Origin of the sequence: Alcanivorax sp., assembly GCF_002726155.1 — a bacterium.
Classification (GTDB): Bacteria; Pseudomonadota; Gammaproteobacteria; order Pseudomonadales; family Alcanivoracaceae; genus Alcanivorax.
Map to the genome: position 1 here is coordinate 1 of NZ_PBSH01000005.1, position 56,451 is coordinate 56,451.

At 57.0% G+C, this 56,451-nt stretch carries 59 protein-coding genes, 1 tRNA gene and 1 riboswitch; of the genes, 25 read left to right on the top strand and 35 right to left on the bottom strand.

Annotation, left to right across the window (positions count from 1 at the left end):
- Together CL546_RS01315 and CL546_RS01320 are read left to right on the top strand one after the other, a co-directional pair.
- A partial coding sequence (locus tag CL546_RS01315; RefSeq protein WP_290492508.1) for a DUF6316 family protein occupies positions 1-256 on the top strand: 256 nt, incomplete at its 5' end.
- Between the two features lie 108 nt (positions 257-364).
- Entirely contained in the window at positions 365-1,273 is a 909-nt protein-coding gene (locus CL546_RS01320; RefSeq protein ID WP_290492510.1) for a cation diffusion facilitator family transporter, read from the top strand.
- A gap of 107 nt (positions 1,274-1,380) precedes the next feature.
- On the opposite strand, the gene CL546_RS01325 is transcribed toward CL546_RS01320, so the two are convergent.
- Positions 1,381-2,286 carry a cation efflux transmembrane domain-containing protein gene (locus CL546_RS01325; RefSeq protein WP_290492512.1) on the bottom strand — a complete coding sequence of 302 codons (906 nt, stop codon included), beginning with the start codon at positions 2,284-2,286 and terminating at the stop codon, positions 1,381-1,383.
- A gap of 78 nt (positions 2,287-2,364) precedes the next feature.
- Between CL546_RS01325 and cadR the strand changes: the two genes are divergently transcribed.
- The 3 genes from cadR (at position 2,365) to CL546_RS01340 (ending at position 5,206) form a co-directional block, all read left to right on the top strand.
- Positions 2,365-2,775 (top strand): Cd(II)/Pb(II)-responsive transcriptional regulator, encoded by a 411-nt coding sequence (cadR, locus tag CL546_RS01330; RefSeq protein ID WP_290492514.1) that lies wholly within the window; start codon positions 2,365-2,367, stop codon positions 2,773-2,775.
- Between the two features lie 70 nt (positions 2,776-2,845).
- Positions 2,846-2,995, top strand: a complete 150-nt coding sequence (locus tag CL546_RS01335; RefSeq protein WP_080530605.1) for a type 2 periplasmic-binding domain-containing protein — start codon at positions 2,846-2,848, stop codon at positions 2,993-2,995.
- Between the two features lie 462 nt (positions 2,996-3,457).
- Positions 3,458-5,206, top strand: coding sequence for an Eco57I restriction-modification methylase domain-containing protein (locus tag CL546_RS01340; protein ID WP_290492517.1), 1,749 nt, complete (start codon positions 3,458-3,460; stop codon positions 5,204-5,206).
- Positions 5,207-5,229: 23 nt separating this feature from the next.
- Here CL546_RS01340 and CL546_RS01345 read toward each other — a convergent pair whose 3' ends face one another.
- From CL546_RS01345 to CL546_RS01380, 8 genes are all read right to left on the bottom strand, one after another.
- Positions 5,230-6,285, bottom strand: coding sequence for a hypothetical protein (locus tag CL546_RS01345; RefSeq protein WP_290492518.1), 1,056 nt, complete (start codon positions 6,283-6,285; stop codon positions 5,230-5,232).
- Positions 6,263-6,526 (bottom strand): helix-turn-helix domain-containing protein, encoded by a 264-nt coding sequence (locus CL546_RS01350; RefSeq protein WP_366603326.1) that lies wholly within the window; start codon positions 6,524-6,526, stop codon positions 6,263-6,265. The genes CL546_RS01345 and CL546_RS01350 overlap by 23 nt, the downstream gene beginning before the upstream one ends.
- A 126-nt stretch (positions 6,527-6,652) precedes the next feature.
- Positions 6,653-7,021 carry a hypothetical protein gene (locus tag CL546_RS01355; protein WP_290492521.1) on the bottom strand — a complete coding sequence of 123 codons (369 nt, stop codon included), beginning with the start codon at positions 7,019-7,021 and terminating at the stop codon, positions 6,653-6,655.
- Positions 7,022-7,158: 137 nt separating this feature from the next.
- Positions 7,159-7,407: a type I toxin-antitoxin system ptaRNA1 family toxin gene (locus CL546_RS01360; RefSeq protein ID WP_290492522.1), complete on the bottom strand. Its 249-nt coding sequence runs from the start codon at positions 7,405-7,407 to the stop codon at positions 7,159-7,161.
- Between the two features lie 67 nt (positions 7,408-7,474).
- Positions 7,475-8,731, bottom strand: coding sequence for a P-type conjugative transfer protein TrbL (trbL, locus tag CL546_RS01365; RefSeq protein WP_290492524.1), 1,257 nt, complete (start codon positions 8,729-8,731; stop codon positions 7,475-7,477).
- Positions 8,728-8,877: a hypothetical protein gene (locus tag CL546_RS01370; RefSeq protein WP_290492526.1), complete on the bottom strand. Its 150-nt coding sequence runs from the start codon at positions 8,875-8,877 to the stop codon at positions 8,728-8,730. The genes trbL and CL546_RS01370 overlap by 4 nt, the downstream gene beginning before the upstream one ends.
- Positions 8,874-9,674: a P-type conjugative transfer protein TrbJ gene (gene trbJ / locus CL546_RS01375; protein WP_290492528.1), complete on the bottom strand. Its 801-nt coding sequence runs from the start codon at positions 9,672-9,674 to the stop codon at positions 8,874-8,876. Before trbJ ends, CL546_RS01370 begins: the two co-directional genes overlap by 4 nt.
- Positions 9,675-9,888: 214 nt before the next feature.
- The gene (locus CL546_RS01380; protein ID WP_290492529.1) at positions 9,889-10,233 is read right to left on the bottom strand and encodes a plasmid mobilization protein; all 345 of its coding nucleotides are present in this window, start codon (positions 10,231-10,233) and stop codon (positions 9,889-9,891) included.
- A gap of 259 nt (positions 10,234-10,492) precedes the next feature.
- On the opposite strand from CL546_RS01380, the gene CL546_RS01385 reads away from it, so the two are divergent.
- Positions 10,493-10,822, top strand: a complete 330-nt coding sequence (locus CL546_RS01385; RefSeq protein WP_290492531.1) for a hypothetical protein — start codon at positions 10,493-10,495, stop codon at positions 10,820-10,822.
- Between the two features lie 500 nt (positions 10,823-11,322).
- Here CL546_RS01385 and CL546_RS01390 read toward each other — a convergent pair whose 3' ends face one another.
- Positions 11,323-12,234 (bottom strand): replication initiator protein A, encoded by a 912-nt coding sequence (locus CL546_RS01390; protein WP_272962700.1) that lies wholly within the window; start codon positions 12,232-12,234, stop codon positions 11,323-11,325.
- Between the two features lie 4 nt (positions 12,235-12,238).
- A complete protein-coding gene (locus CL546_RS01395; RefSeq protein WP_272962701.1) occupies positions 12,239-12,469 on the bottom strand; it encodes a helix-turn-helix transcriptional regulator in 231 nt (76 codons plus the stop codon).
- Between the two features lie 87 nt (positions 12,470-12,556).
- Between CL546_RS01395 and CL546_RS01400 the strand changes: the two genes are divergently transcribed.
- Positions 12,557-13,849, top strand: a complete 1,293-nt coding sequence (locus CL546_RS01400) for a LuxR family transcriptional regulator (RefSeq protein WP_290492533.1) — start codon at positions 12,557-12,559, stop codon at positions 13,847-13,849.
- Between the two features lie 17 nt (positions 13,850-13,866).
- Here CL546_RS01400 and CL546_RS01405 read toward each other — a convergent pair whose 3' ends face one another.
- The 3 genes from CL546_RS01405 to guaB all read right to left on the bottom strand — a co-directional run bounded on the left by CL546_RS01405 (position 13,867) and on the right by guaB (position 18,608).
- A complete protein-coding gene (locus CL546_RS01405; RefSeq protein ID WP_290492534.1) occupies positions 13,867-15,075 on the bottom strand; it encodes a tyrosine-type recombinase/integrase in 1,209 nt (402 codons plus the stop codon).
- Positions 15,076-15,382: 307 nt separating this feature from the next.
- Positions 15,383-16,954: a glutamine-hydrolyzing GMP synthase gene (gene guaA / locus CL546_RS01410; RefSeq protein ID WP_290492535.1), complete on the bottom strand. Its 1,572-nt coding sequence runs from the start codon at positions 16,952-16,954 to the stop codon at positions 15,383-15,385.
- Positions 16,955-17,138: 184 nt separating this feature from the next.
- Complete coding sequence (gene guaB / locus CL546_RS01415; protein ID WP_290492536.1) at positions 17,139-18,608, bottom strand: IMP dehydrogenase; 1,470 nt, start codon at positions 18,606-18,608, stop codon at positions 17,139-17,141.
- 170 nt (positions 18,609-18,778) lie between these two features.
- On the opposite strand from guaB, the gene xseA reads away from it, so the two are divergent.
- Positions 18,779-20,125 carry an exodeoxyribonuclease VII large subunit gene (xseA, locus tag CL546_RS01420; protein WP_290492537.1) on the top strand — a complete coding sequence of 449 codons (1,347 nt, stop codon included), beginning with the start codon at positions 18,779-18,781 and terminating at the stop codon, positions 20,123-20,125.
- Here xseA and CL546_RS01425 read toward each other — a convergent pair.
- The 12 genes from CL546_RS01425 to ndk form a co-directional block, all read right to left on the bottom strand.
- Positions 20,082-22,022: an ATP-binding protein gene (locus CL546_RS01425; RefSeq protein ID WP_290492538.1), complete on the bottom strand. Its 1,941-nt coding sequence runs from the start codon at positions 22,020-22,022 to the stop codon at positions 20,082-20,084. The two genes, xseA and CL546_RS01425, sit on opposite strands and share 44 nt — an antisense overlap.
- On the bottom strand, positions 22,019-22,888 hold the full coding sequence (locus CL546_RS01430; RefSeq protein ID WP_290492539.1) for a hypothetical protein: 870 nt from the start codon (positions 22,886-22,888) through the stop codon (positions 22,019-22,021). The genes CL546_RS01425 and CL546_RS01430 overlap by 4 nt, the downstream gene beginning before the upstream one ends.
- A 4-nt stretch (positions 22,889-22,892) precedes the next feature.
- Positions 22,893-24,935 carry a TonB-dependent receptor plug domain-containing protein gene (locus tag CL546_RS01435; RefSeq protein WP_290492540.1) on the bottom strand — a complete coding sequence of 681 codons (2,043 nt, stop codon included), beginning with the start codon at positions 24,933-24,935 and terminating at the stop codon, positions 22,893-22,895.
- Between the two features lie 128 nt (positions 24,936-25,063).
- Positions 25,064-26,473: a ribosome biogenesis GTPase Der gene (gene der, locus CL546_RS01440; protein ID WP_290492541.1), complete on the bottom strand. Its 1,410-nt coding sequence runs from the start codon at positions 26,471-26,473 to the stop codon at positions 25,064-25,066.
- Between the two features lie 108 nt (positions 26,474-26,581).
- Positions 26,582-27,724, bottom strand: a complete 1,143-nt coding sequence (bamB, locus tag CL546_RS01445; RefSeq protein ID WP_290492542.1) for an outer membrane protein assembly factor BamB — start codon at positions 27,722-27,724, stop codon at positions 26,582-26,584.
- On the bottom strand, positions 27,725-28,360 hold the full coding sequence (locus tag CL546_RS01450; protein ID WP_290492543.1) for a YfgM family protein: 636 nt from the start codon (positions 28,358-28,360) through the stop codon (positions 27,725-27,727).
- Between the two features lie 17 nt (positions 28,361-28,377).
- The gene (gene hisS / locus CL546_RS01455; protein ID WP_290492545.1) at positions 28,378-29,652 is read right to left on the bottom strand and encodes a histidine--tRNA ligase; all 1,275 of its coding nucleotides are present in this window, start codon (positions 29,650-29,652) and stop codon (positions 28,378-28,380) included.
- Between the two features lie 78 nt (positions 29,653-29,730).
- A complete protein-coding gene (gene ispG, locus CL546_RS01460; protein ID WP_290492547.1) occupies positions 29,731-30,849 on the bottom strand; it encodes a flavodoxin-dependent (E)-4-hydroxy-3-methylbut-2-enyl-diphosphate synthase in 1,119 nt (372 codons plus the stop codon).
- A 21-nt stretch (positions 30,850-30,870) separates the two neighbouring features.
- Positions 30,871-31,776, bottom strand: coding sequence for a RodZ domain-containing protein (locus CL546_RS01465; RefSeq protein WP_290492549.1), 906 nt, complete (start codon positions 31,774-31,776; stop codon positions 30,871-30,873).
- Positions 31,773-32,558 carry a type IV pilus biogenesis/stability protein PilW gene (pilW, locus tag CL546_RS01470; protein ID WP_290492551.1) on the bottom strand — a complete coding sequence of 262 codons (786 nt, stop codon included), beginning with the start codon at positions 32,556-32,558 and terminating at the stop codon, positions 31,773-31,775. The genes CL546_RS01465 and pilW overlap by 4 nt, the downstream gene beginning before the upstream one ends.
- Positions 32,558-33,700 (bottom strand): dual-specificity RNA methyltransferase RlmN, encoded by a 1,143-nt coding sequence (gene rlmN / locus CL546_RS01475; protein WP_290492552.1) that lies wholly within the window; start codon positions 33,698-33,700, stop codon positions 32,558-32,560. Before rlmN ends, pilW begins: the two co-directional genes overlap by 1 nt.
- 83 nt (positions 33,701-33,783) lie before the next feature.
- On the bottom strand, positions 33,784-34,215 hold the full coding sequence (gene ndk, locus CL546_RS01480) for a nucleoside-diphosphate kinase (protein ID WP_007148916.1): 432 nt from the start codon (positions 34,213-34,215) through the stop codon (positions 33,784-33,786).
- 311 nt (positions 34,216-34,526) lie between these two features.
- Between ndk and sufB the strand changes: the two genes are divergently transcribed.
- The 7 genes from sufB to CL546_RS01515 all read left to right on the top strand — a co-directional run bounded on the left by sufB (position 34,527) and on the right by CL546_RS01515 (position 40,822).
- The gene (gene sufB / locus CL546_RS01485) at positions 34,527-35,966 is read left to right on the top strand and encodes a Fe-S cluster assembly protein SufB (RefSeq protein ID WP_290492556.1); all 1,440 of its coding nucleotides are present in this window, start codon (positions 34,527-34,529) and stop codon (positions 35,964-35,966) included.
- Positions 35,967-36,040: 74 nt separating this feature from the next.
- The gene (sufC, locus tag CL546_RS01490) at positions 36,041-36,796 is read left to right on the top strand and encodes a Fe-S cluster assembly ATPase SufC (RefSeq protein WP_290492558.1); all 756 of its coding nucleotides are present in this window, start codon (positions 36,041-36,043) and stop codon (positions 36,794-36,796) included.
- Positions 36,793-38,022: a Fe-S cluster assembly protein SufD gene (gene sufD / locus CL546_RS01495; protein WP_290492559.1), complete on the top strand. Its 1,230-nt coding sequence runs from the start codon at positions 36,793-36,795 to the stop codon at positions 38,020-38,022. Before sufC ends, sufD begins: the two co-directional genes overlap by 4 nt.
- Entirely contained in the window at positions 38,022-39,230 is a 1,209-nt protein-coding gene (locus CL546_RS01500) for an aminotransferase class V-fold PLP-dependent enzyme (protein WP_290492729.1), read from the top strand. The genes sufD and CL546_RS01500 overlap by 1 nt, the downstream gene beginning before the upstream one ends.
- 138 nt (positions 39,231-39,368) lie before the next feature.
- Complete coding sequence (locus tag CL546_RS01505; RefSeq protein ID WP_290492561.1) at positions 39,369-39,728, top strand: HesB/IscA family protein; 360 nt, start codon at positions 39,369-39,371, stop codon at positions 39,726-39,728.
- A 19-nt stretch (positions 39,729-39,747) separates the two neighbouring features.
- The gene (gene sufT / locus CL546_RS01510) at positions 39,748-40,290 is read left to right on the top strand and encodes a putative Fe-S cluster assembly protein SufT (RefSeq protein WP_290492562.1); all 543 of its coding nucleotides are present in this window, start codon (positions 39,748-39,750) and stop codon (positions 40,288-40,290) included.
- Between the two features lie 82 nt (positions 40,291-40,372).
- Positions 40,373-40,822, top strand: coding sequence for a SufE family protein (locus CL546_RS01515; RefSeq protein ID WP_290492563.1), 450 nt, complete (start codon positions 40,373-40,375; stop codon positions 40,820-40,822).
- 102 nt (positions 40,823-40,924) lie between these two features.
- Here the strand turns inward: CL546_RS01515 and CL546_RS01520 are convergent, their stop codons facing one another.
- From CL546_RS01520 to iscR, 3 genes are all read right to left on the bottom strand, one after another.
- The gene (locus tag CL546_RS01520) at positions 40,925-41,506 is read right to left on the bottom strand and encodes a heme NO-binding domain-containing protein (RefSeq protein WP_290492565.1); all 582 of its coding nucleotides are present in this window, start codon (positions 41,504-41,506) and stop codon (positions 40,925-40,927) included.
- 177 nt (positions 41,507-41,683) lie between these two features.
- Entirely contained in the window at positions 41,684-42,835 is a 1,152-nt protein-coding gene (locus tag CL546_RS01525) for an IscS subfamily cysteine desulfurase (protein ID WP_290492566.1), read from the bottom strand.
- A gap of 56 nt (positions 42,836-42,891) precedes the next feature.
- Positions 42,892-43,356 (bottom strand): Fe-S cluster assembly transcriptional regulator IscR, encoded by a 465-nt coding sequence (iscR, locus tag CL546_RS01530; protein ID WP_063519605.1) that lies wholly within the window; start codon positions 43,354-43,356, stop codon positions 42,892-42,894.
- 225 nt (positions 43,357-43,581) lie between these two features.
- Here iscR and CL546_RS01535 point away from each other — a divergent pair.
- Positions 43,582-43,658, top strand: a tRNA-Met gene (locus CL546_RS01535).
- A 62-nt stretch (positions 43,659-43,720) separates the two neighbouring features.
- Here CL546_RS01535 and CL546_RS01540 read toward each other — a convergent pair.
- Both CL546_RS01540 and CL546_RS01545 read right to left on the bottom strand, forming a co-directional pair.
- Positions 43,721-44,272, bottom strand: coding sequence for a hypothetical protein (locus CL546_RS01540; protein WP_290492569.1), 552 nt, complete (start codon positions 44,270-44,272; stop codon positions 43,721-43,723).
- Positions 44,273-44,403: 131 nt separating this feature from the next.
- Positions 44,404-45,435 (bottom strand): AraC family transcriptional regulator, encoded by a 1,032-nt coding sequence (locus CL546_RS01545; RefSeq protein ID WP_290492571.1) that lies wholly within the window; start codon positions 45,433-45,435, stop codon positions 44,404-44,406.
- A 356-nt stretch (positions 45,436-45,791) separates the two neighbouring features.
- Here CL546_RS01545 and CL546_RS01550 point away from each other — a divergent pair, with 356 nt between their 5' ends.
- On the top strand, positions 45,792-47,360 hold the full coding sequence (locus CL546_RS01550) for an AMP-binding protein (RefSeq protein ID WP_290492572.1): 1,569 nt from the start codon (positions 45,792-45,794) through the stop codon (positions 47,358-47,360).
- 482 nt (positions 47,361-47,842) lie between these two features.
- Here the strand turns inward: CL546_RS01550 and CL546_RS01555 are convergent, their stop codons facing one another.
- The 4 genes from CL546_RS01555 to CL546_RS01570 are packed head-to-tail and all read right to left on the bottom strand — an operon-like array spanning position 47,843 to position 50,151.
- Positions 47,843-48,454: a TPM domain-containing protein gene (locus CL546_RS01555; protein ID WP_290492574.1), complete on the bottom strand. Its 612-nt coding sequence runs from the start codon at positions 48,452-48,454 to the stop codon at positions 47,843-47,845.
- Positions 48,454-49,173, bottom strand: coding sequence for a TPM domain-containing protein (locus tag CL546_RS01560; RefSeq protein ID WP_290492576.1), 720 nt, complete (start codon positions 49,171-49,173; stop codon positions 48,454-48,456). Before CL546_RS01560 ends, CL546_RS01555 begins: the two co-directional genes overlap by 1 nt.
- On the bottom strand, positions 49,173-49,802 hold the full coding sequence (locus CL546_RS01565; RefSeq protein ID WP_290492577.1) for a LemA family protein: 630 nt from the start codon (positions 49,800-49,802) through the stop codon (positions 49,173-49,175). Before CL546_RS01565 ends, CL546_RS01560 begins: the two co-directional genes overlap by 1 nt.
- Positions 49,803-49,842: 40 nt before the next feature.
- A complete protein-coding gene (locus CL546_RS01570) occupies positions 49,843-50,151 on the bottom strand; it encodes a GIY-YIG nuclease family protein (protein WP_290492578.1) in 309 nt (102 codons plus the stop codon).
- Between the two features lie 125 nt (positions 50,152-50,276).
- On the opposite strand from CL546_RS01570, the gene CL546_RS01575 reads away from it, so the two are divergent.
- From CL546_RS01575 to CL546_RS01610, 8 genes are all read left to right on the top strand, one after another.
- Positions 50,277-50,672: a hypothetical protein gene (locus CL546_RS01575; protein WP_290492580.1), complete on the top strand. Its 396-nt coding sequence runs from the start codon at positions 50,277-50,279 to the stop codon at positions 50,670-50,672.
- A gap of 79 nt (positions 50,673-50,751) precedes the next feature.
- Complete coding sequence (locus CL546_RS01580) at positions 50,752-51,114, top strand: HopJ type III effector protein (protein ID WP_290492582.1); 363 nt, start codon at positions 50,752-50,754, stop codon at positions 51,112-51,114.
- A gap of 159 nt (positions 51,115-51,273) precedes the next feature.
- Positions 51,274-51,843, top strand: coding sequence for a glutathione peroxidase (locus tag CL546_RS01585; RefSeq protein WP_290492583.1), 570 nt, complete (start codon positions 51,274-51,276; stop codon positions 51,841-51,843).
- A gap of 64 nt (positions 51,844-51,907) precedes the next feature.
- Positions 51,908-52,234 carry a hypothetical protein gene (locus CL546_RS01590; RefSeq protein ID WP_290492584.1) on the top strand — a complete coding sequence of 109 codons (327 nt, stop codon included), beginning with the start codon at positions 51,908-51,910 and terminating at the stop codon, positions 52,232-52,234.
- A 42-nt stretch (positions 52,235-52,276) separates the two neighbouring features.
- Complete coding sequence (locus CL546_RS01595; RefSeq protein ID WP_290492586.1) at positions 52,277-53,053, top strand: dienelactone hydrolase family protein; 777 nt, start codon at positions 52,277-52,279, stop codon at positions 53,051-53,053.
- A gap of 441 nt (positions 53,054-53,494) precedes the next feature.
- Positions 53,495-53,634: riboswitch (guanidine-I (ykkC/yxkD leader) on the top strand.
- Between the two features lie 56 nt (positions 53,635-53,690).
- The gene (locus CL546_RS01600; protein WP_290492587.1) at positions 53,691-54,755 is read left to right on the top strand and encodes a putative urea ABC transporter substrate-binding protein; all 1,065 of its coding nucleotides are present in this window, start codon (positions 53,691-53,693) and stop codon (positions 54,753-54,755) included.
- 84 nt (positions 54,756-54,839) lie between these two features.
- Positions 54,840-55,658: an ABC transporter permease gene (locus CL546_RS01605; protein WP_290492589.1), complete on the top strand. Its 819-nt coding sequence runs from the start codon at positions 54,840-54,842 to the stop codon at positions 55,656-55,658.
- On the top strand, positions 55,658-56,446 hold the full coding sequence (locus CL546_RS01610) for an ABC transporter ATP-binding protein (protein ID WP_290492591.1): 789 nt from the start codon (positions 55,658-55,660) through the stop codon (positions 56,444-56,446). Before CL546_RS01605 ends, CL546_RS01610 begins: the two co-directional genes overlap by 1 nt.
- The last annotated feature ends 5 nt before the right edge of the window (positions 56,447-56,451 follow it).

The window sequence follows — 56,451 nt, forward strand, 5'->3', positions numbered from 1 at the left end:
GGGGAATCTCCCCATGATTTTTTCAATGTTCTTTTATTGCGGTTTATATCCTGGAAAGACTATGAACGATCCACCCAAGCAACGAATAGATGACTTGAAAGAAGCCTCACCCTTTCGAACACATCGCATCCACGCCATCAACAGTGACTGGTATTTTTTAACCCGTGAAGGTCAAAATATCGGGCCATTCCCGAACAAAAAAGCGGCCGAAGACAGCCTTGCGGAACTCCTGAAAACTGTCAAAATGGATGAGTAGCCAATGGCCCAAAATCCACAAAGTCGCCAAGGTACAGGCGACCAGGCACAGAGTAAGCTGAATACAGCAGATGCCTCTTTATAAATAGCCACCAACTAGGTTAACCCAATGAGTCACGACCATGTGCATATACCCCCCGAGACCAAGGATAAACGCGTTGCCATCGCCATCTGGGCGAACGGGATCCTGACCCTGGCTCAGATTGGGGGAGGTATCTTTGCCGGCAGTCTCGCCCTTATCGCGGACGCCTTGCATAACTTCTCTGATATGGCATCGCTTGTCATCGCGTTCGCGGCGCAGAAAATTGCGCGCCGCCCGGCTGACGCAAAGATGACCTTTGGCTACGGCCGCATTGAAATCGTTGCAGCCCTCATCAACTACACCACATTGATCATTATCGGGATCTATCTGATCTACGAAGGTGGCATGCGGATCATTGATCCTCCAGAGGTAAAGGGCTGGTGGGTCGTCTGGCTTGGCGGTATCGCCCTGGTCGTGGATGCATTAACAGCGTTACTCACGTATTCGATGCAGAAAGGCAGCGTCAATATCCGTGCACTGTTTCTTCACAATCTGTCGGATGCACTGGCGTCGGTCGCCGTGGTTATTGGCGGGGCGCTTATTTTACTCTACGACATGCGCTGGGTTGATCCTGCCATCACCATCGGCATCGCGGGCTACATTCTCTACCTGGGTCTGACAGAAATCGGCGGTACTATCAGAACCCTCATGCTGGGCAGCCCGGTGGATATCGATACCGATGCCGTCATTGTTGCCCTGTCCAACATTGAGGGCGTTGTCGACCTTCACCATGTGCATTTTTGGCAGATGGGCGAACACGATGCCTCGCTGGAAGCTCATGTGATTATCGAGGAAAGTGCATGGGATCAGCTTGAGAATATCAAGTACAGGATAAAACAGGCTCTGGCGCAGGAATTCAATATCAGTCATTCGACACTGGAATTCGAACACCCGGACCACATGCACAAGGATACCCACACCTATGGGCATGGTTAAGAGAGATGTTCTCCGCAAGCACCGGCGAGAGCGGAGACTATTTCAATAGGCCGCCCAGGCGCGGAATTCTGCCGACATGAATCCGAGCAGCGAGAAAGAGCCAGAGACTAATAGCGCAGTTGCAGAATACGCCAGGCGCCATTCAGCACAATCAGCCCGATGATCAGACCAATGACCAGGTCGGGATGACGGGAGCCCGTCCAGGCGACCAATACACCGGCGACGATAACCCCCACATTGGCGATGACATCATTAGCGGAAAAGATCCAACTTGCTTTCATGTGTGCGCCGCCGTGCCGGTTTCTTGCGATAAGCACCAGACACCAGACGTTGGCCGCCAGGGCCACAACACCAAAACCCATCATTAACGCGGATACAGGTTCGCTGCCGAAGACAAATCGCCGCCCGACTTCAGCCAGGACTCCCAGCGCCAGAATCAACTGCAGCCAGCCTGAAAAATGCGCAGCGCGCAGCTTCATCCGCACACTGTGTCCAACGGCATACAGTGCCACGCCGTAGACGGCGGCATCAGCAAACATGTCTAGAGAATCCGCGATCAAGCCAGTGGATTGCGCCAGCCAGCCTACCGTCAGTTCAATCACGAACATAACGCCGTTGATGGCCAGCAACCACTTCAGAATACCGGCTTCGACCTGGGCGGTTGCCTCTTCCTTCTCCCTGGCCAGGACTAAATCCTCTTCCCCCACCGGGGTGGTTTTTTCGAGCGTGGCACCCAGCCCCAGGGAGCGCATCCTCTCCTCGATGGCAGCCCCATTGTCGCCATGGAATACCCGCACCTTCCGATTCGGTGTATCGAACTCCAGTAAAACCCGGGGCTCAATACTGTCCAAGGCCATGCGGATCATCCCCTCTTCCGACGGGCAGTCCATTTTTGGTACCCGGTAGTCACTGACATAGCCATGTTGAAAAGCCGTATCAGTATTCGCTATCCCAGAAGTGGGGGCACTGGCAATCTTGTTGCTCTGGCAGTTGTCATTACACGGGTCAGACATCGAAAAAAGCCCTTGAGAATGTACAGACGGTCACTATAAACTCTATAACAACTATAGAGTCAATCGGAATATTGAGAGATGATAAAAATCGGCGAACTGTCGAAAGTGACTGGCTGCTCCGTGCAAACCATCCGGCATTATGAAAAGGAACAATTGATTGCCTCCGCAGAACGCAGTGAAGGTAATTTTCGCCTGTACGATGAAGTTGCCGTTGAGCAATTACTGTTCATCAAGCACTGTCGCAGCCTGGATCTCAGTTTGCCGGAGATCCGGCAATTATTGGGATTAAGCCGTTCCCCCGGCGCACAATGTGATGANGTGAATCGGATGATGGATAGGCNTATCGAGCAGGTGGAGGCGCGTATCCAGGANCTCACCAGGCTGAACGAGCAACTGAGAATGCTGCGCCGCAGCTGTTCAAACCGTCGGACAGTCGAGCAATGCGGCATATTGCGGAATTTGTCGGCTACTCCGGTTTCGAGCGGCTGACACCCGGTTCCAAAAACTCTCCTGAACGTTCTGTAACAGGTGCATTTTTCCAGCGTGGGTGCCGACCGCAATGGTGAGAGAAGAACTGCACAGCGGAAAACCGGTTAGTCTGTTGAATGACTGGTTTACCACCTATGACGGCTATTACCTGTATTACCCGAGTCGCCGTCAATCATCCCCGCTGTTTCGCTTGCTGGTGGATGCACTGAGGTTCAAATAGAAAAACCGGGTAATTCCAGATAATTAATCAAAGTCCAAAAACATACAACCCAGCAATGGCGCTGGGTTGTATTAATGCCTGTCATTGCCAGACGTTACCAGGGAGTGCCTGTTGTTGCTGGTCACTCCCACTCAATTATCAATTGGTTTATTTTTATAAATAAAAACAATTACATATAATAAAAAAACCAATCAATACCATGAAAAATACCAATACCCATCCAAACAACTCACCAATTAGCCCAAAATACAACCAAAGCAAGTAAGGAGCACCATTCCTGCCCCCTTCACTTCCCGACATCAGGCACACTTGCCCCTTCCCACAACAACAGCAATACCGAATCAACGTGAGGCACTCAGCGAACTGCCTGTCAGTACCCAATGCGGCATTGACATGCACACACACATGGATGACTATAAGTAGCATTACCGCTCACATAGATCCCTCAAGGCAAACAAAGATATGGAAGCACTCCAGCCTACAAAGCGATACGAAGCCGTTACCCGAGAGAAGTCTGGCGGAGCAACCTACACACCTAAAGTTCTAGCTGACTTCGTTGCTCAACAGATCGTTGAGACAGCCAGTCAAAGGCTCCTGCGCCCATCCGAACGCCCACTCCGCATCCTGGACCCCGCAATCGGACACGGCGAACTTCTGGTTAGCCTTCTTGAACACATTCCAGACCAACCAGAGCTGGATATTCAAGTCTATGGTTTTGAAACCGATCCAGAGGCACTTCATATCGCCACAAAGCGTCTTGAAGCAAGGTTTCCGGGAGTAGCCTTTCATTTCGAGGATAGTAATTTCCTTGAATTTGCCCTTGAGAATTTCGGAGCTGACGACCAAGGCAGTCTATTCCACGCTAACACACCCGAGGCTTACGACCTCATCATCGCAAACCCCCCTTATGTCCGAACCCAGATCATGGGCACCGTCCAGGCACAGCTTCTCGCAGAGCAGTTTGGGCTCTCAGGCCGCGTTGACCTTTATTACGCATTCATTCTTGGGATGTCTCAAGTGCTGCAGCCGGAAGGTATAGCGGGGATCATTGTCTCCAATCGCTTCATGACAACCAAGTCTGGCACAGCTATCCGCCAAGCTCTTTTCGACCGTTTCAATATTCGCCACACCTGGGACTTGGGTGACACCAAACTCTTTGGTGCTGCAGTTCTTCCAGCCGTTTTACTTGTCGAAGGAAAGGAAGGACAAAAAACAGTCCCTCCCGCTTTCTCATCAATCTATCAGACCGACGCTCAAGCAACCAAGACCAGCACTAATCCCATCACGGCACTGTCCCATGAAGGCATTATCGAAGTCAGCGATGGCCGGTGCTTCCACGTTCAGCATGGAAAGCTAGACACCAATGGAACATCTAGCGGCGTTTGGCGTATTGCTACGGACACTGCTGATGCCTGGCTGACGACAGTAGAAAATCATACCTGGGGAACGTTCCGGGATATCGGAAAAATCCGCGTCGGCGTCAAAACCTGCGCCGACAAGATTTATATCCGTAAAGATTGGGAGGATATGCCCGCAGCTGAAAGACCTGAGCTTCTCAAACCTCTAACCACCCACCACATCGCTCGCCGTTTTAAGCCTCTCATGCCTGATCGGCCAAGTCAGATTCTGTATACCCATGAGGTTGTGCAAGGCCGCCGCCGAGCCATTAACCTTGAAACGTATCCCCGCAGCAAAGACTATCTTGATAAGCATCGCCATACCCTTGAAGGGCGAAAATATGTCATTAAAGCGGGACGGGAATGGTATGAGGTCTGGGTACCCCAGGACCCGGACGCATGGAGCGAACCCAAGCTCGTTTTCCGCGATATCGCCGAAGAGCCGACCTTTTGGGTCGACCTGGACGGCTCAGTTGTTAACGGCGATTGCTACTGGCTAATAAGCCAGAATCCCACCCAAACTGAACTGCTATGGCTTGCGGCTGCGGTCGGGAACTCTACGTTCATCGAACGCTTCTACGATCTTCGGTTTAACAACAAGCTCTATTCCGGTCGACGTCGGTTTATCACGCAGTACGTTGAGAACTTTCCCCTGCCAGATCCAGAGACTCCCCTTAGCAAAGCCATCGTCGATAAAGCTAAATTAATATACGAAAAAACCCCATCGCCTGAAGCCGAACAGCTCCAGAAAGAGCTCAATACGATGATTTGGGAGGCCATGACTGGCAGCGCAGCAGACCCGACTAGAGTTTGATATGCCTCACAGTTATAACCTCTTTACCCCCCAAAAAAGTCGGCAGGGAGAGGTATCTGGAGCTTCTTGTTCAGTACTTTTCCCTGGAATTGAGGAAATCGCGTAAAAAACTTTTCACCAGTGCTCAAGAATAGGTGCGTCAACGTGACCCTCTGACCATCCGTCAAGGCATAGAACAACGCATAGCGGACATCACAGTGACGGATTTGCCAACCTTCAATCTTTGGCACATCCAGAGCTTCCTCGCTATCCGGACACACCAAGCCAAGATCGATGGTTGGAGACGTTTGCAATTTCACTTCAAGAAGCTGATTTCTCACGTCAGGGAACCGCCCATCATCCCTGTAGTCATCATAACCCAAATGCTGGCATACCAGTCTATGCAGCGCCGCACCGCGATTTCGCTCCTGATCATATCCGGAATCCGGGAAGCTCTCCCCCACAAGCCCTTCCAGTCGCTCAAAAATCTCATTAATAGGTTGCAACTGGCCTGCTCGAGGGTGACTCACCGGACTCACTGCGGCTAGATTAACGCCTTCTTGCACAAAGGGACGCAGAAGCCCTGTATCCACGTCAGAAATCAATTCAGACTGGGCCTCACCAGGAATCAAGCGGGCTTGATACTTCTGCGTAAGCGTGCCCGTTGTATCCAGCAAAGCCAAGGAATCACCTGTGACAACTTTCACCTTTGTAATTAGGTCTCCTTCTGAAACACGAAGAATCACATAGCGCCGAGCTGGCGCAAGCTCTTCATTCCAGACCTGGAGATTGTTTGATTTTTGAGTGTACGTGTCGAAGAACTGCCCAGGAAAGCGTGGCTGCGTTTTCCGGAAACTGGACGGCACAGGGTAACCGAGAGCCCGGCATACATGCTCCTTCACAACTTTAGAGCGAGTTCGCAGGGGCAGACCTTCTAGCGACACACCAACCATGGAAGCGTTAAGTAGTTGCTCCAACTCAGGGGTAGGAATCCAAAGTTCCGGATCTCCGATCTCGATAGGATCGTAGATTGATAGTCCGCTCTGACGAATCGCCTCGGCATATCTCTCCGGGCTATTATCGTATATCGTCATCTTCAAATGCTCTCTTGGTAAGGAGTTCCGGAACACTCACACCAAGAGCAGAGGCCAAGGTCTCCAATGAGCTGAGGGTAACATTGCGCTCCCCCCTCTCTACCGAACCCACATAGGTCCGGTGTAGGTCGCACATATCGGCGAGCTCTTCCTGAGAAAGGTGTTTGGATTTTCTATAGGCACGGAGGTTATCCGCAAGAATATCCATCAACTCTCGGCTAGGCTTTCTAAGCTGCCTTTCGCTCATATGCCCCAACTAGTGTGAATACTTGTGTCGAGACAGCTTCCGAGAAATGATGCCTTTGAGTCTACAGACTATAAGTAGCCAGGCTTATCAATGCTGGCGGGGATGGAATTTGGAAAACTTTAGCGGCTAAAGCCCTACAGGTTTACCCACGGGCACCCACTCATATACACCCTCCCCGTCGTCTCGGACTTCGACCTTGAACACTCCTCCTTGACTATCCACGGCGTGAGTTCCTGGTCGTTCATAGCGGGCATCACCCAGCTGACTCCTCCAGCCAAACCCCTTGCCTCTCCAGATCAGCACAATTCCACCCTGACAATCCGGGCGCTGTTCTCGGTAGCTCGCAGCCGCAAGGCGCTGAATTTCTATACGAACCCACTTTCCATCCCGCTCCATCTCCTGGCGCAAATCATCTATTTCTTCCTGCGTTAGGAGATTTCGTCCGTACTGCCGCTTACTCAATCGCTCAATTTCTTCCTCTGTAAGTTTCCCCATTCGAACAAACCTCCAATCAACCAATGCACTTTGTAGCATATAAGCTAAATACTTGAGAATCAGAGCAATGGGGGCTCCCTGCTCCTGTAAGCGGAGCCCCACCCCATCAACCGATGGGACAAGCGTCTGTGATTACTTCACCGATAAGCGATCTCGGGCTCTGCCATCAATTTCCGCCTAACAAAAACAGCCGCGCCGTGAAAATCAGCCCTGGATGCTAAGCCTGTGCCAGCCTGGTAATTCACCACCATGCACGCCTCGATGATTGCCAGGGCCAGAGCGCCGATCTCTTGGGCATCTTCCTGTTCGAGATAGTCCATTGCAGCAAAGGCTTTCGCCGCCTGGTGCACGGCATGGTTAAATTCGATAGCCTTCCTCTTTCTCATAATTCACCTCTTGGCAGGTGGGTTAGGAGAGTGCCGACCGGCGCGCCATGCCGGTCGGCACACTTGCTTACTCGTCGTCTTCGGGCTTCTTGTCTTCAAACTGGGCCTTGATGGCATCTGCCACCCTGCCCCCTGCCGTTTTAGAAATAGCTGCCTGTCGGTTTTCAGACCTGACTTGGCTTATGCCTTGTCTCAAATGCCCAGCAGCACTAGCAGCGGTTCCTATCCCCTGATTCATCTTTTCGGAAAAGGTAGATTGCTTGCTACCCATAGCCGGAGCAGCGCTTTGGGTCTTGGTAATTTGGTCTGTCTGAGCTGCTGCAACCGCTGCTTTTATTGCACTGCCAGCTCCCGACGCACCTCTTGATGTTGCCATTGCTCCCCTAACCGCAAGCCCCGCACCGCCTGCCGCCATAGCCCCTGCGCCCACAGCAGCTCCAACAAGCGTACCAGCGCCAAACGAGCTACCGGCAGCACCTGCGGAACCTCCACCGGGAATCAGACCTGCAATCACGTTGGGAACGGTATTGATCAGGATTACCAGCACCAGGCACACAACAAAGACCACCATCAGCTCAGTGATGGTGGCGTTCTCTGAAAGACTATGGTGGTAGCCGTCCAGGATGGAGACGCCGATACCAATCATTAGGGTCATGGCCATCAGCTTTAAACCAATGCCGATTACTGCCCGAAAGTAATTAAGAGCAATGTCGCTAGTCCACTTCGAGCCACCAAATCCAAGTACAAAAATGCCGGCATACGCCAGGATGTAAGCAGTGAGCATGGCCAACAGTACATTAGCTGCGACCACCGCCAGACACGCCAGAATGGCAAGCGTAATCAAAAATATGGACAGGTTGTCGATGGGACTACTCCACTCGTAGCTTTTACCGGCCTTCGCCAGGATGTCGAAAGCAATATCAATCGGCGTTGAAGGTGATAAGCTGCGCCCCATGCCCGATGCCTCCCCTCCGACAATAGAGAGTGATCGAATAATAGCCATCGCCATATCCGGGCCGTTACTCAAAAGCCAGTAAAAAAAGCCGGTAAAAATTGTGAACCGAATAAACTCAGAGAAGAACTCACCAAGGTCAGCCTGGCGTAAGGCCATAAAACCAAACGTCCACACCATCGAGATAACGGCTAGCGTCCAGAACAACCATTCCGCATAGCCAGTAATAACACTTCCCCAGGTGGCACTGGCCTCTAGGTACCTTGCCGCGACCTCGTTAAGGACCCCTTCTTTTTCAACCGCAGCAAAGGAAGATTGAGACAGGAGTAACGGTGGTCCTGCAATTAGCATCCTTGAGAGCATTGCTTTCATGGTTGAAACTCCTTGCTCTTTGAGCGATCTACCGGGTCAGAAATACCCTCCCAAACGTCATTTTCCTTCTGGTTCTCATTGTCATCACCACAACCCGAAACCAGACTCATCAAGCACAAGAGGGCCACCTTCAGCAAAATCTTCATGGTTTAAACTCCTGGCTTTTCGAACGGTCTGTTGGCGTAGTCATGCCTTCGTAGAGGTGATGCCGAGCGGCGGTTTCTTGCGCCTCCCTGTCGGCCTCTGCCTGCATCCGGGCCACCATTGCTGTTTGTTGGGCAGCGAGCATTCCACGGATCTGTAATAGCTGATTAGCTTGCTGGCTGGCGAACTGGTTAGCGAAGCCCAATGCCTGCATTTGGCCATCAGCGCCCTGGGCACTGCTCTGCAGCTTCTCCAGGCGGCGGGCATCATTACGCAAGGCCTCCTGTTGCTGATCCAGTCCTTTTAGCATTGCGTCATTAGCTTGCTTCTGCCCCTGGCTGGCCAAGCCTCGGTTACGCTCCATCATCGCCTGTTCTTGTTCGGAACAGCCCTCAGCAGTGAAACAGGGAGAATTGCCGTAATAGTCCACGTCCTGATAGACCGACATGAACTCATCAAGGCTGCCCAACTGCTGTTTGTAACGCTCTAAAGCATCCGTTGCGCCAAGCAAATCGGCCACAGTTCCCTGAGCCTGATCCCACAAATAGACATCCGGCCCGGCGGTGTTTTGCAACTGGTTCTCGTATTGCTGGATTTGCGTCTGATACTGCTCAATCTGCTGCAAGGTCTGCGAAACAGATTCCATGGCGTTAATCGTGGTTTGAATGACGTTGGTAGCGTCAAAGGTAGGAATGCCGGCTAGGGCCGGTGACGAAAAACTGCCGCTGATCAGAGCCAGAGTGAGGGCGACTTTAGCCGCTAAAGTTTTTATCGGCTTATTTTGCTTCCTTGATTCCATTCTTTTCCTCCAATTGTTCTTGAAGGCTTTATGGTGCCCAGCAGTTCCATCTACTGTAGACAGAATGATTGGAGGCATTGGTTGTCAATGCTGACCAACGCTGCCTTTGGCCATCTGGCTTATGGAGGACGATTGGTAATCATCGGAAACCTTTAGCGGCTAAAATCACAACTCGGATGCCTTTTGAAACAGCAATGCCTGAGCCGCCTTAATCTCACGCATCGCCTCTATGATCGTTGCTTCCAAGCCGGCCCAGGTCGGCATTGATCTTCACTAGCTCCAGTACAGCCTCCTGATCCGCCACTCCTATCACTGGCGTCCCAAGGCCCACATTCCGCAGATAAGTGGAAACACTGAGGCCTGCACTTTTAGCTTTGTCTCCTATGGCCTTCTTTTCTTCTGGGAGAACCAGAACCTTTATCGGCTCGACTGACTTTCTAGTTATCGACACGACTTCTCCTTTGCGGCGGTAGCCGCTGCCTCGCAGAGCAGGACCCGTTGAGCACTTGTTGCGAATTAGGGATGTGAAGTGGTCGCCCTGATTTATCAGGGTGGCCACCTTCACCTATCCTGCCCTTGTTTAAACCACTTTTACTCCAAGGTTGAGTGTCGCACGCTTCAAGCAAAGCCCGCTATTTCCACGCTTATTCAATGCTGATAGCCTTGGTTAAAGGGAAATCACGGGATAGCAGCGAAAAAACAGCGTTATCCGCTGGATATCGGATAAAAATAGGCTTCCAGAAGCGCTAAAAAAGCGATCCAACAGCGAAAAAACAGCATTCACCCAAGTCCGCCAAATTTGCATCTATGGCGCTGCGATGGATGAATACTGGAAACAGGAGTTTGGCTATGGAATCGATCAGCTCACCCAAGGCGAAGCCGGGCACCTCAAAGCGGCTCAATCCGTTGACGCCATCCGAGATCGAATCACTGCGGCAAGAGTCAAAGCGCGATCTGAAGAGAATGCAAAAACGGCTTCGCCTTCGCAAAGCCCAGAGAGAAGCCGAGCAGGTGTAAGGACGCAGGCTGAGGCTGAAAATTTGGCCCAGGCGCAGGCGTCTTTGGCTGAGGCTGCAGAAATTGATAAACGCTACGATTCTGTTTTTCAGAACTACCTTGAGGCCAAAGCCAGGCTCCAGCCCTGGTGATGACGCCAAGCTCTCCTACCGGTTAGTGGCCCCGGAAACCCCTTTTACTGATTAACCTTCACCAAGCGGCCTCTATTCCTTTCTGCTGCGCTTTCTCTCTTGATCCCGCTCCCGCGCCGAAGGCGCTAAAAAAGAGCTTTTGCGGCCTTTGGCCGCGCATTATCAGGCAGCCGCAGGCCGGGCGAAGCAAGGAACGAGTGGAGGGAGGGTGCGCCGGTAGGCGTAAAACGGTTAACGATACGCGGCATCCCGTTAACTGGCCGCCAAGCCTACCAAGCGTTAAAGAATATATTTAAGTTAAATCGCGCGCGCGCGTTACGGCGCAGCGGTCGCCCATACAGCCCTTGTCGTTACTAGGTTTCCAAAAAGTGCTTGTGTGTGAAAGTACGAAGGTGGGTGTGTGTGATAGTACAAGCCAATTCACAGGGTTAGCGTGTGTGAAAGTACATGCCAATTCACAGGCCACCCGGTTATCCACAAGAACCCCAAAGCACGTACCTTTACACACGCTTGCGCTTTGCTTGCCTGCGTTTATGTTGGGCTTGGTGAGCGATGACAGGAGCATGAGGCCGTCCGTCAAGTATGTCATTGATCTCGGCTCGCCTTCCCTCGGGGCCAGCGGCGTAAAAGGTTACGAGGTCTCGATCGGCATCGTAGGCCAGGAGATAGCCGGGCAGAGCCCCGCTTTCGGCTAGGACTTTGATACCCCTGCGAAACTCCCGGAGTGAAGCTGTGCTGCCGCTTTTCTCCAAGAGTGTGGCAAGCTTTACACGCCAATGCGGTTGGTTTCCGCAGTGTTTACGGGCCAACTCATAGATACGACGATCAAGCGCCTTTCGTAGCCGGAAGTAATCGCGACTCAACGTTAACACCTGCATGGCCTCGACCGACCGAAACAACCATTCAGGCAGCGTCACCTCTACCGCAACCATCCGGCTATCATTTGGTGACTTCTCCACAACACGCCAAGAATCGACCAAACCAAATCCTCGCCGCTCGCGCCGGCCATTTGTCTTTATATTGGTTTCAATACGCGTACCACTGAGCCGGCGCAGCATGTCTGCAGCCCGCTGATAACCGATCCCAGATGTTGGCCGGTTAGTAACGGTCAGAAAGTCATGCATGACAAAGCGAATCGTACGCGAAGTTTCCCGATCCCGGTTCTTAGCCTCCACCACCTGGCTGATACAATAGATCCATAGATCTTTGTCGTGGATAGTCGCACGCCCAGTTGCTCCAGGAAGCACGGTGACAGTGTTACCGCTTCGTTCATAATTACGAATGCGTTTGTCGCCGGCCTTCAAGGCGAACAACGGGTGCTCCATGCTGACCATGTCGTCTTTAGGGGCTACGTCCAGTATATCGGCTACAAAGAAGTCGCCTTGCCGGTTCCGCTCCGGCAGTAGGGCCATTCTGTTAACCCTCTACGGTGTAACCAGGCCGGCTGGCTTGAATGCCAGACGACTTGCGCTCCTCAATCCACTCCTCAACCTCGGCCAAATCCCATGCCACATTTCTGCTAGTCAATGCGATCCGGCGCGGGAAGTCACCTCGCTGCTCCATGTTAAAAATTGTCCGTGACGCCAGCGGGATCATCTTCAGGAGCGTTTTTTTATTGATCAGTCTCTTGCTGGTCATGGTTTCCATTTTTCTGCCTCCAAATGTTTCTGAAGGCTTTATGGTGCCCAGCAGTTCCCGTTGCCGTAGACAGAATGATTGGATACATTGGTTGACATGGAAAATCACCGTATCCAAATTGTGCCAGGATGTAATCCGATCATCTCGGCGGCTATTGAGAACCTCCAGGATCGATGGCGTCAATATTCCAACCGTTCGAAGAGCAAGCCTCTTGCTGGACTGCTAGAGGAGATCATCGATCCTGCCTTATCCGAATACGCGAAGAAAATTCCGCGAAACTATCTGCCTTACATCCTTGGCTCAGGACAGGATGGGCCACTCAGCGAGATTGTCAGAACGAAGCCTGTCGGTGCGGAGCTCGCCCAGCGAAATTTGATTAGAGAGTTCGAAAATGCATCGAGTAACCCAGCGTTTAGCAACCCAGCATTTGTCGCCACCTTGGAGACATTAGTCGAGTTACTATGGGCTTGCTCTGATAAGCGCGCTCGGCATACCAAGGTGAGGGGCCTGAATGGTCAGCGCCGTGCACAAGAATTTTGCCGGTTTTGTGGAAAGCCATCCGAACTCGCTGCATATGCAGCTGGCAGTGATTCGGTAGACATATACCACAAATCAACAACACTCCAGCTTAGCAGCACCCATTGTCACGAGCATCGAGTGAAGTTGCCCACCGGCAAATGGAATCCGGCATACAAGTCAGCATCAATGTCGGTCGCCAAGTTCGATTTAGAACTGGACAGGCTCACTCGGCAATCAAGGAATTATGAGACGCTTTCAGCGAGCTCTGGTGATCCTTTGGTAGATCAGTATATATACCAATATGTCCATCGATTCGGGTTCCGGCCAGGCGACAAGGCCGAAATGCGAAATCATGCTCGTGGGATCGTTGACGCAAAATTATCGGATCACAAGAAACGGGTTTTGGTACTCCAGCAGCAAGGCCTTAATCAATCAAACATTGCAACCATATTGAACGTTAGTCGCCAATCGATATCAAAAAGTTTAGCGTCGACCCCGGAGAAATTCCTCGCTATATCAGCGAGTTCGAGTCATCACCCCGGATTCAATGACGAGTTTCGGACAAAAATTCGCGATATTGAGCCACGCATCATGGACTGGCTAGATGATCCCAACATAACCGACATCATGCTAAATCCTGATGGCAGACTCTGGCTCACACGAGAGAACCGGTCTAAAGCAGAGCTTGGCACCATTATAGAAAGCAGCCAGGCCAAATTGATCATTGCGACCTTCGCAGCTGAAGCGCAAATCAGCCCAGACGCTGGCCAAACTCTGGAATGCGAGCTGCCAGGCTTATTGCGCCTCGTGGCGTGGCTCACGCCGATAGTAGAGAGCCCAACCTTCGCAATTCGGAAAATGGCTCAATAATAAGGGGGGTTCGGAAGTCATTCCATCAATCGCGGTTTCCCGATAGACCATTCATCGATCATATCCGCCCAGTCCTGCAGCATTTCGGTGCGCTGCTCACGGTATTCTGCCTTGTTGTAGATTGCTCTAACGCCCTTTTGTTCATGCGCAAGGCACTTTTCAATCCAGTCGGTGTTGTAGCCAGCCTCATGCAACAGCGTGCTGGCTGTCCGACGCAGATCATGCGGCCCAAACTTGGAAAGCGGCTTCCCGTCTTTTTGCGCTGCCTCATAGGTCATCGTCAGAATCTTGTTGAGCGTAGCCCCCCTCATCGGAGTATCTGGCTCATACCGTGACGGCAGCACATAGTCTGATCCTCCCGCAAAGGTCTTTAGCGCAATGAAAATATCCAGAGCCTGCCGGGACAGGAACACCAGGTGCGGGTTACCTCGCTTCATCCGCTCTTTGGGGATTGTCCAAAGAGCCTCACTGAAGTTGATCTCTCTCCAGGTCGCATTCGTCAGCTCGCTTTTACGCACCATTGTCAGCAAAAGCAGCTTGGCCGCAGCCCGATACGCCGGGCTTGTGCCGACACGCTCCAAGTACTGGTACATCAAGCCGATCTCTTCAGGCGTCAGCGCCCTATCTCGTGGCTCAAATTTTGCGATAGATGATGAGCGCACCAACTTTGCGGGATTATCCACCTTCTGACCACGCTCAATAGCCCAGCGAAAGACCTGCAGCACGATTTCACGTGCATGAACTGCTGTTGCCGGCGCCCCTCGCTCAACAATAGCGTCTACCAGCGCCCGCAAGTCCTCGTGAGTAATCTCTGCCAGCTTCCAAGTACCGAATTTTGGCTTGAGTTCACGCTCGTAAACAGAGCGGCGCATGTCTCGGGTCGAGTCAGCCATTTGGTAGCCGCGTAGCCATTTTTGAGCCCACGCATCAAACGTTTCAGCGCCCTTTACCCGCGCTTTGTCACGGGCCTTTTCTTTCGCAGGAGATTTGCCGTCTGCCACCATCTTCTTGGCTTCATGAAGCCGTTCACGCGCTTCAGCCAGCGTGATACCACCGACGCCATAGCGACCAAAGGTGATGGTCTCCTGCCTGCCATTGATGGAGTAGTTGTAGCGAAACGAGATGGAGCCCGCCTTAGTGACGGCCACATAAAGGCCGTCGCGGTCATTTACCTTGTAGAGCCTATCCCTGGGCTTGAGATTACGCAGCTTGGTATCGGTCAGCATTCGTCCTGCTCTTCATCAGTTTTGATACCATGCTCGAAAACCACTGAAAAAAAGGCGAATAATCCAATATAAACAGCAAGTTAAGGCCAATCAATACCATGTAAAACGGAGAAAACACTACATGGTATCAGGGCCTTGTCATGGCATTGATGCCTGATAGTACCAACATTAATGCCATGAAAAAAATGTGCTTGGAGTGGCCATAAGGTGCCTGACAATGCCAGACAGAAAAACAAAAAAGCCCGCAATTACACGGGCTTAGGTAGTATTTTATGCTCTTGAGTGCCAGTCAGTACCAAACAGGGAATCATTCCCACTCAATCGTGGCAGGTGGCTTGGAGGAGATATCGTAGGTCACCCGACTGATGCCCGGGATCTCATTGATGATACGGCTGGAAACCAGCTCCAGGAAATCATAGGGCAGATGCGCCCAGCGGGCCGTCATGAAGTCGATGGTTTCCACTGCGCGCAGGGCTACCACGTATTCGTAGCGACGGGCATCGCCTACCACGCCCACTGACTTGACCGGCAGGAACACCGCGAAAGCCTGGCTGGTCTTGTGGTACAGACCGGCGGCGCGCAGTTCCTCGATAAAGATATGGTCCGCCAGACGCAGGGTGTCGGCGTATTCCTTCTTCACTTCCCCCAGAATACGCACGCCCAGACCCGGCCCCGGGAAGGGGTGGCGGTAGACCATGTCGTAGGGCAGACCCAGTTCCAAACCAATTTTGCGCACTTCATCCTTGAACAATTCACGCAAAGGCTCAACCAGCTTGAGCTTCATGTCTTCCGGCAGGCCGCCCACGTTGTGGTGACTCTTGATCACATGCGCCTTGCCAGTCTTGCTGGCGGCAGATTCGATCACGTCCGGGTAGATGGTGCCCTGGGCCAGCCAGTTGGCGTTTTTCAGCTTGCCAGCTTCATCATCGAAGATCTCGATGAAGGTGTTGCCGATAATCTTGCGCTTCTTTTCCGGATCGGCTTCGCCGGCCAGCTTGCCGAGGAAATTATCTTCCGCATCCACGCGGATCACCTTAACGCCCATGTTGTCGGCAAACATTTCCATGACCTGGTCACCTTCCTGGTGACGCAGCAGACCGTTATCGACAAACACACAGGTGAGCTGATCACCGATCGCCTTGTGCAGCAGCGCCGCAACCACCGAAGAGTCCACACCGCCGGACAAGCCCAGGATCACCTCGTCAGTGCCTACTTGGTCACGAATGGTATCGATGGCATCGCTGATGATATTGCTCGGGGTCCACAAGGCTTCACAATCGCACAGCTCACGAACAAAGCGCTCCAGCAGACGGCCGCCCTGCAGCGTATGCGTCACTTCCGGGTGAAACTGGATACCATAAAAACGTTTTTCATCGTTGGCCATGCCCGCAATGGGGCAGCTGCCCGTGGTGGCAGTGGCCACAAACCCTGCCGGCATTTCGCCGACACGGTCGCCGTGACTCATCCACACATCCAGAAATTCCTTGCCCTGCTCTTCGTGATCGACAATGCCATCCAGCAGCGCATTGGATTCCGCTTTTTCCACACGGGCGTAACCGAATTCGTGCTTCTCACCGGCAATCACCTTGCCGCCAAGCTGTTCGGCCATGGTCTGCATGCCGTAACAGATACCCAGCACCGGGATACCCGCATCAAACACGGCCTGCGGAGCACGCGGTGTTTCCGCTGCAGTCACTGACTCCGGCCCACCAGAAAGGATGATGCCCTTGGGCGCAAACTCGCTGAGTTCTTCAGCGGTCATGTCGAAGGCACGAATCTCACAGTACACGCCAATTTCCCGCACGCGGCGAGCAATCAGCTGAGTGTATTGGGAACCGAAGTCCAGAATCAGGATGCGCTGGGCATGGATGTCTGTCATGGGGATCTATCCCGGTGATTGCCGGCGATATTACAGCCGGATCTTGTTAGAACGGGCCTGACGCCAAATACCTGGCGCCTGACGCTTTAAAAACAAAAATCGGTCGAGCGCCGCTCGACCGATTTCAGCATCTGGCATCTGGCTCCAAGCACCATGCTCTTAACCAGTTACACCAAAGTCCGAATTACCCGACCGGGTAGTTCGGCGCTTCCTTGGTAATCGTCACATCGTGGACGTGGGACTCTTTCATGCCCGCGTTAGTGACTTTCACGAACTCCGGCTTGGTGCGCATCTCTTCGATGGTGGCACAGCCGGTGTAGCCCATGGAGGCGCGCAGGCCGCCCATCAGCTGGTGCACGATAGCGCTCATCGGGCCCTTGTAAGGCACCCGACCTTCGATGCCTTCCGGTACCAATTTCTCGATGCCGGCCGCGGCATCCTGGAAGTAACGGTCGGAAGAACCGGTGGAACCAGACATGGCACCCAGCGAGCCCATGCCACGGTAAGCTTTGTAGTAGCCCCCCTGGAACAGCTCAACCTCGCCCGGCGCCTCTTCAGTGCCAGCCAACAGGGAGCCGATCATGATGGCGCTGGCACCCGCGGCAACAGCTTTGGAAATGTCGCCGGAGAAACGGATACCGCCGTCAGCGATCAAGGGCACACCAGTGCCTTTCAGTGCTGCAGCCACATCAGAAATAGCCGTGATCTGCGGCACGCCAATACCGGCCACGATACGGGTGGTACAGATGGAGCCAGGACCAATGCCCACTTTCACTGCGTCGGCACCAGCGGCAACCAGATCTTTGGCTGCAGCTGCTGTCGCGATATTGCCACCAATCACCTGCACCTCGGGGAAATGCTTCTTCACCCAGGCGACACGATCAATCACGCCCTGGGAGTGGCCGTGTGCTGTATCCACCACGATCACATCCACCCCGGCTTCCACCAACGCAGCAACACGCTCGTCAGTGCCGGCGCCGGTACCCACTGCCGCGCCTACACGGAGACGACCCTGGGAGTCTTTGCAGGCATTGGGGTATTTGGCCGCTTTCTCGATGTCTTTCACGGTGATCATGCCGCGCAGATCACCGGCAGCGTTCACCACAATCACTTTCTCGATACGATGTTTATGCAGCAGAGCCTGAACTTCATCAGCGCCAACGCCTTCCTGCACCGTCACCAGCCGGTCTTTGCCGGTCATGATGTCTTTTACGCACTGGTCGTAGTTGGTGATGAAACGGGTATCACGGCTGGTGACAATGCCCACCACCTTGTCACCTTCCACCACCGGAACGCCGGAAATGTTGTTCGCATCCGTGATGCGGATCAATTCGGCCACCGTGGTATCCGGGCTAACCGTAATCGGATCTTTTACCACACCGGATTCGTACTTTTTCACCATGCGCACATTGCGCGCCTGATCTTCGGTATCCATGCTTTTATGGAGGATACCGACGCCCCCTTCCTGGGCCATGGTAATGGCCAGGCGGTGCTCGGTGACTGTATCCATGGCTGCGGATACCAGTGGAATGTTCAGAGCGATGTCCCGAGTCAACTTGGATTTCAGGGACACGTCCTTGGGCAGCACATTGGAATGGGCAGGCACAAGCAATACGTCGTCAAACGTTAATGCTTCTTGGGCAATTCTGAGCATATTGCACCGTAGGAAGTGAGGGGGGAGCCTGGCGGATGCCACCGGGCGGAGCGGTAGCACCTAGAATGAGACAGGCACCCCGTTAAATTAAGCGGGCGATTATACGACATTACCGGCTAACCACACAATCACCGCTGGCAGGGTACAAAAAAACGGGCTACCCTCCCGCGATGACCATTTCATCCCGCGCCGAACCACTGTCTATCAGCCAGTTGAACCTGGATGCCCAGGGCCTGCTGGAAAGCTCTTTCCCCCTGATCTGGTTACAGGGCGAACTGTCCAATTTTTCCCGTCCGGCATCCGGCCACTGGTACTTCAGCCTGAAAGACTCGCGTGCCCAGATTAATGGGGCCATGTTTCGAAATCGCAACAGGCTGCTGGATTTTGCTCCCCAAAACGGCCAACAGGTGCTGGTGCGAGCCAAAGTCACCCTGTATGTGCCCCGTGGCAACTTCCAGATTGTGGTCGAACACATGGAACCTGCCGGCCAGGGCGCCCTCAAGGCCCAGTTTGACGCGCTCAAAGCCCAGCTTCAGAGCGAAGGATTGTTCGCCCAAGACCGCAAACAGGCACTACCGGCCTGGCCCAGCCAAATTGGGGTGATCACCTCACCCAGCGGCGCGGCCATTCGCGATATTCTGCAGGTACTGCAACGCCGCTGCCCGTCTATCCCGGTAGTGATTTATCCGGCAGCGGTTCAGGGGGCAGAAGCGCCGGCACAGCTGCGCCAGGCTCTGGAATTGGCCGTGGCACGCAACGAATGTGACGTCCTGATTATTGGTCGGGGCGGCGGGTCTCTGGAAGATTTGTGGGCCTTCAACGACGAAGCCCTGACCCGGGCGGTTGCCGAGTGCCCCATTCCCATTGTCTCGGCCGTGGGCCATGAGGTGGACACCGGGCTGACCGATTTTGCCGCCGACCTCCGCGCCCCGACGCCTTCCGCTGCCGCAGAACTGGTGAGCCCGGATCTTTCAGTGGTCAGCCAGCGACTTGCCGGCCTGCATCGGCGGTTGCGCTGGGTCATGACGCAACAGCTTCGCACCCCGCAGGAGCGCCTGCGCCATCTGAGTCAGCGGCTTCGCTCTCCCCGCCAGCACCTCGAACAGAGCAGCCAGCGACTGGATGAATTGCACAATCGCCTGCAACGACAAATGCAGCACCGCCTCACTCTGCTCCAGGGCCGCCTGCAGCCCAGCCAGCAACGCCTGGCGCGGCTATCGCCAGAGCGGCTTCTGCTGGACCGCCAGCAACAGCTGACAGCCTTGAACAAGCGATTGCCGCAACCGATACAACGGCAGATTCAACAACAGCAATTGCAGCTGGCCGGGCTGAGTAAGCGCCTGCAAACAGCCAGCCCACTGGAAACCCTGGCGCGAGGTTACAGCATTACCTTTAAAGGGGATGAGGCGGTACGCTCAGTGAAGCAATTACAGGCCGGCGACACCCTGACCACGCGCCTGGCTGACGGCGCGGTTACTGCCCGGGTGGAACACGTCCAGGCGTCAGATACGGACTGAGTGCCCGCGCCAACTGCTGACGCCGGAACGGCTTGGCCAGGTGGGAGTTCATGCCCACCGCCAGGCATCGCTCACGCTCTTCATGCATGGCATTGGCGGTCAACGCCACCACAGGCATGGGCGCCCGGCCCTGTTCCCGCTCCCACTGTCGCAGCCGCCGGGTAGCCTCCAGGCCATCCATCACCGGCATCTGCACATCCATGAGGATGCAATCAAAGTCACGCTGGCGCGCTTTTTCCAATGCTTCCTCACCATTGCTGGCCGTCACCACGGTAACGCCCATCTGCTCAAGAATACGCCGCGCCACCATGGCATTGACCACATTGTCTTCCACCAGCAACACCAGCCCATGAAGGGCCTGCTGCTCCGGGTCAGCCAGACCGTGCCGCCCCGCCGCCCCACTGGCCGCCGTCTGTTCGCGGAAGAACAGCCGCAACGACAGCGTAAAGACACTGCCCGCGTCCTCCTGACTACCAACGGTCAAAGTGCCGCCGAGCATCTCGCTGAGCTTGCGCGCAATCGCCAACCCCAGACCGGTGCCGCCGAAACGGCGCGAGGTAGAAGAATCGATCTGCGAAAACGCCTTGAACAGGCCCGAGATTTTCTCTTCCGGAATACCAATACCTGAGTCGGCCACGGCAATACTCAAATCCAGCCAGTCCCCACGAACCGGCTGCACCGATACGGTGACAGTGACCCCCCCTTCTTGGGTAAACTTCACCGCATTGGAAATCAGATTGCTGAGCACTTGGCGCAGCCGCGTGGGATCACTCCGCGTCACCTTCCCCGCCAGCACCTCATCGCCTTCAAGCCGCAGATACAGCCCCTTGCTTTCCGCCACATAGCGAAAGGTGGCAACACAGTTCTGCAACAGAGGCTGCAGCTCGAAGAAAGACGGGTCCAGGTCCATGCGCCCGGCTTCGATGCGAGAAAAATCGAGAATATCGTTAATCACATCCAGCAGATGGCCGGTGGATTCCAGCGCCGCCTCGGTGTACTCCTGCTGCTCCCCGTTCTGGGCGGTTTCTTCCAGCAATTGCAGCATCCCCAGCACACCATTCATGGGAGTGCGCAGCTCGTGGCTCATCATGGCCAGGAAATCGCTTTTCGCCTGGCTGGCGGTTTCCGCCTGACGATGGGCTTGTTGCAATTCAGTCATGGCAGCCTGCTGCTTGTGCCGGGCGCCTTCCAGAGCGCCAGCCAACTCGTTGATGTTGTCCTGCAGTTCGCCCAGCTCCCCCTGCAAGCGGCTGTTGCCTCGCACAGAATATTCGCCCTGGCGCAGGGTCCGCAGCAGACCGGACAGATACCCCAAAGGCGTAGCGATCTGACGCGCCAGATAGTGGGCGATCCATAGCCCCAGAATCATGGCAAAGAAGGCGGGAATCATACTGGCCAGCAAAATTTCCTTTTGCCGTGCCAACAATCTGGCACTGGACATCCCAAGCACCACCTCACCAATGCGGTCGGGCCTGCCCTCACGCTCCACCGCGCCTCCCAGCATGCCTTCCGGTGCCACAGACTGACGATAAATGCCGGAATGAAATTCGATGATTTCGTTGCTTTTTTCCTGATGATCTCGCCCCTCGTACAGCAGCACCTGACCATCCCCATCGCGGAACACCACGTACTGCAGATCCGCCCGCTGCATGGCCAGCTGCGCCTGACGGCGCAAGTCTGTGTAATTACCCGCCAGTACGCCGTATTCCGACGCCGAGGCAATCTGCTGGGCCAGAAAACGGCCCAGCTCGTGCAGGTCCCGATCGGCATCCTCAAAGCGCTGCCAGGTCAACGCCACCAGCAACAGCCCCAGCATGAACAGGGCAGGCACCAGCCCCAGCACTTGCAACTGCTTGCGAATTCCCGGGCCTTTGCGCGGTACACCGTCACGCGTCATGGCGCCTCCCCGGCATTGTTCAGCGCATCCTCAAGTGCTCCGCTTTCCCGGTAATGCATGTCGAAACTGCTGGCGACGTGCTCATTGACCACCACGGACGGGCGAGACACAAAGGCAGAAGCCCCCCACTCGCCCGTGTCAGCAAAAACACGCAACCGCTGAACCGCTTCGCTGACCAGATCGCTGCCGCTGGCATAGTACGATGCCACACTGCCCGCGTTCACAAACGTCAGGTCCGGGCCAAATACGGGCCGGCGCTGGCGGTAACTGGTCAGCAACACCAGCTTGGCTGCGTCCGGCCCCAGCAGGGAATCGTCCACGGGAAGCACAATCGCATCGAGATGATTGAGGTTTTCACGCAGGGTGTCGCCCAGCGCCCGGGTATCTTTTACCGACAGCAACTCCAGCTTGATCGGCCCGCGAAAACCACGCACCACCTCCGGCGGCCAGACACTGTCCGGCCCCAGAACCACGCCAATGCGGCGCGCCAGAGGCATGATGGTGTGCACCAATTGCACCTGATTCGCCAAGCTGACCCCCGCCCAGATAGCCGCACACTGACACCCCAGCCGCGCGGCCTTTTCACTCAAGGCGCGGCTGACATGCACGCCCAGTAGCGGTTTTTCATGGTCCATGGCACGGGTAAAAGCGACATCACCGAGGGCAACCAGTAAATCAGCCGCGTCAGGCTCATCGACCACACGCAGATTCGCCGGAAGATCCTGCGCCAGCGACAGAACAAACACATCCTTGAAGGGGCTGGGCTCAGCCAGTACGTGTACGGTTTGCGTCGGCGCGGACAGCGCACCACCAGCCGTTGCCAGCAGCAAGAGAAAAACCAGTATGTGTCCATGCTGACTCCGCATCCGGCTATATCCTCACCGTCACGCCCAGCCACATTCGGTCTTGCTGGTAGTCATTTTCTGCAAAAACCACCGGGGCGCCATTCAACCTATGCTGAACAACCGCCCGCCATTCCAGCTCCGTGGGCCCGGCGCGGTGGCGAAAGCGAAATTGCACGTCCGCTCGCTCAAAAACGTTGTCGTTATAATCATTGGACAGATAATAGGCGGATGAAAACGCCCAATGGGGGCTGAATTGCCAGGACCACAAGGCGCTGCCGGCATCCCGGGCGGCCAGGCGTTGCTCAGTCTTCACATTCGTCCGCGTGTGTATGTGCGAGCCGGTAACGCGGAACAGGTGCGATACATTCGGCCGCCAGGAAAGCTGGGCTTCTGTGCCCTGATGGTTCACCCGCCCGTCATTGCTCGGCTCAAACTCAAACGGATTCAACGCCGTGCTCAACAGGTCGGTCAGGGTTTCCTGGAAATAGCGCACATCCAGTTCTAACGCAGAAAACTGCCCGTAGTAGCCCGCCTCCCAGGAACGGATACGCTCCGGCTCGAAAGTGCCGGGGCTTTGCTGGGTCACAAAAAAGTACGCCGGCGCCCAGCCCAGCAATGCCTGAGTGTTACTGGCAAACGGTGGCGACAAGGTTTGCGCCTGAATATTGATATTGGCGCGCTCTTCATAGATATCCGGTGTGCGCAGCGCTTCGGAATACACATAACGCAGGTGATGGCCCGGCAGCACTCGCCAGTTCACGCCGGCGCGGGGACTAAAATGATCGCCGCTGATCTGGTCTCGCTCCCAATAGCCTCCCAGATTCACCGTTACCGGATCCAGAACATCCAGTGCCAGATTGCCAAAGAACCGGTAGCTGATATTGTCTTGCGTGCCCCCGAGATAACTGTCGGACTGAACCCGGTCATGGCGAATTTCAGCACCACTGACCAACCGTGCCCAGCGAGTCAGCTGCAGGGTGTCCTGGATTTCCAGGTCATAACGCACCTCCTGTATATCCAGCTCGCTACCAGCACAGAAAGGCGCACCCGCACCCTGCAAGGTCAAATAACGGTTAGTGGCATCAGCATCAGACGGAAAAGCGGCAAAAGTGGCCGCCATGTCACTACCATTCTGCAGATACAAATCCCGCAGTTCCTGACTGAAAAACAGGCCACCACCGGGCCCGGTCTGGCCGGTTACAGGGTCGAGATAACAGACCTCAAAATCGGTAATTTCCTGGTTGTACTGACCGTAAGTATGCACCTGCAGCTGGTGAGTCCGGCTAAAACTGTGCTGCCATTGCAACGATACAAACGCCCGTTCGCCTTTTTGCACCGGGTCACCCTGATACTCACCAATATCAGCCACACCTGCTTCCTGCTGGCGCTCCAGCCGGCTGCGGCTGCCACCGGCCTGCACCGTGAATGTATTGCGCGCATCCGCGTCCCAGACCCACTCGGTGTTGAGCGTATCGATGCGCTTGCCATCCGGCAGGGTTTCGCCTTCGAAGGGTTCGTCATAGCCGTTATCTCCCCGACTCGACACGGAAGCACGCAGCGCCCCGTTTTCCAGCTGGCGAACACCGACCAGATGCGCATCGCGAATACCGTTATTGCCACCCTGTACGGTCACACCGCTCTTGCTGATATCCCTGGGGTCACGGGTAATGATGTTGATCACGGCGCTAAAGGCGTTGGCCCCGTAAGCGGCCGCCGCCGGGCCACGGGTGACTTCGATGCGCTCTACGTCACGAATATCCACCGGCATAGCATTCCAGCTCACTCGGGACAAGCCCGGTTGGTACTGGCTACGACCATCGAGCAGCACCAACATGCGCCGTTGATCACGGGCCTGGGTGGGGTGGTAGGCCACCGAAGGGACATTGCCATCCACTTTCACGGCGGTCATGCCCGGGACCAGCTTCAGCACTTCATACAGCTCGCGGGCACCGCTGGCTTCGATCAGAGTGCGGTCGATAACGGTAACGCTGGCAGGGGCTTCAGACTGGGGCTGGCTGACACGGGCAGGGGTCAGCACCATGGCGGGCTGCTGGGCCGGTTCCATCATTGGTTCTATCGCTTGCGCAGACGCGCAAAACACGCCTAAGTAACCGGCTGCTCCCCAATACCCCCAGCGTTTGATGACTCACCCTCCGTGTTGCCGCCCCGGTCCCCTTCCTTGTTCAGCGAGGCGGATTATTTTTTCATTCGCTTGATCATCCGTTTGCGCTTGTGCACCTGTCGGTCAGTGAGCACATTCTTGCGCCCTTCATACGGATTCGTACCAGACTTGAATTCCAGCCGGATCGGCGTGCCTTCCAGTTTCAGCAGCTCACGGAAGCGGTTCTCCAGAAACTTCTTGTAGCTGGCTGGCAGGGCTTCCGTGCGATTGCCATGCAACACCAGTGTCGGCGGATTGTTGCCGCCCAGGTGAGCATAGCGCAATTTTGCCCGGAAGCGCCCATTGCGGGGCGGCGGATGACCATTGGTGATTTCTTCCATCATGCGGGTCAGCTCGTTGGTGCCGATCTTGATAAAGGCGCTGTCCCAGGCCTGTTCCACCATGCCCCAGAGGTCCCCCACCCCGGTGCCATGCAGCGCAGAAATAAACTTGATCTTCACCCAGGGGGCGAATTCCAAGCGCCGACCCAGGTTCACCCGTACCCGCTCTTTATGGTCCGCTTCCAGGCCATCCCACTTGTTCACGGCGATCATCAGGGCCCGGCCACTGTCCAGGGCATAGCCCAGCAGATGCAGGTCCTGATCGGTAATGCCTTCGCGGGCATCGATCACCACGACGACCACCTGGGCCGCTTCCATGGCCTGCAGCGCCTTGATCACGGAAAATTTCTCGACCATTTCGTAGACTTTCCCGCGGCGGCGCACCCCCGCGGTGTCGATCAGGGTATAGGCCCGGCCCATGCGCTCGAATGGCACTTCAATGGAGTCCCGCGTGGTCCCGGCATGGTCGAACACCACCACCCGTTCTTCGCCGAGCATGCGGTTGATCAGGGCGGATTTGCCCACATTGGGGCGCCCCAGTACGGCCACACGAATGCTGTCTTCGCCGGGCTTCTTGGAAGTGCGATGCTCGCCTTCCGGCAGCAGCTCCAGATCGGTAAAGCCTTCCAGAATATGCTCGATCATGCTGGTCACACCGCGACCATGGGCCGCCGCGATCGGCAGCACCTCGGTAAGACCCAGCGCAAAAAACTCGGACATGGCCGAATCCGCATCCACCCCATCGGTCTTGTTGACGATCAGGTAAGTGGGCTTGGGCAGCTTGCGCAACTCGCTGGCAATCTGCTCATCGGCGGCGGTCAGGCCCGCGCGGCCATCCACCATAAACAACACCACATCAGCTTCGCCCACGGCCTGCAGGGATTGGCTGGTCATCGGCACGTCGATGCCGTCATCGTTCTCGCCGATACCGCCGGTATCCACCACCGTGTACAAATAGCCGCCCAGCTGGCCATCCCCGTATTTACGGTCACGGGTAAGCCCCGGGAAATCGGCCACCAGGGCGTCCCGGGTACGGGTCAGTCGGTTGAAGAGTGTGGATTTGCCCACATTGGGCCGCCCCACCAGGGCGATTACCGGCTTCATAGTCATCTCAACGAGGTTTCAACGGCGCTATGGTAACGCCAAAGGGGGGTTCAAACGAAAAAATCTGCGCGGGGCGCAGATTTTTCAGGCATCGAGAAACCGGACCGGTTATTTGGGGCGTACCGTGTAGGCCGCCAGTTTGCCGTCGTAACTCAACACATAAAGGGTGCCTTCATAGCTGACCGGGGTGCCCGCAAAGCCGTCACCGTCGTGCTTCTTACGGGCCACCAAGGTGCCGTCATCCGCATCCATCCAGTGCAGGTAACCTTCAAAATCACCCACCACCATCAGGTCGCCCTGCACAGCAGTGCCGGTCAGTCGACGGCCGTACAGCTTGTCCTGCTGCCAGAGCACGCTACCGGTGCGCTGGTCCACAGACCGCACCACACCCACATCATCAGCCACAAACAAGCGACCACCGCTGGCGCTGATCACCTGGGCACTGGACATTTCCTTGCCCCAGTACTGGCGACCATTAATCTGGTCCGCCACGCCCAGCTTGCCCTGGAAAGCCACGGCGAAAACCCCGCCACCTTCCACGATCATGTTGCCATCCACATCGGTAAGACGATCCAGCTCGGAGCGACCGGTGGGTTCGGCAATGCGCTGCTCCCAGGCCGGCACGCCAGTCTCAGCATCCAGGGCCGCCAGTTTGGCATTGGCAAAACCGGCATACACACGCCCATCCGCAATGGCAGGCTGGGCCAGGCCACGCAGGGTCAGGGTGGGTACCGGGGTTTCATAATCCCACACCTGATCGCCCGTGCTGGCATCCAGTGCCGTCACATGGCCATCCTGAGTCTGGAATACGGCGATGGTGCCGTTGCTGTTGGGAATCGCCAGCGCTTCACCGGAAAGCTGGGTACGCCACAGCTCTTCGCCACTTTCCATGGACAGGGCCACGGCCATCCCTTCACGGGTGCCGTAGAGCACCATGCCATAGCCGGCGTAAAAACCACCGCCGATACGGTCTTCGGTTTTCACCCGCCACTGGCGTTTGCCCTTGTCACGGCTGATGGCATACACCTCACCGAACACATCACCGGCAAATACCTGTTGCTGGGTAACGGCCGGGCGCAGGGTCAGCTGGCTGTCTTCCACCCCATCGCCAACACCTTCTTTCCAGAGCCGTTTTACCTTGTAGCTGGCATCAAAATCCGGCAGGTCATTGGGCTCAATGGCATTTGGGTTGGAGCTACAACCGGCCAGCAGCATGCTGGCCAGTACGAGGGGGAGAAGGAAATATTTCATTTAGCTCTTCAGGTCATCCAGTTTCATCTGCACACGGTCTTTTTCACCGTTATCCTGCAGGGTTTCCAACGCCTGGGTATACGCCTCTGTGGCGGCCTGCTGGTCGTCACGGGCTTTTGCCAGGTCGCCACGCAGCTCCAGAGCCATGCCGTTAAAGGCAGCCGGGAAGCTGTGATCCAGCTCAGCGGCGGCTTTATCGTAGGCCTGCTGCTGCAGCAACACACGCACCAAGCGCAGGCGAGCTGTGTAAGTCAGCGCATCGGTGGCGCCGTCGTCAGCCACATCTTGCAGCAGGGAAGCGGCTTTATCGTACTCGCCCGCCTGTACCGCCAGGCGTGCCTGGGCCAAGGTGGCATAGCCCGCATAGGCACTGCCGGGGAAATCGTCTTTCAGGGCTTGCGCCTGTTTGTTGACGGCGGCTTCATCCACTTGCTGCGCGGTCAGCGCTTCCACCATCACCTGATACTGCTTGGACGCTTCAGAGGACTGCTCGCCTTGGTGGCCCTGCCACTCACGCCAGCCAATCAGGGCTGCCACGGCCAGTACCACGGTAATAATCGCGGCGGTGCCGTTCTTCTGCCACCACTCTTTAAGCAGCTCCGCCTGTTCGTCTTCATCGCGCATGTAATCTGCCACCCTGCTCTCCTTTCTTATTAATTGTCCGCCAGGAGCGCTACCAGCTCACTGGCAACCTGATCCCGGGATACTTGCTGCTGCTCGGCCTGGCCGCGCAGGGGTTTGACCATAACACTGTTACTGGCCAGTTCATCCTCGCCGATAATCAAGGCCACCGCGGCACCGCTGCGATCGGCTTTTTTCATCTGGCTTTTGAAGCTGCCACCACCGCAGTGCAACTGGATTGCACGGCCGGGCAAGGCATCGCGAAGCTGTTCGGACAATGCCATGGTGGACGCCAATACATCCCCCATGGCCATCACATAGACGTCCACTGGCGCCGACAGTTCCGGTTTTTCCTGCTCAATAAGCAAAATCAGCCGCTCGACCCCCATAGCAAAGCCCACTGCCGGGGTTGGTTTACCGCCCAGCTGCTCCACCAGACCGTCGTAGCGACCGCCGGCACAGACGGTGCCCTGAGCGCCGAGGGCATCGGTGACCCACTCGAAAACGGTCTTGCCGTAATAATCCAGCCCACGCACCAGATACGGGTTCACTTTATAAGCAATGCCACTGGCATCGAGCAAGGCTTTCAGCCCTTCAAAATGGGCGACAGCCTCGTCATTCAGGTAATCGGCCAGCTGTGGCGCGTCCTTGAGCACCTCGCGGGTACCCGGGTCCTTGCTGTCCAACACGCGTAACGGACTGCGCTCCAGACGTTTCTGGGAGTCCCCATCCAGTGCGTCAAAGTGTGTTTTCAGATAATCCACCAACGCATCGCGATAGCGCGCCCGGTCCGCACTGTCACCCAGGGAGTTCAACTCCAGTGTGACCTTGTCGGCCAGGCCCAAGGCTTTCCACAGACGTGCCGTGAGCAGGATAACTTCAGCATCAATATCCGGGCCGGTCATGCCGAAGGTTTCCACCCCAATCTGGTGGAACTGGCGATAGCGGCCTGCCTGGGGGCGCTCATGACGGAACATGGGCCCGGTGTACCACAACCGCTGGGTCTGGTTGTACAACAGACCATGCTGCTCGCAAGCACGAACGCAGCTGGCAGTGCCTTCCGGACGCAGGGTCAAGCTGTCACCGTTGCGGTCGTCGAAGGTGTACATTTCTTTTTCGACGATATCGGTCACTTCACCGATGCTGCGCTTGAACAAATCGGTCTGTTCCACGATCGGCATGCGGATTTCCTGGTAGCCGTAGCTGGCCAGTACGGCCCCCACTTTTGCTTCCAGCCACTGCCACAGCCCCGTCTGCTCCGGCAGGATATCGTTCATCCCGCGGATGGAGGTGATTTTCTTGCTCACGAAAATTCCTTAAAAACCCAGAACGCTGGACACCTAACGCCGGACGCTAAACCACGCCCGACCAAGATCCCTCGCCGTCTATTCACTACGGGCAATAATGCCCCTCTCTTCGTCTTCGCGCTGCTTCTTGACCTTGGCGCGCACCATTCGCTCAAGCTCGTCGACCAGATCGTCAGCGGTAATGTGATGGCTTTTTTCACCGTCGCGGTAGGCCAGATTATTGGGCGTGCCGCCGGTCAGGCCCACATCCACTTCGCGGGCCTCGCCTGGGCCATTTACCAGGCAGCCAATCACGGCCAGGTCCACAGATTCGTTGATGTCTTCCAGCCTCGCTTCCAGTTCATTCACCGTCTTGATCACATCAAAGTTCTGACGCGAGCAGCTGGGGCAGGCAATGATGTTCACGCCTTTCTTGCGTAGGTTCAGGCTTTTCAGAATATCAAAACCGACTCGAACTTCTTCCACCGGATCTGCGGCCAGAGATACACGAATGGTGTCGCCAATACCTTCCATCAACAGCGAGCCCAATGCCACCGCGGATTTGACCGTGCCGGAACGGAACGTGCCTGCTTCGGTAACCCCCAGATGCAGCGGCTGTTCCAGTTGAGAAGACAGCTTGCGATAGGCCTGTAGCGTCATGAACACATTGGAGGCCTTGACGCTGACCTTGAAATTCTGGAAATCGTAACGGTCGAGAATGTCTGCATGGCGCAAGGCCGATTCCACCAGCGCATCAGAGGTGGGCTCGCCATATTTGCGTTGTAGCTCTTTTTCCAGCGAACCGGCGTTAACACCGATACGAATGGGCAACCCCTTGTCCTTGGCACACTGAATCACCGCCTTGATACGGTCTTCACGGCCAATATTGCCGGGGTTGATACGCAGACAATCGACGCCCTGCTCGGCCACCGCCAAGGCAATCTTGTAGTCGTAATGGATGTCCGCCACCAGCGGCACGTCCACCTGCTTGCGGATCTTGCCAAAGGCTTCGGCGGCATCCATGGACGGCACCGACACCCGCACGATATCCACACCGGCATCCTGTAAACGGCGGATCTGGCCAACGGTGGCGTCTACATCACAGGTTTCGGTATTGGTCATGCTTTGTACGGGGATCGGGGCATCGCCACCGACAGGGACATTGCCCACCATGACTTGGCGGGTTTTACGACGTTGGATTTTAACTTCCGGTTCCATGGTGTTTTCTACCCTCGCGAATCAGGGAGCGGAGATTCGCACAACTTTACCGGGGGAATCCGTCGGTAAGGTGACAGCAGTGCCGTTAACCAGCAACTCGTCTACCGCACCGGCGTTACCGAGAGTCAGGCTGAACGGCGCTTCGCCATCCAGCATCAGGGATGCGCCACCGGATTGCTCGCCCTGGCGCAGGGTGCGCCCGGTGGCATCCGTAACCTTGATCCAGCAATTGCTGGTAAAACTGAGCAGCAGGCGGTCCAGACCGTTGGCTGCAAGCATGGACGAACCGTCATCAGCCTGCTCGGCCTGGCTGCCCTCAGCCTGGGTATCGCTGGCGGCGCTGGCATCAGCCTCATCGTCCTGCATACCGTCGCCAGTGATCCCTTCGCCGTCAAGCTCCGCGCCACCCGGGGCGCTCTCGGAGCCCATGCCATCGAACCCGCCAACAGTGTCTTCAGCAGGCTGGCCACCGGCACTGTCATTCATGTTCTCCGGCTCAGCGCCTTGCTCTGTCGCCGGTGTTTTTTCCGGCAGCGCAGGCAATTCGCCACTGGTAGGCCAGAACGCCCACAGCAGCGCAACCAGTGCCGCCAGCGCCAGTGCGATCAGCACCGGTTTGCGCCAGACCGAAGGTGGCGGCGCAATGGACGGCAACTGCAGCGGCTTATCCAGCACATCGTCGTTGACCATCTGCTGAAACGTATTGGCAATTTCATCCGCCGGCAGCCCGAGAAGACGCGCGTAGTTACGCAGGTAACCTTTCACGAAGGTCGCCTCCGGCAAGCGCTCATAATCGTCCGCATCCAGGCTTTGCACATAGGTCAGCGACAAGTGCAAACGCTGGGCCGCCTGTGCCTGGGTCATGCCTTGGGCTTCACGGGCTTTGCGACAACGTTCGCCGGGTAAGACCACCATGTCATCGCTCATTGCTGCGCTCCTTTTTCTTGCTCAGCTTTCCATTCCTGCCACTGACGGTACTCGCCAGAACGGCGGTACAAATTATCCAGCGCCAGCTCATAGCTGGATTGCTGGTTGCGGTAGCCCAATGAATTGGACAGTTGAATTCCCAGCCACAGGGCCCGGGCACTCTGACGACCGGTACGCTGCACATATTGCTGGTAATAATCCCAGGCAAGACGGCCACGGTCTTCATCAAAATACAGTTGCGCCAGTTCCAGGCTAGGCTGAACTGAACGCGGGTTCAGACGCAGCGCTTTCACATAAGCACTACGTGCATCCTCATCGTTACCCAGCTTCTGATAACAACGCCCCATGTTTTCCCAGGCGCTGCCGCGACCTTCATAGGACGGGTCATTGGCGGCTCTTTTGAAATGCTTGAGTGCTTCCTGATACTCGCCACGGGCGTAAAGCAAGGTACCGTAGTTGTTCAATGCCGGGGAGTAATGGCGATCCGCATCCAGCGCCTTGCGGTAGTGATATTCTTCCTTGGTGGGGTCCTGCTCATACTTGTAAAGCAGCGCCATGGCATTGTGTGCAACGGCACTGTCATCATCCAGGCTCAGCGCGCGGGAAAAATGGCGACGCGCTTCCGACGGACTGCCTTGCTGCAGGTACTGCAAACCGGCAGCCACGCGGCTGTTCACCGCTTCATCTACTTTTACCTTGGGCCCATCGTCCACCGTCACACACCCGGCGGCAAAAAATCCTGCAAGAAGCAGGATAGAAATAACCTGAAAAAAACGTCTCATTAGGTCTGCGCTGTGTTGTTATCGGTTTGTTCGGCGCGGTGAAAAATGGATTCCTTCCAGCGCTCGCTGCGCCGGGTGCGATCCTTCACCTGCCCCACTAGCTGACCACAAGCGGCATCAATATCATCGCCGCGCGTTGTCCTGACCGTGGTCATCACTCCATTGTCATTCAGGTACTTGTGGAACTCCAAAATATCGTTCTTGCGTGACCGCTCATAACCGGCGTGCGGAAACGGGTTAAACGGTATCAGGTTCACCTTCACAGGAATGCCGTTAAGCAGTTTAACCAGTTGGCGGGCATGTTCTGGTTTGTCGTTCACATCCCGCAACATCACATATTCCATGGTGATGGTGTTATGGCGGTGGGTAATATTCTTGCTGTAACTCTTGCACGCCGCCATCAGGTCTTTGAGCGGATACTTGCGATTGAGCGGCACCAGTTGATTGCGCAGTTCATCGTTGGGTGCGTGCAAGCTCACCGCCAGCGACACATCCAGATCCTCGCTGAGCTGATTCATTTTCGGAATCACCCCGGACGTGGACACGGTGATGCGCTTTTTACCAATGCCGTAACCCAGATCATCTTTCATGATCCGCATGGCCGTAAGCACCTTGTCGTAATTGAGCAGGGGCTCGCCCATGCCCATCATCACCACATTGGTAATCGGGTGCTGACCCAGGTTACGGCGCGGGCCGAAAGCGCGGCTGGCCTGCCACACCTGACCAATAATCTCGGCGCTGCTCATGTCGCGCTGAAAACCCTGCTTGCCGGTGGAACAGAAGCTGCAATCCACTGCACAGCCCACCTGGGACGACACACACAGGGTGCCGCGACGACCATCGGGAATAAATACGGTTTCCACGGCACCGCCGTTATCCATTTCAAACACCCATTTACGGGTGCCATCGCGGCTAATGCTCTCGTGGGTCACCTTCGGGCCGCGGATTTCCGCCACCTCGGATAATTTCTGGCGCAATGCCTTACCCACATCGGTCATTTGCTCGAAAGAATCCGCCTGGTGGTGGTGGATCCATTTGAGCACCTGCTGGGCACGGAATTTTTTCTCCCCCATGGTCAGGAAGAACTCTTCCATTTGCGGGCGAGAAAGGCCGAGCAGATTTACCTTCTGTTGGGCAGTCATAGCATTCTCCAATAGGAAACCGGGTTTCCTTTAAACGCCAGCCACGGCCCGGGGCCGTGGCTGGTATTGCACGCAAGCTGAAATTAGCTGGCGCGCGGGCACAGTTCTTCGTCAGAGAAGAAGTAGGCCAGTTCGCGTGCGGCAGATTCAGTGGAGTCAGAACCATGGACCGCGTTTGCGTCGATTGTTTCCGCAAAATCTGCACGAATAGTGCCGGCTTCCGCTTCTTTCGGGTTGGTAGCCCCCATCAGGTCACGGTTTTTGGCAACCGCATCTTCACCTTCCAGCACCTGTACAACGACAGGACCGCTGGTCATGAAACCGACCAGATCCTTGAAGAAAGGACGCTCTTTGTGCTCAGCGTAGAAGCCGCCCGCCTTTTCGTCGCTCAGGTGTACCATTTTCATGGCAACCACGCTCAGGCCAGCCTTCTCGAAACGGGTAACGATTTCGCCGATCACGTTCTTGGCCACGGCATCAGGCTTGATGATAGAGAGTGTGCGCTCAACAGCCATCAGTCAGTTCACTCCAGATTTGCGTTAAATGGTCCTCGGGAACAGCAAAGGCTGTCCGGGGCAATGACAGGGGTGATCGCTGGCCGGTCAAAGCCGCCAGTTTCACCACCCCTTGGAACCGGCGGATTATACGCAAGCGGGGCGAATTATGATACCGTTGCCGCCCCGTCGGAGACGCCCAGGTCCTGCTGTTGCCGGGGGCGTCCATTTTCTTCCTCGCCCCCTATTCGACAGCGCCCTGTAATGGCGTATAATACCCGACTAAATTACTCTGGTATTTCCAACACCACCTGAACCGCAGGCCCTGATCTATGAGCCAAGCCGAACTGGACAAACTGATTCGCTCCAACTACGAGGCCGGTTTCACCACCACGGTGGACGCCGAGACCCTGCCCCCCGGGCTGAGCGAGGATGTCATCCGTTTTCTGTCCGCCAAGAAAGGCGAACCGGAATGGATGCTGGAGTGGCGCCTGGACAGCTATCACAAGTGGCTCGAGATGAGCTCTCCAGACTGGGCCCACCTGCACCACCCGCCCATTGACGTCAATGAGGTGTCCTTCTATTCCAAGCCCAAGAGCCTGGACGACGCCCCGAAAAGCCTGGACGAGGTGGACCCGGAGCTGCTTGCCACTTATGAAAAGCTGGGCATACCGCTGCACGAACAGGAAATGCTGGCCGGTGTTGCTGTGGATGTGGTGTTCGACTCCACCTCCGTCTTTACCACCTTCAAAGAGAAACTGTGGGAAGCCGGGGTGATCTTCTGCTCTATTTCTGAGGCGATCCAGAACCACCCTGAGCTGATCAAGAAATACATGGGCTCCGTAGTCCCCAAGGGCGACAACTTCTACGCCGCCCTCAACAGCGCCGTGTTTTCTGATGGCTCCTTCGTGTACATCCCCAAGGGCGTGCGCTGCCCCATGGAGCTGTCCACCTACTTCCGCATCAACGAAGCCAACACCGGCCAGTTCGAACGCACCCTGATCATCGCCGATGAAGGCAGCTACGTGAGCTACCTGGAAGGCTGCACCGCACCCCAGCGCGACGAAAACCAGCTGCACGCGGCGGTGGTCGAGCTGGTGGCCCTGCCCGGTGCAGAGATTAAGTACTCCACCGTGCAGAACTGGTACCCCGGCGACGAAAACGGCAAAGGCGGCATCTACAACTTCGTGACCAAGCGCGGCGTGGCCCACGACAACAGCAAGATCAGCTGGACCCAGGTGGAAACCGGCTCCGCCATCACCTGGAAGTACCCGTCAGTGATCCTGCGCGGCGACAACAGCATTGGCGAGTTCTATTCCGTGGCGCTGACCCGCCACATGCAGCAGGCGGACACCGGCACCAAGATGATCCATCTGGGCAAGAACACCAAGAGCACCATTATTTCCAAGGGCATTTCCGCCGGGCGCAGCAGCAACACCTATCGCGGCCTGGTGCGGATCAGCCCACGGGCAGAAAACGCCCGCAACTTTACCCAGTGCGACTCCCTGCTGCTGGGCGACACCTGCGGCGCACATACTTTCCCGTACATCGAGTCGAAAAACCCCTCTGCCACCATTGAGCACGAGGCCACTACCTCCAAGGTGAGTGACGACCAGATGTTCCTCTGCCGTCAGCGCGGCATCGACCCGGAAAAGGCCGTCTCCATGATCGTGAACGGCTTCTGTAAAGAGGTATTCAAGGAACTGCCCATGGAATTTGCCGTAGAAGCGGGCAAGTTGCTGGAAGTCAGCCTGGAAGGGGCGGTGGGCTAACCCCCGCTCCATCGAAAAACACCCTGAATTAACTCGGGCTGGATTCCCGGCCCAACCGAAAGGCGCATCGACATATGCTGGAAATTCGTGATCTTCACGCCACCGTGGCGGACAAGCCGATCCTCAAAGGCCTGAACCTGACCGTTAACCCGGGCGAGGTACACGCCATCATGGGCCCCAATGGCTCCGGCAAATCCACCTTGGCCAACGTGCTGGCGGGTCGTGACAATTACGCAATCACTGGCGGCGAAGCCCTTTTCGAAGGCAGCAGCCTGGCGGACCTGGAACCGGAAGAACGCGCCCAGGCCGGCCTGTTCCTGGCCTTCCAGTACCCGGTGGAAATCCCCGGCGTGTCCAACATGGAGTTTCTCAAAGCGGCACTGGAATCCGTGCGCGGCGCCCAGGGCAAGGAAGAGTGGGACTCGGTCACCCTGCTCCGTCAGGCTCGCGCGGCCTGCAAGCAGGTCAACCTGGATGCCAGCTTCCTCAAGCGCGGCGTCAACGAAGGCTTCTCTGGCGGCGAGAAAAAACGCAATGAAATCATGCAGATGCTGCTAATGGAGCCGAAGTTGGCGCTGCTCGATGAAACCGATTCCGGCCTCGACATCGACGCCCTGCAAACCGTGGCCAAAGGCGTCAACTCCCTGCGCAGCCCGGAACGCGGCATTGTACTGGTGACCCACTATCAGCGCCTGCTGGACTACATCGTGCCGGACTTCGTGCACGTGCTGTCCAACGGCCAGATCATCAAATCCGGCGGCAAGGAACTGGCCCACGAGCTGGAAGAGAAAGGCTACGGCTGGTTGACCGGAGAAGAGGAGTCCGCATGAGTCTCTCCGCTTCTGCGCTCGCGCAGGAACTGAAAACCCAGGCGCTGGCCAACGCACAGACTAACGGCAGTGCGGGCGATGCCCTGGCCGCCCTGGAAGCCGCCAATTTTCCGGAGCGCAAAACCGAGCAGTGGAAGTACACCTCGCTGCAAGCGCTGGCCGATGGCCATCTCAATGCCACCGCCGACGGCGAACTGACTCAGTCACTGCCCGCGCTGTCTGACTATGTGGTAACCATCAACAACGGCCAATTGGTCAGCCATAACCTGCCCGACGGCGTCAGCCTGTCCCACGATGGCCCGGCCATCAACGGTCTGCAGACCCCGTTTGCGTTCTACAACAGCGCCGTTGCCAGCCAGCCCGTGGTGCTGACCGTGGCTGCCAACACCCGCATCGAGCAGCCCATCCATGTGCAGATCCAGTCTGCCAGCGATGCCCCGGCGCACTGCAATCCGCGCCTGGTGGTGGTATTGAATCAGGGTGCCGAAGCCGCCGTGATTGAGCATTACCACGCGGAAGGCCAGGCCCTGACCAACGCGGTCACCGCGCTGATCACCGCCGACAATGCCCAGCTGACCCACTACCGCCTGCAGGGCGAACAAGCCAGCAGCCTGCATATCGGCACCCTGATCATCGACCAGCAAGGCGTCAGCAAAGTCGACAGCTACCAGCTGATGACCGGCAACCGCCTGCGCCGCAACGACGTACGTGCCCTGGTCAGCAAAAGCGGCGCAGAACTGAACATGAAAGGCATCTTCGTGGTGCGCGACAAGAGCCACGTGGACAACCAGTTGTGCGTGGAGCACTCGGTTCCCAATTGTGAATCGGACCAGAACTTCAAAGGCCTGGCCGGCGAAAGTGGCAAAGCGGTGTTCAATGGCCGCATCCACATTCACCCCGGTGCCAGCGGCACTAATGCCGAGCTGTCCAACAAAAACCTGCTGCTCAATCCCGGCGCTGAAATCAACACCAAGCCGGAGCTGGAAATCTACAACGACGATGTGAAATGTGCCCACGGCACCACCGTCGGCCAGCTCGATGCCATGCAGCAGTTCTACCTGCAATCGCGCGGCATTCCCGCAGCCGAAGCCAAGCGCATGCTCAGCCTGGGGTTTGTGAACGAACTGCTGATGACCCTGCCCCACGAAAAAGTCGCCGAGTGGGCCACCCCCTGGCTGGAAGCCGAGCTGGCGCATACCACGCCAGCGGGAGACCGTGCCGCGTGATGGACATTCAGGCCCTGCGCGCACAATTTCCGATTCTGGATCAACAGGTCAACGGCAAGCCGCTGGTCTACCTGGATAACGGCGCCACTACTCAGAAGCCAGTGGCGGTGCTCGAAGCACTGGATAACTACTACCGCACGCTGAATTCCAACGTGCACCGCGGCGCTCACTTCTTGAGTGATGAAGCCACCGGCCAGTTTGAAGGCGCCCGAGAAACCGTGGCGACCTTCCTCAACGCCAGTCGCGAAGAAATTTTGTGGACCAAGGGCACCACCGAGTCCATCAACATGGTGGCCCAGTGCATCGCCCGCGAACGCCTGCAACCCGGTGACGAAGTACTGATTGGCACCAGCGAACACCACGCCAACATCGTCCCCTGGCAGCAGGCCTGCGCCGCCACCGGCGCCACACTGAAAGTGATCCCGCTGCGTGACGACTGCAGCCTGGATCAGGACGCCTTCGTCCAGCTACTCAGTGAGAAAACCAAAATCTTCGCCATTGGCCATGCCAGCAATGCGCTGGGCACGCTGAACCCGGTGAAAGAGATGGTTGCCCGGGCGAAAGCCGCCGGCGCCATCACCTTGATCGACGGCGCCCAGGCCGTGGCCCACTTCCCGGTGGACGTGCAGGATCTCGACGTGGATTTCTACGCTTTCTCCGGCCACAAGCTGTTTGGCCCCACTGGCATCGGCGTACTCTATGGTCGCCGCGCCTTGCTGGAAGCCATGCCGCCCTATCAGACCGGCGGCGAAATGATTGAAACGGTGACCTTCGAAAAGAGCAGCTGGAACCAGCTGCCTTACAAATTCGAAGCGGGCACACCGAACATTGCCGGCGCCATCGGCCTGGCCGCCGCCATTGAGTGGCTAAACCAGCACGATCGCCCCGTCCTGGCGGCCCATGAAGACACCTTGCTGGCCCACGCCACCGAGCGCGCACAGGCCTGCGAAGGCTTGAAAATCATCGGCACCGCCACCAGTAAAGTCAGTGTACTGTCCTTTCTGCTGGACGGCGGCCACCCGGCGGATGTGGGCATGTTGCTGGACAAACAAGGCATCGCCGTGCGCACCGGCCACCACTGCACCATGCCGCTGATGGACACCCTGGGCATTCCCGGTACTGTCAGGGCCTCATTCTCGATTTATAATACGCTGGAAGAGGTGGATCGCCTGTTCGAAGGTCTGGAGAAGGTCAAAACCTTTCTCTGATCCCGGCACACACCTCACCGTAGGAGCGTCGTTTGAGACGCGAACGCTGCTCGCGACAGGCCGTGCCAGGTACGGTTCGCGTCTCGAGCGACGCTCCTAAAGCAATATCAGCCATGCTTCATGCAAGGTAGGTAACACATGACCGTTCAGACATTCCAACCCGGCCAGGTCACCCTTAACCTGACCGAGGCTGCCAACCAACAGGCCCTGCGTGAAATCCAGCGGGCCAATGCCGCCGGCATCCGTCTGGATCTGGACGAATCCGGCTGCTCCGGGTTCATGTACACGCTGGACTTCGTGGAAAAAGCCAAAGACGGCGACAAGCTGTTCGAGATCGACGGCGTGAACCTCTACGTGCCGGAAAAATGGCTGCCCATGCTCAACGGCCTGGTGATCGACTACGTCACCGAAGGCGTCAACAGTCTGTTCAAATTCCGCAACCCCAACGCCACCGGCGAATGTGGCTGCGGTGAAAGCTTTACGGTAGACGACGTCTAACCACCAGCCCGGGAAAACAATGGCAGACCAACGCACGGTAGTGGTTCAGCGCGACGTTCCGGCCCGCAAGGTGCCGGACGGCACCCGCATCACCATTCCCAAGAACAGCTTCGTCAACCTGCGCCAGGCGCTTGGCGGCACATACACCGTCACCATCAACGGCAACATGGCGCGCATCGACGGCACTGACGCCGATGCCATCGGCCAGGAGCCTCTGGAGCTGGATTTTGCGCCAGCCAATGACGACGGCAGCGTGCGCGATGAAGACCTGAACACTGCCCTGGAAACCATCTTCGATCCGGAAATTCCGGTAAGCATCATGGCCCTGGGACTCGTCTACGGCTGCGATGTAATCCAGCGAGACGGGCAGAATGTGGTGCAGGTGCGCATGACCCTCACCGCGCCCAACTGCGGCATGGGCCCGGTACTGGTGGGCGACGTGGAAGACCGGCTCGGCAAAGTGCCCAACGTGGACAAGGTGGAAGTGGCCCTGGTGTTCGACCCACCCTGGAGCCGCGAAATGATCAGCGAAGAAGCCCAGCTTGAGCTGGGGATGTTCTGATAAGAGACGCTGCACGCTTCACGCAATATGCAACACGCAAGACCCGGCAACCCTGCAGGCAGAAATAACGGAGCTCAACGACGTGCAATTTGATATTCGCAGCATCAAGCTTGGCAAGGACGTGACCGCCGAGGACATTGCCGAGGATCTGGAGTTTCTGGATGACTGGGAAGAGCGTTATCGCTATATCATCGACCTGGGCAAACAGCTGCCCGAGCTGCCGGACGATTTGAAAACAGAAGACCGGTTTGTACGCGGCTGCCAGAGTCAGGTGTGGCTGGAAACCGAATATGACCGCGATGCGGACACCCTGTTCCTGGCAGTGGATTCCGACGCGCTGATCGTGAAGGGGCTGGCAGCCATCGTGCTGTCGGCGCTCAATCAGCAATCCCCCCAGGGCGTTCATGACTACGACATGGACGGCTTCTTCGACCGTATTGACCTGCTCGGCCACCTGAGCCCCACCCGTGGCAACGGCCTGCGCGCCATGGTCGCAAAAATCAAACAACAGGCCGCTCAACTGGCCGCCTGAACTGCAGCCCCTTCTCCGTAGGAGCGGCGCTCGAGCCGCGAATCTGCTTGCAACAGCCTTTGCGGGTGCGGTTCGCGCCTCGAGAGGCGCTCCTACAAAAACCTACCCCACGTCCTGGTTCGCCAGACACTGCGGCTGCAGCTGAAACAGAAACCGGCATTCGCCCTGCTGCACACCCTCGCCTGAAACCACATCCTCTGCGGCCAGCAGCTGTGCCGTTTCCTGAAAATGCTCAGCCAGCCCTTTTACCGCGCCCAAAATCATCGGCGCCATATTACGGTGTGAAAGGTAGTGAATTTCCAGCGTGCCTTCACCGCACTGGCGCACCTGAATATTCGGCGCACTGGCGGCCGGGTCCTTGAGTTTCAGCACCCGCTCATGGATGGTCTGCATATTCAGCAACAGCGCCTGAGTGCCCCAATCCGCCGGAATCATGGCCTGGTACATGCGCACCAGCGGACCAATCACCCACTCGCCAAAATCCGCCAGCAGGTCGTCCCGACGCAAGCCAGTAGCGTTTACCGCCGCCTCCAACAACGCCTCCATTTCCGCATCCGGGTACAGGGCCACCGGCAGGTAGGTTTTTCCGTCGAGCCCGGCACCGGCAATCACATCGCCCCAGGCATCCGCACCAAGAAATTCATCCAGATAGGTTTTGAAGTTGGAAACGATGACACCGTGCATGGCACGCCCTCGCGATCAGTGCGGAGAATCCTCACTGAGAACAAAGCAAAAGCCATACCGGAAAACGGGCCTCTGAGCGGCCCGGAAACACCACTGGGCCAAGGATGCCCAAGCAGTGGAAACAACACAGTGTCGGAAACCGTCACATTCTTCCCCTGACGGTCCCGACCGCTGGCGTCAGACCGGCACCGTGCGCAATCGCGATACCGCGTCAGTCACCGACGCGATAGCACGCTCGATATCCTCATCCGTGGTAAAACGCCCCACAGAAAAACGAATCGAGCCATGGGCCAAGGAGTCATCTATCCCCATAGCCTTGAGCACATAGGAAGGCTCCAGCGACGCGGACGTACACGCCGAACCGGACGACACCGCCACCTGATTCATGGCCGTGAGCAGCATCTCGCCATCCACGCCCTCGAAGGCCACGTTCAGGTGTCCCGGCAAACGCGGAGCCTCACCGCCGTTCACACTCACACCGCCCAGCGCCTGGATGCCTTGCCACAGACGATCCCGCAACGCGCTGATGCGAGGCCCTTCTTCATCCTTCAATGACTCAGCCAAGGCAAAGGCCTCACCCATGCCCACAATTTGGTGCGTGGCCAGGGTGCCCGAGCGCATGCCACGCTCATGGCCACCACCGTGAATCTGCGCGGCCACCTTCACGTCCGGCGAACGGCGCACATACAAGGCCCCGATACCCTTGGGCCCGTAGACCTTGTGAGCACACACTGACACCAGATCCACCGGCAACGCTTTCACATCGAGGGGCAGCTTGCCCACGGACTGGGCCGCATCGGTGTGGAACAGCACGCCACGCTCCCGGCACAGGGCACCGATGGCGGCGATATCATTGATCACTCCGGTCTCGTTGTTGGCATGCATGACGCTCACCAGCACGGTGTCATCACGAAGCGCGTCGACGACGCTCTCCACGCTCACCTGGCCGTCTTTCTCCGGCTTCAGGTAGGTCACCGCATGGCCCTGGCTTTCCAGCCAGCCACAGGCATCCAGCACTGCTTTGTGCTCGGTAGCACTGGTAATCACATGCCCCCCGCCGCGAGCATCGAGCACGCCTTTCAGGGCCAGGTTATTGGCCTCAGTGGCACCGCTGGTCCAGACCACTTCGCGGGGGTCCGCATTCAACAGGTCGGCTACCTGACGGCGGGCAGATTCCACCGCCTCTTCCGCCAGCCAGCCGTAAAGATGGCTACGCGACGCGGGGTTGGCAAAGGTGCCCTCAGGGCCAAGATGACGGACCATAACGTCCACCACCGCCGGATCTACCGGAGTGGTCGCCGCATAGTCCAAATAAACGGCATTGCTCATGATGGGTATCGTATGGCTGGTAGCGGATTACTGAGGCCGGCAGCGCCGGCACACAATCAAAGACTGCTGACGGGCAAACGTTGCTGCTGACGATCCTGACGCTGGGCCACGTGCCGCACTTCCTGGCGGGCCACCAGCTCACCCAACGTAATACCGCTGAGGAAATCCTGAATCTGATCAGACAAGTCACACCACAGGTGATGGGTCAGGCAGGTATCCCCTTCCTGGCAATCCCCGTGGCCACCACAGCGGGTGGCATCCACCGACTCATCCACGGCTGCAATCACCGCCGCCACGTCAATCTGTTCACTGTCCCGGCTGAGCTGGTAGCCGCCACCGGGACCACGCACACTGCTCACCAGCCCATTACGGCGTAACTTGGCAAACAGCTGTTCCAGGTAAGAAATGGAAATACCCTGACGCTCTGAAATATCCGCCAGCGACACCGGCCCGGTCGCTGCATGCAGCGCCAGATCCAGCATGGCGGTTACCGCATAGCGGCCTTTGGTCGTCAAACGCATATCCACACCTTTCTTGCGTGTATTAAAAGAGTGAGAGTAGTAATCCCGAGCAATTTGGTCAAGTATTCTAGCACCGCATCGCCATTAAACAATAATGATTTTCATTTACAGGCCAACTATCGCAGATTTCCCGCCCCGCAAGCAACAACTGATCAAACATTACCCAGCCTCGCCACCAGTGCTTGACACCTGCCCCCACCTCGCGGAAAATTCGCGGCCTCAAATGGCAAGGTAGCTCAGCTGGTTAGAGCACAGCACTCATAATGCTGGGGTCGGCGGTTCAAGTCCGCCCCTTGCTACCAGACAAACAAAAAAGGGCCTGACGTTACCGTCAGGCCCTTTTTTGTTTGGGAACAAGCACCCTCTACATAAACTGATACTGCAAACCGACGGTGTAGGCATCGATCGTCTCGTCTTCCGCGTCGTAGCGGTTTGCTTCACCACGGAACAATAAATTGTCCAACCCATAGGTGAAGCCCACTCCCCACAGTGGATCGAAACCGGAATCATCATCCCCGTGATCAACGTCAGACTCCCACGCCCAACCGCCAGCCCGTACAAATAACTGAGTGCCGGTCGCTACCTCGAAAAAACTGGCAAAAACAACTTCGCTTCCGGTGAGCATCACTTCCGCCTCTGTGCCGGCTAGCTCTGCGCTGTACTCACCAAGGTAGCTATGCGCCACTTCTCCGCCCAGATGAATGCGATCACGGGCTACCGGGAACGTGAGCCCGGCGAGGATGGAAAAGGTGTGGTCGGTCGAATCAAGATCTGCTCCGGCAGGAAAATCACCGTCATCGTAATCCAGGTCGGTCCAGCCGCCTTTCAAGGCACCGTGCACATTGAGGTCGGCGGTGGCGGTCGTTGCCAGCACCAGACTGCAAGACAGAACGAGAAGGTTTCTGAGTAAAGCCATGAGTCGCTCCCTGCGATCATTATTGAATTATCCGTTGAGTCTACCGCGATTGTGCTACGCCAGGCAGCAGCCCGAATCGCCGTATCGTTGCCCTTTTGTATCCCTCATGGCGGATACACATCGCCTTTCCATTATGCCGTGACCGAGTGGCTCATCCGGAATTCTCCCGGGCTGACGCCGGTCCACCGTTTGAAGGCACGGTTGAAATTGGCTGCGGAAGAAAAGCCCACCAGATAGGCAATTTCACCCAGCGTCAGGTGGCGCTGCTCGATATATTCCAGCGCCAGCTTTTTGCGGGTTTGTTCCAGGATATCCTTGAAGCTGGTGCCCTGCTCGCTGAGCTTTCGCTGTAAATTGCGCAAGCTCATTCCCAGGGTGCTGGCAATGTCAGCCTGGGTGGGCGAGCCCAGGGCCAGCTTGTCCTGGATGCGACACTTCACCCGGTTGGCCAAGTCATTCTGGTCAACACGGGTCAGATACTCGTCGAGCATTTTTTCGTGGCTCTGGGTCAGCATCATGCTGTGGGTAAGCAGTTTCTGTGCGGCCTGCTGCCGATCGAATACCACCACGTTGCAGTCCGCATTGAAGTGGATATCACAGCCGAAAAAGTCTTCCAGATAAGCCGCTCCCTGTTCTGGAGGAGGCGTATGAAAACTGACGTGCAACGGCCGCAGTGTCGTCTCCACTGCTTCACGGGCAAATGTCACCAAGGTGGCGAAGAATATCTCGATTTCCCAACGACCCAGAGCCGGCTTTCCGGTCACCTCGTCAAACAACGGCATGGTACGGATCGCCAGCCCATCGTCCGCGTCATAAACATCCGCCCAACAGGCGTTAGAGAGCACGCGCTTATAACGCACGATGCGTAGCAACGCATCTTCCAGAGAGGCCGACGACATCATTGCATAACCCAGTGCGTGGAACATGCCGGGGTGGAAATGCTGCCCCACCTGTACGCTGAAATCTTTCCCCGGCAGGCGAGCATTGCAATAGGCCACCAGGGAGGACAGCTTGGCCACCGCCATTCTGGATTCCAGGTTCTCCAGATCCGCTGCTGCAATGCCACAGGCATCGAACGCCGCCTGCACGTCGATACCATGGGCCTGCATGGTCTTGGATATGGGGATCACCCAGCCGCTCAGGGCTATATATTCGCTTTGCACGTTTTCAGCCTTTATTGCCCCGACGGCCCCTACTGGCCCCTGCATTACACCTTTGCTCCAAGCGCCCATTTTACCGCCACGGCGCGATGGGACAACAAATTGGCGTGGACAGCCATGGCGCTTTCCGATCACCGGGGTAAGGTGTTCGCCGATGATGCGGGCGTTACGCCACCGTCTAACGCGCTGCCCCATCAGCAACGCAGTCCCCTCGGGAACATTTCAGATGGACGGCAGGCCAGCCCCCGCCTTGCTGGCGCAGAGCAGTGGTTCAGGCTCTCGCCCGGCACAATAACAACGATTCAACGGCAGAAATGCCGGTATTAATACGCGCACAACACTATCGGGAGAAGTATTCCATGAGCACCCTTTCACTGAACGAGCAGTTCACCAATACCGCCGAGTTTATCGAGCATAACTGCCAGCGGTATGCGGACATGCCTGCCTACCACTGCCTGGGCCAGACACTGACCTTTGCGGAGCTGGAAGAGAAGTCCCGCCATCTGGCCAAGTGGTTCCAGCATGCCTGCGGACTGCAACAGGGTGACCGCGTGGCCATTCAGCTGCCCAACCTGAACCAGTACCCGATTGCCGCTTACGCCGCTTTCCGGGCCGGCCTGGTGGTGGTCAACACCAACCCGCTGTACACGCCGCGGGAAATGCAGCATCAATTCAGTGATTCCGGCGCCAAGGCGCTGGTGGTGTTTGCCGACGCGTTGGACCGGCTGGAAGCCATCAAGGCCGACACCCAGGTTGAGCACGTGCTGGTGACCGGCCCGGCAGACCTGATTGCCCCGCCCAAAGAGGCCCAGCACGGCTATCACGATTTTGTGGCTGCCATGGAACAAGGCGCCAACCTGCCTGACCTGGCCCCCATCAAGGCACAGCGTGAAGACATCGCCGTGCTGCAATACACCGGCGGCACCACCGGTGTGGCCAAAGGCGCCAGCCTCACTCACGCCAACATTCTGGCCAACGCGGCGCAGATGGAAGAGCGCTTGGGCGAGCGCTGTGAAGCCGGCAAGGAGATTTTTGTCTGCCCGCTGCCGCTGTACCACATCTATGCATTCACCGTGAACATGCTGGCCCTGTTCAACCTGGGCGCCATGAATGTGTTGATTCCCAACCCGCGGGATCTGGATGGTTTCGTGAAAACCATCCAGCCGTTCAAGTTCACCGGCCTGGCCGGTATCAATACCCTGTTTGTCGGTCTGTGCCGCCATCCGGATTTCAAGGCTCTGGACTTCTCCAGCCTCAAGCTCACCTTCTCCGGCGGTAGCGCCCTGACCAGCTCCGCCGCCAAGCTGTGGCAATCGGTAACCGGCTGCCCGGTTACCGAAGGCTGGGGGCTGAGCGAAACCTCGCCGGTCGCCACCTTGAACCAGTTCGGTGCCGAAGAGCTGGGCACCGTCGGCGCGCCCCTTATCGGAACCGAGGTGGAAGCCTGGGACGAAGACGGCAACAAACTGGGCATTGGCGAAGTGGGCGAACTGGTGATCCGCGGGCCGCAAGTGATGCAGGGTTACTGGAACCGCCCGGAAGAAACGGCCAAGTCCATGAAGGACGGTTTCTTCCGTACCGGTGACGTGGGTGTGGTGCAGGAAAATGGCAATATCAAGATTGTCGATCGCCTGAAAGACATGATCATCGTCTCCGGTTTCAACGTGTACCCCAACGAAATCGAAGACGTGCTGAGTGGTCATCCCAGCGTTGTGGAAGCGGCTGTCGTCGGCAAGCCCGATGACAAGACCGGCGAAGCGGTCTGTGCCCATGTCGCCCTGTCGGAGGACGTGCCGGTGGACGACATCATTGCCTTCTGCCGCGAGGAGCTGACCGCCTACAAGGTGCCCAAGCACGTGATCGTGCATGCGGAACTACCCAAATCCACCGTGGGCAAGATTCTGCGCCGCGAACTGCGCGATCAGTAAGCCTGCCAGCCCACCTTACGGTGCCGTTTTGTTGCGCGAGCGCGCAGTAAAACGGCACCGCTTTCCATTTTACTTCCGTTCTCGCATCCAGCCCTGATTTCAGGAGCGAATCACGAAAGAAGAATCCCCGCTGAGTTTCAGGCGCATGCAACCCGGCTCAGCCTGCAGGAGCTTCTCTCATTGCAGTTAAATCGGCGACATCCCCTTTTGATGGCCTTGGACACCGGCTACAAAGCCGCAGCAGGAGCTCCTCTTGAGGTGCGAACCCGAGCCAACGCAGAATCGACCGAAGGGCGATGCGTCATTTCAGATCCGGAATCATTGGGGGAAGTTTTGGTGAGAGATGAAAACTTTTTCCTCGCCTGGGCTCGGGTTCGCACCTCAAGAGGAGCTCCTACCATGGCTTCATGGAAAGCCTGTGGCAACCACAGAGCACCATAAAAAAAGGGGCTACATGGCCCCTTCTTGAGCATTGCCCGAAATCAGAGAATAACCAGATGATTCGGCAATTCGTTTTTCTGCTCCGTGGCGGGCACATGAGCCGCCAGTTTGTCACCGCAGGCGGTCACGCATTGCTGGAATCCCTTGGCCACGTCACCGCGTTTCAGCTGCGCGATAAAGGCATCCACCATACTTTGCCACTCGCTGTCTGGCACATGCTGGGCGATCCCCTGATCCGCAAGAATTTCCACATAGTGCTCGGCCTCGCTGACAAAGATCAGCACGCCCGTGGCACCTTTAGTGCGATGCAGCCCCTGCTGCAAAAACGCCTGGCGCGCCAGGCCCGCTGCACGGGCTTGCTGCAAACGCCGGGGCACCAGCCGCAACTGGATCGGTTTGAACCGGAACAGCACCGCCAGCCCCAACAGCACGCCCCACTGCAATAACAAGGCTTCAAACGGGGTTAACCACACGGGCAGAAACAGCAGCACCGCAGGTACCAGCAGCGACAACAACGCCGCCCACATGACAGTCACGTAGCGATAATCATCGGCCTGCCGGGCCAGCACGGTCACCATTTCCGCATCGGTGCGAGCCTCCTGCTCGCTAATGGCTTGGGCCAGTGCGTCCTGTGCATTTTTATCCAGCAACATTACCAACCTCCCGAGGCGCCACCGCCCCCAAAACCACCACCGCCGCCGCCGAAGCCGCCGCCACCAAAACCGCCACCGCCGAAACCTCCAGCGCCCATTCCCATGGGCAGGAACATCAAGCTACCACGACGACCGCCTCGACCACCGCCACCACCAAAGGAGAGCAGGAAGGTGAGCACGACCATGCCGATCAGTATCAGCAGAGCCTTGAGGCCGCTGGGCTTGTCGCGGGGTTGGCGTTCGCCTTGATATTCGCCCTTGATCGCAGCCTGGATACTGGTTACCCCGGCCTGAATACCGCCATAGAATTGCCCCTGACGGAAAGCCGGCAAAATTTCCTGTTGGACGATAACACTGGAAAGCGCATCGGTAAGAGCGCCCTCCAGGCCGTAGCCCACTTCAATACGAACCTTGCGATCATTGGGGGCCACGATCAGTAGCACGCCGTTGTCGTTCTCTTTGCTACCGATGCCCCATTCACGGCCCAGTTGATAGCCATAATCGGCAATCTCGTAGCCCTGCAGATCCGGCACAGTGACCACCACCAGCTGATTGGACGTGTTCTGTTCTGCGGCGGCCAGGGCCTGGGTAAGGCTCCGGGTCTGGGCGGGGGTCAGCAACCCCGCTTCATCGACCACCCGGCCGGACAGCGCCGGAAACTCCGGCGCCGCCCACAGCGAGGTGCTGAGCAGCAGAACAATCAGTGCGAAATAGCGCATCAGTTAAAGTTCACTGCTGGTGCCTGGTCCGCGTCTTCAGCGGTCGCTTCATAGGTCTCGCGCGGCTCCATGTCGCTGTACAGGAAGCTGTGCCACAGGCGACCGGGGAAGGTGCGAATTTCCGTGTTGTATTGCTGTACCGCAGCGATGTAATCACGACGCGCCACACTGATGCGGTTTTCCGTGCCTTCCAGCTGCGATTGCAGGGCCAGGAAGTTCTGGTTGGCCTTCAGGTCCGGGTAACGCTCGGCCACCACCATCAAACGCTGCAGGGCGGAACCGAGCTGACGCTGGGCCTGCTCGAACTGCTGCAGTTTCTCCGGATTATTGAGCATGTTGCCATCCACCTGAATGGAGCCCACCTTGGCCCGAGCCTGGGTCACGTCCACCAGCACTTCCTGCTCGTGGCTGGCATAGCCCTTGACCGTGTTGACCAGGTTGGGAATCAGGTCGGCACGGCGCTGGTACTGGTTTTCCACCTGGGACCAGGCCGCTTTGACCTGCTCGTCATAGGTGGGGATATTATTGATACCACACCCGCTCAACCAGCCTGCCAGCAAGACCAGCATGGCGCTGCGCCACACGGTAGCCATGCGCGGCATGGGCCGCGCGGTCAGTGTCTTTGTCATCGATCCTGTCTCCTTGATGGTGTTTGTGTTGTCAGCATCGTCACGGCTCACTGAGCGCCTCGATCCAGACCGACAGCGGCTGCTGCCTTTTTTCTGCTTGCAGGACCGCCAGCAACCGTTGTTTGTCGCGGCGGCTTAACCGTTTTATTCGTGCCTCCAGCTGACTGGCGGAGGCCCTGTCGCCTCCTGGCAGCAGCAACACCGGACGCACCGGGCGGCGGGCCCGGGTATAGCGCGCCCCTTTCGGGCTGGTGTTGTGCTCGTAAAACCGGCGCGCCGGTTCCGTGCTGATTCCGGTATACAAGGACCGGTCCGCACACTCCAGCATATACACCCACCACTGTTGCATGGTTTTACACCCACCCCTGCGATGGCTGGTATGATGCCAGAGACGCTACGCGTTAAGGAATCGCTGTATTATTGAAAGCGTCCTTGGCGCCATTACAACAAACCACGAACGACAAGGATGCAAACATGGTTACCTATCTCTACTGGTTCCTGGTGGCTGCACTGGTCATTGGCACCCTGTTTGGCCTCGGCGTACGGCTGGGCAAATGGAAGCCCGCCCTGATTATCGCCGTAATCATCTGGCTCACCGCCACCATCGCCTACTATTTCTGGTTACAGCAGGTCTTTGTGAAGCGCTTTGGCGGCACCATGAATATTACCGTGCCGGAAGAGCAGTACCACATCAGCGCCACCTGGAAAGATGACAACCTGTGGATCGAAAACTACGACCCAAAAACCAACGAGTGCATTTTCCGGGAATATTCCCGTGGCAACATGCTCGAAGGGAAGGTGGTCATCAAGAACTGTAGCCCGCTGCAAAGCACTGGCATGGTTCTGCCTAAAGATTCCGCTGTGCAGTAAGCTGCTCGCCCCGCGCCAACCGTGACTCTGTGCAGGGTTGGCGCTATCCTGCAGCGCTTTACACCGCACAGGATTTCCCATGAACACCTCCCTAAGCTCCCTGCTGGACACCCTGAACAACGCCCCCGAAAGCGTCGCTTTCGACACGGTACAAGCCGTCATTGCCGAGCACTACCACTACACCCCGGCCACCTTTATCAATGGCGAGGGCGACGACTGTGTACGTAACGATGCCGGCACCAATGAGGGCTCGTGCAAAATTTTCGCCTTTGCCAAGCACCAGCAACTCTCTGATGCGCAAACGCTGGCCTGTTTCGGCCACTTTTACCGAGAACATGTGCTGGGCAACCCGGACGGCAGCGACCACGCCAATATTCGCACCTTCATGCGCCACGGCCTGAGCCAGGTAGTGTTCGACACTCCCGCACTGGCAGCAAAATAAAGGCATTGTGGATAGCGCTGGCTGGGCGCCTGATGCGGCAAACAGGAAACCCTATTAAGGCCGGGAGCGCCCCTTCGCGCAGCCTTGACCGGCCTTCGCGATACTCTCAATATCGACCGTTCCGGCAACCTCCGCTGACGCGAACAAAGGACATCTTGCATGCCCAGCCCCCTGCGCCATGCCCTGACCACGCTTGCCCTGCTGGCGACCCCGCTGGCTGGCGCCGACTCAGCCTGCGCCCCGGCACTGGAAACCTCCGTGCGCAAGCTGCACGCCACCAGCGAACTGGATTTGTGCGCCCTTACGGCGGGCAAGCTGACACTGGTAGTCAACACGGCCAGCCAGTGCGGCTATACCCCACAGTTCAAGAGCCTGGAAGCGCTATACCAGACTTACCGTGAACAGGGCCTGGTAATCATCGGTTTCCCCTCCGACGACTTCCGCCAGGAACTGGACGACGAGGCCGATACCGCCAGCGTCTGCTATGTGAACTACGGCGTCAGCTTCCCCATGGCTGCCACCAGTCAGGTCAAGGGCGATGCCGCTAACCCGGTGTTCCAGGCGCTGAACCAGGCGGCCGGCGAGCCCGCCTGGAACTTCAACAAATACCTGGTTCCCGCCAGCGGCGACGGCATCATCCGTTTCCCCGCAGCGGAAAAGCCTCTGGGTGGCAAGCTGGAAGCGGCCATCAGGCAAGCGCTGTCCGGTGCACAGGGCCAGACGGACTAGCCTCTGTGGTGGTGGCAGCGTTCATATGAGCCTGCTATTGTGATTGATCAACCCATCAGCCCCGATGAGTCCCGTGAAAGTTCGTAACAGCAAGGAACAACAACGGTATCGCCTGGAACGCGACATGGAACGCTTTCTCTCCGAAGGCGGGTCCATTAGTGAAGTGCCAAACGGGATGAGTGGCGCCGATGCAGTCTCCGGCAAGGGCCACCAGACGGTGCTGTTCAATGGCCCACGTCAGGCGCAACGCACTGACCTGAGCCAGGTAGCAGCCACTATTGATTCACGCAAACACAAGCCTCGCCGGCAACGCTTGAATGCCCGACCGCAGCGCAAACTGGTTTATGACGACTTCGGCGAACCGCTCCGCTGGGTCTGGCAGAATAAATAACCCGCCTTATGGCACCCTTATGGCACATCCAAGGACAGCTCTATGAAACGGTTTTTCCTGCTGGTATCCCTGATTGTCGCTGGCCAGACCAGCTCCGCCGATATTATTGAAACCGAAGTCACCCTGCCTGACGGCCTGGGCAAAGGCATCATGTACCTCAACGATGACCAGAAAGACCCTGGCCCCGGAGTGATTGTGGTGCACGAATGGTGGGGCCTGAACGACTATGCCCGTAACCGCGCCCACATGCTGGCCCAAGCGGGTTACACCGCCCTGGCGGTAGACATGTACGGTACCGGCGAAGTCGCCACCCACCCCAAAGACGCCAAAAGTTTTATGGAGACCGCCCTGTCAGACCCGGAAACCATGAACGCCCGTTTTCAGGCTGCCCGCACCATGATGCTCAAACAGCAGCAAGTAGAGCCGGGACGCTTGTTTGCCATTGGCTACTGCTTTGGCGGTGCAGTGGTGCTGGAACAGGCGCGCCGGGGGACAGACCTCGCCGGGGTAGCCAGTTTCCACGGTAGCCTGGGCACAGAGAACCCGGCCAAGGCCGGCGAAATCAAGGCCCGTGTGCTGGTCGCCACTGGCCAGGCGGACCCCATGGTACCCGCCGAACAGGTCAGCGGTTTCGTCAGCGAGATGACCACCGCCGGCGCCGACTTCCAGTTACTCAGCTTCCCCGGCGTGAAGCACAGCTTCACCAACCCGGGGGCGGATGCCGCGGGTAAGCGCTTCGACATGCCGCTGGCCTACAGTGCCCATGCGGACCAGGTCAGCTGGAAAGCGCTGGTCGACTTTCTGGAACACGAGGAATAATCACCCGCACCATAATTGCGCATCGCCGCGCACCACGCACCATGCCGGCACAAATTCACATGCCGGCATGGTCACCCTCCTCGCATACACTGCCGTCTTTCCTTTCTCCCGCTTTCGCCTCAGCCCACGGCTCGCGCGGGCGCACGGCTTTTTCCCTCCTCGCCCCGCCCATCTTGGCACTCCCTTTGCTTTGTTACGGAAGAGGAATCGAATGGCTTTGTTGCCATTAGGGAGCCTCTGCATAACTCCTTGCATGCTCAGTCTTTCAGGCTGGCTCGCAATCGAGGCGCGATTTTGAAGGTGTATGTGTCGATCCATCGAAAAAGCGCAACAACGGGTGCGAGTCAGCCTGAAAGACCCGCAGGGCATGGCCTGAAGGGCACATCTGCTGCGCTTTGACGCCAGGAGTTATGCAGAGGCTCCCAACTCAAACAATCTGCACCAATAGACCGCTAGGGTTCCGGTCGTCTGCGTCAGCAGCCGATGCCTGGTCCGAGAGCAGTCGACCTTCTTGGCGCCGATAGACGCGAAATAACGTCTACCGGCAGGGGGTTACACGGCGGGACAAAAGCCCGGGAGGACACGATGACTGCATTGTCATTGGATTCCTCATCGTCCGTAGCCAAGGAGGTCCACCATGACCCTTTCCATACGCAAGACAGCGGCCGCTGCCGCCCTTTCTCTTCTCACTGCTTTCTCGCCTGCTGTTGCCCAGGAAAAAGACGAATTCAGCATCTGCTGGTCCATTTATGTGGGCTGGATTCCGTGGGATTACGGCGAACAGAAAGCCATCGTCGAAAAATGGGCCGACAAATACGACATCAGCATTGATGTGGTCCAGATCAATGACTATGTGGAATCCATCAACCAGTACACCGCCGGTCAGTACGATGGTTGCACCATGACCAACATGGATGCCCTGACCATTCCCGCAGCAGGCGGCGTGGACTCCACCGCCTTGATCGTTGGTGATTTTTCCAACGGCAATGACGGCATCGTGCTCAAAGGCTCGAACAATCTGGCCGACCTGAAAGGCCAAAACGTCAACCTCGTTGAGCTATCGGTTTCCCACTACTTGCTTGCACGGGCGCTGGAGACAGTCGGTCTTAGCGAGAGAGATCTGACCGTGGTCAATACCTCAGATGCGGATCTGGTATCGGCTTACGCATCCAGCGATGTGACCGCTGTCGCGACCTGGAACCCGTTGCTCAGTGAAATCAGTGCTATGCCGGATAGCCATAAGGTTTTTGATTCTTCACAGATCCCCGGCGAGGTCATCGACCTGATGATCGTGAATACCGAAACACTGGAGGCCAACCCTGCTTTCGGCAAGGCATTGACCGGGGCCTGGTATGAAATCATGGAGCACCTCTCCGCCGAAGACGAAACCGGTATTGAGGCGCGCGAATATCTGGCCGAAGCGTCTGGCACCGACCTGGCAGGCTTCAACGCCCAGCTCGCTTCAACCCACATGTTCTATAAACCGGATGACGCCGTGGCATTCGTTAATAGCCCAACAGTGAAAGAAACCATGCAGAAGGTGGCGGAATTCTCTTTCCAGTATGGACTGCTGGGTGAAGGGGCCCCGGATGCCGGCTTTATTGGCATCGAAACGCCATCGGGTGTTTATGGCAACGAAGACAACATCAAACTGCGATTCATCCCGGACTATATGGCCATGGCCGCCGAAGGGAAGCTGTAAAGACGCACCGGCACGGCACGCTGACACGCAAGGTGTCGGCCTCTGCCGTGGGCGAGTCATCTGTCTTCGCACCAAGGAAACGCCATGAAGAAATTTATCAACCGCCGACCAGCCAGCGCTGCCAGCTGGGCCTTGGGGATGCTGCCTTTTGTGCTGCTTCTCATCGCTTACATGCTGGCATCCGATGCGCGCCTGGCAGAGAACCCCAACGATAAACTGCTACCTGCTCTGGATACATTTGTGCAGGCCATTGATCGTATGGCGTTTGAGCCCAGTAAACGCACCGGTGAATACCTGATGCTTAACGACACATTGGCCAGCCTTCAGCGTCTCGCCATCGGTGTTGGAATCAGTGCTCTGGTCGCCGTTATGGTAGGGATCGGGAACGGCACCATTCCCTTGATTCGTGCCACATTCTCTCCCCTTGTGACCGGCCTTTCTCTCGTACCGCCCATGGCCATCCTGCCCGTTTTGTTCATCGTTTTCGGGCTGGGAGAGCTGGCAAAGGTCATGCTGATCATCATTGGCATCACCCCTTTCATGATTCGGGATCTTCAGCAAAGGGCGCTGGAAATTCCCGCCGAACAAATCATCAAAATGCAGACACTGGGTGCTAACACCTGGCAAATCATTACCCGCCTGGTATGGCCACAGTTGATGCCACGGCTCGTTGGCGTAGTGCGCCTCTCCCTGGGGCCTGCCTGGCTTTTCCTTATCGCGGCAGAAGCCATCGCTGCCACCGAGGGGCTCGGCTACCGGATTTTCCTGGTGCGACGTTACCTGGCCATGGATGTGATTCTGCCCTACGTCATTTGGATTACCCTGCTGGCCTTTGCCATTGATTTCATTCTCAGCCGTTACTCGCAATGGCGCTACCCCTGGTTCCATGGAGGCAAGTCCTGATGGCGATTATCGAGATGAAAAACCTGTGGAAGGAATACGGCGACCAGGTGGTACTGGAAAGGCTTAATGCCACCGTTCAGGAAGGCGAGTTCGTCACCATCGTCGGAGCCTCCGGTTGTGGCAAGACTACTTTCCTGAAAATGCTGCTGGGCACAGAGGAAGCCACCCGGGGTGAAATGCTATTGGATGGCCAACCTCTCCCCCCCGAACCTGATGACAGCCGTGGTGTAGTGTTTCAGCGCTACTCCGTGCTCAGTCATTTGACCGCATTGGACAATGTCATGCTTGGCGGCGAGCTGCAAAGCAACCGTTGGCTGGGCATCAGTTTCGGCAAACAGCGCCGCAAGCTTCGCAAGGAAGCACTGGCAATGCTGGAATCGGTTGGGCTGGATCAAGCGGCAGACAAGTACCCCCACGAATTGTCCGGTGGCATGCAACAACGCCTTGCACTCGCCCAGGCACTGATTAAAAAACCTCGCATTCTGCTGCTGGATGAACCTTTCGGCGCCCTGGACCCGGGCATTCGCTCCGACATGCACAAATTGGTGCTGTCCCTGTGGAAAGAGCAAAAGCTCACCGTGTTCATGATCACCCATGACATCAATGAAGGCTTCTATCTGGGCACCCGTCTGTGGGTCTTCGACAAGCCCCGCCTGGATCCGCAAGCCCCCGGTGCCTACGGCGCTTGCGTGACCTATGACTTGCCCGTAGGCGACTGCCAGACCGGCACGCTTACCTCCATTAACGAAAGCGTGGACAACACCAGCCGCGCCATCGACCGTTTTTAAGGTGA

Excerpts from the sequence above, each read along its gene's own strand:
- CL546_RS01320 (WP_290492510.1), top strand. The coding sequence starts at position 365 with ATGAGTCACGACCATGTGCATATACCCCCCGAGACCAAGGATAAACGC.
- CL546_RS01325 (WP_290492512.1), bottom strand. The coding sequence starts at position 2,286 with ATGTCTGACCCGTGTAATGACAACTGCCAGAGCAACAAGATTGCCAGT.
- CL546_RS01335 (WP_080530605.1), top strand. The coding sequence starts at position 2,846 with ATGGTGAGAGAAGAACTGCACAGCGGAAAACCGGTTAGTCTGTTGAAT.
- CL546_RS01340 (WP_290492517.1), top strand. The coding sequence starts at position 3,458 with ATGGAAGCACTCCAGCCTACAAAGCGATACGAAGCCGTTACCCGAGAG.
- CL546_RS01350 (WP_366603326.1), bottom strand. The coding sequence starts at position 6,526 with ATGAGCGAAAGGCAGCTTAGAAAGCCTAGCCGAGAGTTGATGGATATT.
- CL546_RS01355 (WP_290492521.1), bottom strand. The coding sequence starts at position 7,021 with ATGGGGAAACTTACAGAGGAAGAAATTGAGCGATTGAGTAAGCGGCAG.
- CL546_RS01360 (WP_290492522.1), bottom strand. The coding sequence starts at position 7,407 with ATGAGAAAGAGGAAGGCTATCGAATTTAACCATGCCGTGCACCAGGCG.
- trbL (WP_290492524.1), bottom strand. The coding sequence starts at position 8,731 with ATGAAAGCAATGCTCTCAAGGATGCTAATTGCAGGACCACCGTTACTC.
- CL546_RS01370 (WP_290492526.1), bottom strand. The coding sequence starts at position 8,877 with ATGAAGATTTTGCTGAAGGTGGCCCTCTTGTGCTTGATGAGTCTGGTT.
- trbJ (WP_290492528.1), bottom strand. The coding sequence starts at position 9,674 with ATGGAATCAAGGAAGCAAAATAAGCCGATAAAAACTTTAGCGGCTAAA.
- CL546_RS01385 (WP_290492531.1), top strand. The coding sequence starts at position 10,493 with ATGGATGAATACTGGAAACAGGAGTTTGGCTATGGAATCGATCAGCTC.
- CL546_RS01390 (WP_272962700.1), bottom strand. The coding sequence starts at position 12,234 with ATGGCCCTACTGCCGGAGCGGAACCGGCAAGGCGACTTCTTTGTAGCC.
- CL546_RS01395 (WP_272962701.1), bottom strand. The coding sequence starts at position 12,469 with ATGGAAACCATGACCAGCAAGAGACTGATCAATAAAAAAACGCTCCTG.
- CL546_RS01400 (WP_290492533.1), top strand. The coding sequence starts at position 12,557 with ATGGAAAATCACCGTATCCAAATTGTGCCAGGATGTAATCCGATCATC.
- CL546_RS01405 (WP_290492534.1), bottom strand. The coding sequence starts at position 15,075 with ATGCTGACCGATACCAAGCTGCGTAATCTCAAGCCCAGGGATAGGCTC.
- guaA (WP_290492535.1), bottom strand. The coding sequence starts at position 16,954 with ATGACAGACATCCATGCCCAGCGCATCCTGATTCTGGACTTCGGTTCC.
- guaB (WP_290492536.1), bottom strand. The coding sequence starts at position 18,608 with ATGCTCAGAATTGCCCAAGAAGCATTAACGTTTGACGACGTATTGCTT.
- xseA (WP_290492537.1), top strand. The coding sequence starts at position 18,779 with ATGACCATTTCATCCCGCGCCGAACCACTGTCTATCAGCCAGTTGAAC.
- CL546_RS01425 (WP_290492538.1), bottom strand. The coding sequence starts at position 22,022 with ATGACGCGTGACGGTGTACCGCGCAAAGGCCCGGGAATTCGCAAGCAG.
- CL546_RS01430 (WP_290492539.1), bottom strand. The coding sequence starts at position 22,888 with ATGCGGAGTCAGCATGGACACATACTGGTTTTTCTCTTGCTGCTGGCA.
- CL546_RS01435 (WP_290492540.1), bottom strand. The coding sequence starts at position 24,935 with ATGATGGAACCGGCCCAGCAGCCCGCCATGGTGCTGACCCCTGCCCGT.
- der (WP_290492541.1), bottom strand. The coding sequence starts at position 26,473 with ATGAAGCCGGTAATCGCCCTGGTGGGGCGGCCCAATGTGGGCAAATCC.
- bamB (WP_290492542.1), bottom strand. The coding sequence starts at position 27,724 with ATGAAATATTTCCTTCTCCCCCTCGTACTGGCCAGCATGCTGCTGGCC.
- ispG (WP_290492547.1), bottom strand. The coding sequence starts at position 30,849 with ATGGAACCGGAAGTTAAAATCCAACGTCGTAAAACCCGCCAAGTCATG.
- CL546_RS01465 (WP_290492549.1), bottom strand. The coding sequence starts at position 31,776 with ATGAGCGATGACATGGTGGTCTTACCCGGCGAACGTTGTCGCAAAGCC.
- pilW (WP_290492551.1), bottom strand. The coding sequence starts at position 32,558 with ATGAGACGTTTTTTTCAGGTTATTTCTATCCTGCTTCTTGCAGGATTT.
- rlmN (WP_290492552.1), bottom strand. The coding sequence starts at position 33,700 with ATGACTGCCCAACAGAAGGTAAATCTGCTCGGCCTTTCTCGCCCGCAA.
- ndk (WP_007148916.1), bottom strand. The coding sequence starts at position 34,215 with ATGGCTGTTGAGCGCACACTCTCTATCATCAAGCCTGATGCCGTGGCC.
- sufB (WP_290492556.1), top strand. The coding sequence starts at position 34,527 with ATGAGCCAAGCCGAACTGGACAAACTGATTCGCTCCAACTACGAGGCC.
- sufC (WP_290492558.1), top strand. The coding sequence starts at position 36,041 with ATGCTGGAAATTCGTGATCTTCACGCCACCGTGGCGGACAAGCCGATC.
- sufD (WP_290492559.1), top strand. The coding sequence starts at position 36,793 with ATGAGTCTCTCCGCTTCTGCGCTCGCGCAGGAACTGAAAACCCAGGCG.
- CL546_RS01500 (WP_290492729.1), top strand. The coding sequence starts at position 38,022 with ATGGACATTCAGGCCCTGCGCGCACAATTTCCGATTCTGGATCAACAG.
- CL546_RS01505 (WP_290492561.1), top strand. The coding sequence starts at position 39,369 with ATGACCGTTCAGACATTCCAACCCGGCCAGGTCACCCTTAACCTGACC.
- sufT (WP_290492562.1), top strand. The coding sequence starts at position 39,748 with ATGGCAGACCAACGCACGGTAGTGGTTCAGCGCGACGTTCCGGCCCGC.
- CL546_RS01520 (WP_290492565.1), bottom strand. The coding sequence starts at position 41,506 with ATGCACGGTGTCATCGTTTCCAACTTCAAAACCTATCTGGATGAATTT.
- CL546_RS01525 (WP_290492566.1), bottom strand. The coding sequence starts at position 42,835 with ATGAGCAATGCCGTTTATTTGGACTATGCGGCGACCACTCCGGTAGAT.
- iscR (WP_063519605.1), bottom strand. The coding sequence starts at position 43,356 with ATGCGTTTGACGACCAAAGGCCGCTATGCGGTAACCGCCATGCTGGAT.
- CL546_RS01540 (WP_290492569.1), bottom strand. The coding sequence starts at position 44,272 with ATGGCTTTACTCAGAAACCTTCTCGTTCTGTCTTGCAGTCTGGTGCTG.
- CL546_RS01550 (WP_290492572.1), top strand. The coding sequence starts at position 45,792 with ATGAGCACCCTTTCACTGAACGAGCAGTTCACCAATACCGCCGAGTTT.
- CL546_RS01555 (WP_290492574.1), bottom strand. The coding sequence starts at position 48,454 with ATGTTGCTGGATAAAAATGCACAGGACGCACTGGCCCAAGCCATTAGC.
- CL546_RS01560 (WP_290492576.1), bottom strand. The coding sequence starts at position 49,173 with ATGCGCTATTTCGCACTGATTGTTCTGCTGCTCAGCACCTCGCTGTGG.
- CL546_RS01565 (WP_290492577.1), bottom strand. The coding sequence starts at position 49,802 with ATGACAAAGACACTGACCGCGCGGCCCATGCCGCGCATGGCTACCGTG.
- CL546_RS01570 (WP_290492578.1), bottom strand. The coding sequence starts at position 50,151 with ATGCAACAGTGGTGGGTGTATATGCTGGAGTGTGCGGACCGGTCCTTG.
- CL546_RS01575 (WP_290492580.1), top strand. The coding sequence starts at position 50,277 with ATGGTTACCTATCTCTACTGGTTCCTGGTGGCTGCACTGGTCATTGGC.
- CL546_RS01580 (WP_290492582.1), top strand. The coding sequence starts at position 50,752 with ATGAACACCTCCCTAAGCTCCCTGCTGGACACCCTGAACAACGCCCCC.
- CL546_RS01585 (WP_290492583.1), top strand. The coding sequence starts at position 51,274 with ATGCCCAGCCCCCTGCGCCATGCCCTGACCACGCTTGCCCTGCTGGCG.
- CL546_RS01590 (WP_290492584.1), top strand. The coding sequence starts at position 51,908 with ATGAGTCCCGTGAAAGTTCGTAACAGCAAGGAACAACAACGGTATCGC.
- CL546_RS01595 (WP_290492586.1), top strand. The coding sequence starts at position 52,277 with ATGAAACGGTTTTTCCTGCTGGTATCCCTGATTGTCGCTGGCCAGACC.
- CL546_RS01600 (WP_290492587.1), top strand. The coding sequence starts at position 53,691 with ATGACCCTTTCCATACGCAAGACAGCGGCCGCTGCCGCCCTTTCTCTT.
- CL546_RS01605 (WP_290492589.1), top strand. The coding sequence starts at position 54,840 with ATGAAGAAATTTATCAACCGCCGACCAGCCAGCGCTGCCAGCTGGGCC.
- CL546_RS01610 (WP_290492591.1), top strand. The coding sequence starts at position 55,658 with ATGGCGATTATCGAGATGAAAAACCTGTGGAAGGAATACGGCGACCAG.